This is a genomic window from Rhodococcus sp. NPDC059969 (assembly GCF_042738325.1).
Classification (GTDB): domain Bacteria; phylum Actinomycetota; class Actinomycetes; order Mycobacteriales; family Mycobacteriaceae; genus Rhodococcus_F.
Map to the genome: position 1 here is coordinate 1 of NZ_JBHWUF010000016.1, position 55,421 is coordinate 55,421.

Here is a 55,421-nt window from a genome sequence, read left to right on the forward strand (position 1 = left end):
GTGTTGGATGCGTTTCCGCTCAATGCTTCGGGGAAGTTGGATCGGAAGTTGTTGCCGGAGCCGGTGTTCGAGGTTGCGGTGTTCCGGGCTCCGGTCACGGAGGTCGAGCGACTTGTTGCTTCGGTGTTCGAAGAATTGCTCGGCATTGATCGGGTCGGTCTCGATGACGATTTCTTCGAATTGGGCGGAAACTCCCTGATCGCCACGCGGTTGGCAGCGAAGTTGGGCCAAGCGATTTCGGCTGAGATTCCGCTACGCATGCTATTCACCAGCTCGACGGTGCTGGAGATGTCCGACAAGTTGGTTACCGGTATGCACGTTGGATTTGAACTGGATCTTGATGCGGCACTCGCTGTCACGTTGCCCTTGCGTGCACGCGGATCTGAGCTTCCTCTGTTCTGCGTGCATCCAATGGTCGGGCTGGCCTGGCCGTACGCACCTCTCGCTGCATTCGTCGACAGATCTGTGCCGCTCTACGGGCTGCAGACACCAGCGTTGACCGAGGTGGACTTCTCCGCGACTGCACTGACCGACTACATAGATCGGTATGTGTCCGAGATCCGATCAGTGCAACAGCAAGGGCCGTACAGACTTCTGGGTTGGTCGTTCGGTGGAGTTGTCGCACATGGAATCGCGGCAAGGCTCGAAGCCCTCGGCGAGAAGGTGAGTGCATTGGTGATCTTGGACGGCTCGCCCGTGAGCTTGGATGATGAAGCATTTGCGACGATGGTCAGACACGAAGTTGCTGGCTTGGGCGTCGTCATTCCGGATGACGAAGACCTCGAGAACCTGTCGATCGACTGTGCGAGTGATGTCTTGACCGCCGTAAACGGCGGAGCGATCGGGCTCAATGCCAGCGATATCAGGCGATTGTTCTCGAGCATCGCGCGAACCGCGGCGCTGACACGTGAATACGAGCCGGACACATGCACGGGGCCAGTGCTGTTCGTGGGATCCAATGAGACCGAGGCCGACGGGGTCGATCCGTGGCGTTCGCTGATCGACGGCGAAATCGATGTTCGTCGGGCAAGTGTGAACCATGTTTCGATGATGACGCCAGAGGGTCTGGAGGAGATCGGTCCGATGATTGCCGCCGTGCTGAATTCCTGACGCGATCTCGGTGATCCCCGATCTGTGGGCCGGGCTCGGCGTCATGTCGTCGAGCCCGACCCACAGACGTGCACGACGATACAAAAATAGGCTGGCGGCGCTGGATTTCTCCGCGCCGCCAGCCTACTTCGACCCTGCTGTTACTTGTTCAGCGTGCCTATTCGCAAGGGAGCGAACGGTACTCTGGGTCAAGCGCTGACTTGACGAGATCAAGAGTGTGAGGATCTCTGACCAACTGTCCGTGGGACGCAGTGTTCCCGGCACAGTTATCTTGAGTCCAGACATTATGCACCACTGCGCCATCACCTGGACGAAGGAAAGTTGCCTCGGGCGGCGTCGAGATTTCATCGTGAGCCGAAGCGATTACGGTGTACTCGATTCCGGGTTGCGTCTCGGATCCCGCGTTGAGTGCTGTCAAGAATGGTGTGCCGCTGAGTTGTTGGACGCCGGCCGGCCCCCAGATCGCTTGGACGAGAAGATCGCCAGGGAGACCCATCCCAGACAGTGATCGTGCGTTCGCTTGAAGACCGCCGAATGTAGTTCCGTGGTTTGTCGCGCCAAGACTGACGAGCGAGTGTACTGAATTCTTCGATGGATCTGCAGGGGTTGCTCCACTGTTGAACTTTAGATATTGGCGAGCAACGACGCCTCCCTGGGAATGACCGACGATGTCCACCTGTGCCGCACCGGTGTGAAATTTCACCGAGTCAACGAACATTGCAAGCTCCTCAGCGGAGCTTGCAATGTCGGTGATTCCCCAATGCACAGCATTGGGATTCAGAATTTCGCGCACACCGCCATAATTCAGCGCAAAGACGCAGTAGCCCAAATCAGCAAGCTGAGGCGCCATAACATCCCAGGTGTCGGTCATGCTCATCCCGGTCCCGTGTACGAGTACCACCGGACGGGGATGTTCGAGACTTGGCTTGCAATCCCAGTCGTTGGCGCCGGCAGGGGAAGGACCCATGCTGGACAATCCGGGCGTGGGTTCCGCCGGGTCTGCTGATGCAGCTGTTGGCATTCCGGCCAGCACCACACAGGCCGACAAAGACGCCAGCGTTGCCAGAGCGAATCGGTTCATTCTTTCCTTGCGTGCTGAATCTGGTTGCTCGCTTTGCTACTTGCTTACAGAATCCGCGTCTCGGGATCAGACCCCGAGGGACTGGGCGATGAACGGCCATGACTTGTGCAAGTCGTCTTGCCAGTAACCCCACGAATGCGTACCCACCGGCCGGAAGTCCACAGTTGCCGGGATATTCAGGTCGGCAAGTCGTCGAGCGAGGTTTCCGGTGCAGATGCTAGTCGCGAATTCGATTGGTCCTCCCACAACAATCTGGTCGAACATCGCGGCTCGGCCATCCTGGATGCGAGGGTTCTCCGGGGTATCGTTCGGAAAGCCGGGCAAGCCACTACCCGTGCTGATGTACAGGGGAGTGCCACGCAACTTTTCGGCGTTGACTACCGGGTCGTGTTCGACCCAGCCCGGACCGTCGAATGGGCCCCACATGTTCTGAATGTCGCCAACTCCGCCGATCCATTCAGTGGTCGCCCGTACGAAAGCCTGCCCCATCGGGTCGCTGGTCTGTGCACAACCTGAATAGGACGCAACGGACTTGTAGAACCCGGGGTATTCGATCGCAAGATTCAGAACAGAGGTCGCAGACATCGAGATAGCGGCGATCGACTGATCGCCGTTGCTGCCGAGTTCCTTGTTCAGAAGTGGAGGAAGCTCCTTGCCTAGGAAGGTGCTCCACATGTTCTTTCCGAGTACGGAATCTTCCTTCTCCCAGTCGGTGTAGTACGACATCAGGCCTTTAGCCGGAATCGCAACATTGACGTTCTTGTCGGCGAAGAAATCGACCACATCAGTTTGGCGGTCCCACGTGGCTGTGCCTTCTCCACCATCAGCGCCGTTGAGCAGGTACAGAATAGGGCGCGGCTGAGAGTTGTCTGCAGGCAAGATCACCTGGATGGGGACCGACTTGTCCATCGATGCTGCGTAGACATTTACGACGATCTGGCGATCATTGACTCGCTCGACAGATTCGATGTACGACCCGTCCGAATCGTCCTGTGCAGCGTCTCCCCCACCCTGGTGTGCAATGGGTGCGGCACCGGCGATGCCCACGCTGCTGGAAACAAGGACGACGCTTGCCGCCATCAGTGCACCTGCGACGGTGCGCCTCCAGGGGGACCGAAGTTTTCGAGTCAAGACAACGCCTTTCGGTTGGTTCAACTGTGCCGCCGAAACTGCTCGGCAATCGTGTTTCGTGAGTCTGAACTACTTGTAATTCGGATGGTCAGCCGTAGACGTTACCGCGCGTACGGATCCACCAGGCAACACCCAGGTGGTTGTCAATCCGAAGCGGCGCGTCGGTATCCGAGTATCGCCGGATACACGAAGACCACGACCATCCCGAATGACCAGGCCAATGTCTTGAGCAGAGGTTCGGCGACGGGTCCACCCAAGGAGAGGCCTTTCATCGCATCGATTGCCACGGACATTGGTTGCTCGGCAACAACTGGTTGCAGCCACTTCGGATAAGCCATCACCGGAACAAAGCCGGAGTTGAAGAACATCAACAGCGTGCAGGAGATCGACACGATCTCGACAAGTGGCAGATTGTCAGCCACGGTTGCCAGCGCCGTCACCATCATTGCGAAGCCGATGCCGAAAACGATCGGCAATACCAAGAGTGCAACTGCGGCCAAGGGACCCTGGTTGAACCGGAATCCCAACAGATAGCCGACACCAAGGATGACGATGGAGGTGACGAGAACTCGCACTGCTTCTGCGATCATGCGTCCGACCAGACCGGAAGCACGATGCGCAGGGAGAGTCCAGAACCGGCTCAAGAGTCCAGATGCTCGTTCGCCTTTGAGTCCGACCGCGCTGGCGATCGAGCCGAACATGGCGCCAACGAGGATGATCAGCGGGACCGTTCCGAAGATGCTCGATTGGCCCGTCGCTGCTGTAATCGAATTGCCAAGGACGACTCGGAACATCAACAGCATGAACGCTGGATACACAAGAGCTTGGATGGTGGTTGATGGATCGCGCAGCCACGTGAGCAACAAACGCTTGGCCTGAATCCCGCTGTGCACGACCAGAGCCTTGAAAGAGCTTTCAGGGAGCGCTTTGTCCGGGTAAGGAAAGTTAAACCCCTCGGCGGGTCGGACGGCCGCCATGAAACGATCTGTCGGTTCGCTCATGACCGCCTCATACTTGCCCAGAACGCTAGTGGCGCGAAGAAGACGATCAACCCGATCGTCCACGCAACGACGGGAAACAGGACGCCCCAGGTGACTCCGCCCTGCGCAAGATCACGCATGGCGAATGAAAACTGCGATACCGGTTGATTGCGCACGAACGGCCGAATCCATTCGGGGAAGCCAGTCTCGGGCGCGAAACCGCAGGACAACATCCCCAGAATCAATTGGGGGAGTGTCAGCGCCTGACTGGTGGCTTGTGGACTTTTCGACAGTGAACCGATTGCATCACCGGCGAAGGACAGACAAGTGCTGAACGCGAGGGCGATCGCACAAAACAGAACTGCCTGACCCATGCCTGCTGAGAATCGGAAACCGATCAAGTGGCCGAAGGTCAATGCCGCGGCAAGTGAGACTGTCGAACGGACGAAGCCACTCGATTGACGAGACAACAGCGGCACGGGGCCGACTACTGGCATGGTTTTCATGCGGTTGCTGAAGCCGGTGATCGATTCGGTCGAGGACATCTGAGCGGCGGAGATCGACGTGAAGGCCATGGCTTGCAGCACGATGATCGGCATCAGAAACTGGGCATAGTTGATGCCCTGAAGTTGCATGACGAACTTCAACGGAAGGTAGAAACCGATCGTGAAGATCAATGGCGCGACTACCGCGATCAGTAGTTCGTAACGCTTCACCATGGATTTGACGGTGCGTGCCGTCAGCACCCACCACTGATTGATCGCCGACGGATGTGGTCGGCGGTGCTTTCCAACGCTCAATGCCTCGGGGACTGCAATCTTGCTGCGAGTGTCCTCACGGACAGTCACTTGATCGACCCCGAATTTTGTAGTTGTCGTCACGGTGTCTCGCTTACGTGCTGTTCACCTGTGAGTGAAAGGAAGACGTCATCGAGTGACGGGCGACGAAGCGCGATGTCTGCAAGCGGAATCCGTGCGTGGTCCAGACGGCGCAGTGCTTCGGAGAGGGTTCCTGCGCCGACAGGTGCGGGGATTGCGATCCGCCCGCTCTCTTGAGCCAGATCGAATCTGAAGTCACGGGGGACCAGATTGCCCAGTGCATGGACCGCGTGAGGCAGCTGTTTGAGATCTGCGGGCACGATCTCGCAGAAGCTTGCGCCGGTTCGAGCCTTCAACTGGTCAGCAGTCCCCTCGGCAATGACTGCGCCTTTGTCGATGACGATGATGTTGTCGCTCAGTAAATCTGCTTCTTCGAGGTACTGAGTTGTCAGGAGCACGGTGATTCCCTGCTCCTTCAGCGACTGAACCAGCGACCAGACGCTCTGCCGACTGCGCGGATCCAAGCCGGTGGTCGGCTCGTCGAGGAAAACGACCTCGGGGCGGACAACCAGGCCACACGCGATATCGATTCGTCGGCGCATACCGCCGGAGTAGTTCCTGACTACTCGGGATCCAGCCTCGACGAGGTCGAATTGAGACAGCAGGTCGGCAGCGCGCACCTTGGCGGACATTCGGTCGAGCCCCATCAACCTGCCGAACAGTTCGATGTTCTCCCGGCCGGTGAGTGCATCATCCAGGGCGGCGAACTGCCCGGTCATCATGATGGAGCGTCGAACCTCTGGAGCATTGCGCACGACGTCGTAGCCAGCCACCATCGCGCGTCCACTGGTGGGACGAATAAGCGTGGAGAGGACCTTCACTGTCGTTGTCTTGCCTGCGCCGTTGGGACCTAAGATGCCGAGCACTGTCCCACGTGGGGCGGTGAAGTTGATCCCTCGCAGCGCGTGCACGTTCTTGAAGGACTTGTGTACGTCCTCCACTAGTACCGCTGCGTCCGTGGAAAAGGGCATCAACACTCCGCTGTCTGCATTGTCGGAACGGGCACGCGCTCCCGACGGGCGCACAGATGCCTTCTGTCTTCTATCCGTGATCTCCGCTCAGATGTTACCGGAGGGTCAAACCGACACTCGGGCAATCGGACGCGTGACAGGGAGTGTGTGGCTCCTGCCAGGAACTCTCACCCTCAATTTCACCTTGTGGCAAGAATCACAAATATTCTTTGTAACGGGAGGACCTCCTCTAATTGAACGAATGACCAAATAGATTTTCAGCGCATCTGCGCAGGTGGGTATTCAGATGTGTTGGCACGGAGGTCTTTGATTTGACCGGTGATGAAATTCCTCCGATTCCTCCCGATTGGTCCCTGGGCCCGCTGCTCAATGTCTTGTGGAGAGATTCGCGATACCGTTGGGAAATGGTGAACGCGGCGTTGTCGGTGGTTGTTCCGGCTTTTAATGAATCTGAATACATCGAAACGTGCATCGAAGCGCTCATTGCTCAAGGTGAATATGTCGACGAAATCATCGTCGTTGACAATAATTCCTCGGACAACACTTCCGCGTTGATCAAGAAATATCAAAGTAGTTATCCCAAGGTTCGGCTTCTCAATGAATCCCGCCCCGGGGTTGTGCATGCGAGAAACAAAGGGTTTGATGCGGCTAGCGGTGAACTCATCGGACGTATTGACGCAGATACGATCGTGGGGGAAGGCTGGGCCGTTGCGGTTCACGAATTCTTCGAGCGTCGCGACGATTTCTCGGGCGTAACTGGCCTGACTTACCTTTATGAATCTCCGATCGCCGGGCTTCAGCGCCGATGGACGAATTGGCGCCTCGGTCGCAGAGCCCAGGGGGCGGTTCGGCCCGTTGTTGCAGTTCCAGGCAGTAACATGGCGATGCGTCGGTCGGCTTGGTTGGCAGTTAGGGATGCGGTCAGCGATCGAACCGACATTCACGAGGATATCGATCTATCCCTCTGCATGGCGCATGTTCGTTGCGCAGTGGGGCAGATCTCGAGCATGGCCGCAAAGGTTTCGGGGAGACGTGGAGTTAGTTCGCCGCGAGTGTATGCGCGATATAATCGAGCATCGAGGAAAACCCTCGCGCATCATGGTGTATCGAATTGGAAGTTTACATTCTTGATTGCAGCGGACAGTATTCTACATGCAATCTTGTGGCCTCTTTATCGAATGTATGACAAGAATTCCGGACACCTCTCTTCTCGGGTCTTGGGTCGGAGGCAGCGGGCGCGGGACCTTCCCGTCTTTTCTTGAGAAATCCGTCCGGTATTTATACAAGAAAGCTCGTATCTAGCTGAATAATCGGGAGTGCCCGATAATTGCGGAATATTTCTGGTTTGGGTTCGTTGCCGACTATTTCTTTTATTGCACGGGATTAACTGGCAGAATATTTTTCTACAGCGATTGTTACTTCCGGTGCAACTTGTAGCTTTTGAAGCAGGGACGTTATTCCGCTGTAGTCCTGCACGAACATCTCGTTGCGCGGCACCGATTCGACGTCGTCGAGCATCTTCTGCCCGCCGGGTATGGCTTCGATTTCCATGATTGCTCGCCAAGCGCCGAAGTCGGTTCCGCTGAAAGCGCGCATGGCGCCCTCGAAGCCTTCCAATAGATAGCTGCGATCTCCACGATCCAGGGAATCCCAGACCAGCACCGCCAGTTCCCCGGCAATGGAGGCATGGCAGTACTCGTCGCGAGCGTGCAACCGGATTGTCGCGCGGTTGATCGACTGAACGCCCGGATCGTCCGAGATCAGGTCGAGGTACGCGGTGATCGACACCTCCGCGACGGTCATGAACGCCAACTCGGTGAGCGCGATCTTGCGCGGCCCCTCGGCTGCGTCGAGAGCTTGCGCCCGCGTGCGGACCGTCAGGACGTCGGGCAATGCCCTCGACGGAAGCTCCCAGCCCCTGCCTCGACGGGTCGCTGAACTGGCATTGAAGTGCATGAGCGTGTGATATTGCTCGTCGACCATCGCCTGATTGACGGCAACTGCAGCCCGATCTCCGAGTCCGACGCCGAGACGGTCTTCGGCGAGAACGTCGAACCCGGGGTTGACGACGTACTTCTCGATGTCCATGACGTTCTTGTTGAACGCGATCCATGCCCAGGCCTGCAGGCGTTGCTTCTGCTCGGGACGCAATGCCAGGTAGGTCGGATGCCCCGCGAACGGGAGAAGTGCTTCGGGGTAGTCGGACAACGACGAATCGAAGAGATCGTCCAGTTCCGGCTCCGCCTTCTTCACGGTTGCCCGGCGCGCCCAATTGCTCGCAAGGCGGCGGACGATTGCACTCTCGACCGGATCGGAGGCGTCGTACTCCGGGAGGCTGGGCGGACTCACTCCAGGTCTCATCGTGCCCTACTCTCTGTGCCCTTCGGCAATCTCTCCGTGCCCTTCGGCAGTGCGATTGAAGAGGCTCTGGCACTCCGCGTTCAATTCGTCTGAGCGATCACCGAGTGCTGCCTCTGCCACTTTCATCAAGCTCGTGAAGTCGCCGAGGGTCGCGGCCGCCGTGTCCACCTGCGCGGTTGCTTCCGCCAGCGCTTTCCGTGTCGCACCTGCGTACGGATTGCCCGCTTGTACGTCCCAGTACACCTCCGGTTCGCCGCCGGCTACACGCGCCAGGAGCGCCAGCAGGGCCCGATGCGGGGGAGGGGCGACCGCGAGGAGTTCGTCCGCGGAAAGTCCGAGTTCGGTCAGGGCAACGCCAAAGGCCAGCACCGACGCGTGGGTCAGTACCTGGGTCGCTGCGGCCAATCGGTCGTGCCGATCGGCGTCCATCACCGCGACCGACGCTCCCCACGAGCGAACGACGTCGAGAAACTTTCTGGTTTGCGGACCGTCGACGTACGGCACCGCGATGACGGATCGTCCACGCGGTCCGAGCGACGGACGGAACATCGGGTTGAGTCCGAGGAACTCCCCTTCTCGGCCGGCGTCGGCGATTGCTGCGTCCATCCGCGATTTGACCGACAGCGTGTCCACAACGAGAGCGCCGGATGTCCGAAGGCTCGGCAGTGCGGCTAGAGCGACCTGTTCGGGAACCGCGAGCACTATGATGCGCGAGGACTCCACGTGCGCGAGGGCTTGCTCACTGGGTTTCGTGATGTCTCCGACGACTACATCTCCGTCGGGATCGCTGCCTGCTGGGTCGACGACGGTGACGGTCGACCCCCCGGCGCGAAGCAGTTCGACGAACATGGATCCGACGGCACCCAGCCCGCCGACAACCGTCGCTGTGCCTGATGCCGCCGTCATGGCTGGATCTACCCGCCGTACTCGAGGACCCGCGAGGACACCGCATCGAGCGCACGGAGCAGCGTGGACGCCTTGACCGTGGTCTCGTCGAATTCTTCTTCCGGATCGGACAACGCTGTGATGGCACCGCCGATTCCGAAGGTCACGCCGCTCTCGGTGCAGACCAGCGACCGGATCACGATCGAGAGGTCCGCGGCGCCACCGAGCGCGAAGTACCCGATCGATCCCGAGTAGACCCCACGTGGGCCGGATTCGAGACGGTCGATGATCTCCATCGTCCGTACCTTCGGGGCGCCGGTCATCGATCCACCGGGGAACGCGGCACGCACACAGTCCACCGCCGACGACCCCGGACTCAGATGTCCGCGCACCGTCGACACCATTTGGTGAACGGACGAGTACGACTCGATCGCGAACAGCCTCGGAACGTGGACACTTCCCGGAACGCAGACCTTGGTGAGGTCGTTGCGGGTGAGGTCCACGATCATCAGGTTCTCGGCGCGGTCCTTCTCGCTGTCGAGCAGGTCCTGCCGTAGGGCAGCATCACGCGCTCGGGTGACGCCGCGCGGGCGGGTCCCTTTGATCGGCTTGGACTCGACGTTGCCGGCCGAGTCGACACGAAGGAACCGCTCAGGCGAGGCCGAGACCACCGAGATGCCGGTGAAGTCGAGAAGTGCGCTGTACGGCGTCGGATTGATCGAGCGCAGATACTCGAACGCCTGCTGTGCATCGATCGTCTCGTCGACGCTCGCCATGTTGGTCAGACACACCTCGTAGGACTCACCCGCCCGGATCTCCGAGAGGGCCGTTCCGATCAACGACAGGTACTGATCGCGATCATGCCGCAGTCGAGCCTGTGTCCAGACCGTCTCGCTGATCAGTGGAACCGGGGTACGTTCCGGAAGGTCCGCGCCGATCCGCGCCAGGGTGTCGATGGTCGATTCGAGCCAATCGTCGTGGCCGGCGTCGCGGACCTTCTCGCGTAACCTCAAAACGTGAGTGCGGCCGGCAGTGTGATCGATGACGACGGCGCGATCGGCAAACACCAGGGCAGCATCAGGAGTGGGTGCCGGATGTACTGCCCTTCCTCCGGTCTGCGCTTTCAGTTCGTAGCCGAGATAGCCCACGTAACCGAGGTTGAAGTCGAGTTCCGGATGCGAGGGCACGAAGCGCGTCGCGAGTTGCGCGTCCAAGTAGTCGAAGAACGGAACTCGAATGTGCTCGTCGGACAAGCCTTTTCGGCTGACCGTCAGCACCCCGGCTTGTACGTCGTACGTGATGAATTCGGCGAGCGGACCCGCGGAATCGCCCAGAATCGAAAAGCGTGCACTCGGTTCCGCAGTGGCCGCGCGGTCCAGCCAGAACGCGTTGGGGCCGTCGGCGAACAGTGCTGCAAATGCCGCCGACGGGTCCACGGCAAAATCGAGGGTCACGTCGTCGACGTCGTAGTTGATCGCCGGTCGCAAGTCGGGCGTTTGTGGCGCCGGTTCGTGTCGGATCACCGAATCCAGAGTTCGTCCGACAGACAGATCGCGGAAGTTCGCGAGCAGATCGATGCCGAACTCGGTACTGATGGACTCCGGATGAAACTGCACGCCCCACATCGGCTTGGTCCGGTGTCTGACACCCATGAGCAGTCCGTCGGAGGTCCACGCGGTGCGAACGAAGGCATTCGGCAGATTCTCGACGGTCAACGAGTGGTAGCGAACAGCTCGGAACGGTGACGGAAGTCCGGCAAAGATGCCCGAACCGTCGTGATCGATCAGCGAGATGCGGCCGTGCATCGGGACGGGCGCAACCACCACGTCGGCACCGAACAACTCGCACAAGCCCTGGTGACCTAGACAGACACCGAGAAGTGGGAGAGGTGCCTCCTCGATGAAACGGCGGCTGATTCCGAAGTCACGCTCGCGATCGGGCCGGCCGGGACCGGGGGAGATGACCACGTTGTCGTACGACGCGAGATCGAGGGAATCCCAGTCCGCGTCGTTGCGGACCACGGTGGGCACAACCCCGTTGACCTCGGTCAACAGGGTGAACAGGTTGTAGGTGAACGAGTCGTAATTGTCCACCAGAAGGGTGCGGGAACTCATGTCGATGATCCTGATCTCGGTCCGACGGATTCCCGAACAGTGTCCTCCTCCTCAACGGGCGCGTTGATCACCAGGTCTTCGAGTCGACAGGTCTCGGCGATCATCAGCTCGTACAGCGAGTTGAAGAAGTCAGGGGAGAGGTCGTGACTCCGGGCGAATTCGCGTGCCCGTTCCTGCACGAGGCGGACTCGGCCGGGTTGCATCATCGGAACCTCGCGGGAGCGCTTCCACTCGCCGATACGCAGGCAGAGTTCCAGCCGCTGCCGCACCGTTTCGAGAAGTAGAGCGTCGATGGCGTCGAGGTCGCGCCGAAAGCTGTCCAACCCCTCGGCATTGTCCGGATACGCCCGGGTCTCCGTGCCTGATTCGGAACTCGTTGTGGTCAAGAACTCTTCCACGAGGCCTCCCGGTGCTCGGCGTGACGCGAGGTCGACAATGCGGTGTCCGGAACGTAAATCACCTCCGGACACCGGCACCCCGACCGACCATCGCCGTTCGGGGAGGTGTTCCACGATCGTCTTTCGCCGAAACCTGCGGCGGCCCGAATTTCTGCGAAACCTGTTGGCGGGCGAATTAGCTTGCGATGCAGGCGGGTTCGTGGCCGCCTACGTGGGTGCCTATTTGGGGGTGACCCAAGTGGTGATCTCGGCGTGGACTACTTCCTTGCCGTCGCGGTCGAAGATCGAGATGGGAACGACCAGTTCAGTTCCGCTGTCGATCGCAGCGAAGTCCGGCAAGGTCTCGAGGCGGGCGACTGCTCGCAGACCCGTTTCGGCCTTGGCGAGGTAGTCGACCTTCATCGACTTGGGGATCCAGCGGTGCGAGTTCGGAACCGTCGCTTCGCTCAGCATGCCCATTGCGACCTCCGCGAGATTGCAAGCTGCGATCGCGTGAAACGTGCCGAGATGGTTGTGGACACCCCACCATTTGGGGGAGCGGACCTCGCAGAGCCCTGGTTCCAGCTTGGTCACCCGGGGGAGAACGGAGGCGAAATAGGGGACGCGAATGGACATCGCCGCCGAGAAAACTGCATGTCCGAGGGCGTTGTCCGGCAATTTCTGCCATCCGCGATAGGTAGGGCTGGAGGTAGTCATGGACCTATCTTACTTCTGAGTAAGGTTGTTGTCGCGCAGCTCACTCGGAAAAGGCGGTTCGGGGGAGTTGAGGAATTGGGCCAGGTACGGCATACTGGTCGGGTTGCCTTGTCCGGGACGCGGTCGTTTGCGGCCGTGATCGGGTAAGGGTAAGACGTCACAGACGATCGATCGCAGATCCCGTCAAGGGTAATCGGGTCTACGACTGTGACCATGCAAGACGAGAAGTAATGCAGGACGGAAGCAGTACCTACTTTGTGTTCGACATCGAACACGTCCGGTACGCATCACGCGCCAGATGATCGAAAGATTATCCGGCGCAGGATGAGTGAGAAGGCGACACGCCCGACCGCGTGTACCGGAGAACAATGACAAACGAACAGCGGCAGCAGATCCTGATCTCGATCCGAATCTCGGTACTCCCGAGAACTTGGACTTGGTCCCGATCGCTTCAGTGTTCGTCGTGTCATCGTCCAGGCAAGGACTGTGCAGACGAGGTAGCTCGAGCCTGACCAGGCGGGCTACGAAACGCGGCAAGAAAAGGACACTAAGCGTGGCGGGACAAAAGATCCGCATCAGGCTCAAGGCCTACGACCACGAGGCGATCGACGCGTCAGCGCGCAAGATCGTCGAGACGGTAACCCGTACGGGTGCCCGCGTCGTTGGACCTGTGCCGTTGCCGACCGAGAAGAACGTATATTGCGTCATCCGCTCGCCGCACAAGTACAAGGACTCGCGCGAGCACTTCGAGATGCGTACTCACAAGCGGCTGATCGACATTCTCGACCCGACGCCGAAGACGGTTGACGCGCTCATGCGCATCGACCTTCCGGCCAGTGTCGACGTGAACATTCAGTGACGGCGGAGACAAAAACAATGACTGATACCAAGATCAAGGGAATCCTGGGCACCAAGCTCGGCATGACCCAGGTCTTCGACGAGAACAACCGGGTTGTCCCGGTCACCGTCGTGAAGGCTGGGCCGAACGTCGTAACCCAGATCCGTACCGAAGAGCGTGACGGCTACAGCGCCGTTCAGCTCGCGTTCGGCGCCATCGACCCGCGCAAGGTGAACAAGCCGACTTCCGGCCAGTTCACCAAGGCTGGTGTGACCCCGCGTCGCCACGTAGTGGAGCTCCGCGTTGCGGACACCTCCGACTACGAGGTCGGCCAGGAGCTCACCGCCGAGGTCTTCGAGGACGGCGCATACGTCGACGTCACCGGAACCAGCAAGGGCAAGGGCTTCGCCGGAACCATGAAGCGTCACGGCTTCAAGGGACAGGGCGCGTCGCACGGTACCCAGGCTGTTCACCGCCGCCCGGGCTCCATCGGTGGCTGTGCAACTCCCGGCCGCGTGTTCAAGGGCATGCGCATGTCCGGACGCATGGGTAGCGACCGCATCACGACGCAGAACCTCTCGGTCCACAAGGTGGATGCCGAGAACGGCCTGCTGCTGATCAAGGGTGCGATCCCCGGCCGCAAGGGCGGCCTCGTGATCGTCAAGAGTGCAGTGAAGGGTGGTGCACGGGCATGACCAGCACCGAGACCAAGTTGACCCTGGACGTCAAGGTCGCCGGCGGCAAGACCAACGGCACCGTCGATCTCCCCGCTGAGATCTTCGACGCTCCGGCCAACATCGCGCTTCTCCATCAGGTTGTCGTCGCGCAGCTCGCAGCTGCTCGTCAGGGAACCCACTCCACCAAGACCCGCGGCGACGTCCGCGGCGGTGGAAAGAAGCCGTACCGCCAGAAGGGCACCGGCCGCGCACGCCAGGGCTCGACTCGCGCACCGCAGTTCGTCGGCGGCGGAACCGTTCACGGCCCGCAGCCGCGTGACTACAGCCAGCGCACCCCCAAGAAGATGAAGGCAGCCGCTCTGCGCGGAGCCCTCTCTGACCGCGCACGCAACGAGCGCATCCACGTCATCACCGAGCTGGTTGCAGGGCAGACGCCTTCGACCAAGGGCGCTATCGCGTTCCTCGGCGAGATCTCGGATCGCAAGAAGCTGCTGCTCGTCGTGGGTCGCCAAGATGTAGCCGCTTGGAAGAGCGTGCAGAACCTGGAAGGCGTGCATCCCATTGCACCCGACCAGCTCAACACCTACGACGTGCTCAATGCAGACGATGTCGTGTTCAGCGTCGAGGCACTCAACGCGTTCATCCACGGGCCCGCAGAGAGCGCTCAGAACAAGGAGGACGCCAAGTGAGCACCATCGCTGACCCCCGCGACATCCTGCTCGCTCCGGTCATCTCCGAGAAGTCCTACGGACTGATCGAGGAAGGCACCTACACCTTCCTGGTGCACCCGGACTCGAACAAGACGCAGATCAAGATTGCCGTCGAGAAGGTCTTCGGCGTCAAGGTGACCAGCGTCAACACCGCCAACCGTCAGGGCAAGCGTAAGCGGACCCGATTCGGTTACGGCAAGCGCAAGGACACCAAGCGCGCGCTCGTGACCCTGTCCGCTGACAGCAAGCCCATCGAGATCTTCGGAGGACCGGTCGCGTAAGCGCCGGGACTTGACGAGACATAGAGGACGAGAAGACTCATGGCAATCCGTAAGTACAAGCCGACAACACCGGGCCGTCGTGGCTCGAGCGTCTCGGACTTCGCCGAGATCACTCGGTCGACCCCCGAGAAGTCGCTGGTTCGCCCGCTGCACGGTCGCGGTGGACGTAACGCACACGGTCGTATCACCACCCGTCACAAGGGCGGCGGACACAAGCGTGCATACCGACTGATCGATTTCCGTCGCAACGACAAGGACGGCATCCCGGCAAAGGTCGCTCACATCGAGTACGACCCCAACCGCACAGCAAACATCGCACTCCTGCATTACGCAGACGGTGAGAAGCGCTACATCATCGCCCCCAAGGGCCTGGTGCAGGGTTCACCGATCGAGTCCGGTGCAGGCGCCGACATCAAGCCGGGCAACAACCTGCCGCTGCGCAACATCCCGACTGGTACCACCATCCACGGTGTGGAACTGCGTCCCGGCGGCGGAGCCAAGATGGCTCGTTCCGCAGGCGCCAGCATCCAGCTCCTCGGTAAGGAAGGCAGCTACGCCACGCTGCGTATGCCTTCCGGTGAAATCCGTCGCGTCGACGTGCGCTGCCGCGCATCCGTCGGCGAGGTCGGCAACGCCGAGCAGTCGAACATCAACTGGGGCAAGGCCGGCCGTATGCGTTGGAAGGGCAAGCGCCCGACCGTTCGTGGTGTCGTGATGAACCCGGTCGACCACCCGCACGGTGGCGGCGAGGGCAAGACCTCAGGTGGACGCCACCCGGTCAGCCCGTGGGGTAAGCCGGAAGGCCGTACCCGCAAGAACAAGGCAAGCGACAAGATGATCGTCCGTCGCCGCCGCACCGGCAAGAACAAGCGCTAGGAGGGAGTGAAGGATGCCACGCAGCCTTAAGAAGGGCCCGTTCGTCGATGACCACCTCCTCGCGAAGGTGGATGTACAGAACGAAAAGGGAACCAAGCAGGTCATCAAGACCTGGTCCCGTCGTTCGACAATCATCCCGGACTTCATCGGCCACACGTTTGCAGTTCACGACGGCCGCAAGCACGTCCCCGTGTTCGTTTCCGACTCCATGGTCGGACACAAGCTCGGAGAGTTTGCACCGACCCGCACGTTCAAGGGTCACATCAAGGATGATCGGAAGGCGAAGAGGCGATGAGCAACACCGAAACCGCCAACCCGACTGCCAAGGCCGTAGCGAAGCACGTTCGCGTTACGCCGATGAAGGCACGTCGAGTTGTGGACCTGGTCCGCGGGCGCTCGGTTGAAGACGCCCTGAACATCCTGAAGTTCGCGCCGCAGGCAGCGAGCGAGCCGGTCGCCAAGGTGATCGCCTCCGCAGCAGCCAACGCCGAGAACAACCTCGACCTCGACCCCAGCACGCTTGTCGTTGCTACGGCGTTCGTGGACGAGGGCGCGACCCTCAAGCGGTTCCAGCCGCGTGCACAGGGACGTGCGTTCCGTATTCGCAAGCGCACCAGTCACATCACCGTGATCGTGGAGAGCCTGCCGAAGACCGGAACATCGACCCGTAATCGCCGGAAGGGAAGTGCTCAGTAGTGGGCCAGAAAATCAACCCGCACGGCTTCCGTCTCGGCATCACCACCGACTGGAAGTCTCGCTGGTACGCAGACAAGCAGTACGCGGAGTACGTCAAGGAAGACGTCGCGATCCGTAAGCTCCTCGCCACCGGCATGGAGCGCGCAGGAATCGCGAAGGTCGAAATCGAGCGCACCCGTGACCGTGTTCGCGTGGACATCCACACTGCACGTCCGGGCATCGTCATCGGCCGCCGCGGCGCCGAAGCCGATCGCATCCGCTCCGAGCTCGAGAAGCTGACCGGCAAGCAGGTTCAGCTGAACATCCTCGAGGTCAAGAACGCAGAAGCTGAAGCACAGCTCGTCGCACAGGGTGTGGCCGAGCAGCTCTCGAACCGCGTTGCCTTCCGTCGTGCAATGCGCAAGGCCATCCAGTCGGCCATGCGTCAGCCCAACGTCAAGGGAATCCGCGTTCAGTGCTCCGGTCGTCTCGGCGGCGCCGAGATGTCCCGGTCGGAGTTCTACCGCGAAGGCCGTGTGCCGCTGCACACGCTTCGTGCGGACATCGACTACGGCCTCTACGAGGCCAAGACCACCTTCGGTCGCATCGGCGTCAAGGTCTGGATCTACAAGGGCGACATCGTCGGTGGCAAGCGTGAGCTCGCCGCCAACACGGCCGCACCGGCCGGGGATCGCCCGCGTCGTGAGCGTCCGAGCCGTCCGCGTCGTTCCGGTGCCACCGGTACCACTGCGACCAGCACCGAGGCCGGCCGCGCAGCGACCGCAACCGCCGATGCTCCCGCAACTGAACAGAATCAGGAGGGCTGACGCATGTTGATCCCACGGCGGGTCAAGCACCGCAAGCAGCACCACCCGAGCCGTTCGGGTGCCGCCAAGGGCGGTACCCAGGTGACCTTCGGTGACTACGGCATCCAGGCTCTCGAGCCTGCCTACATCACCAACCGGCAGATCGAGTCCGCTCGTATCGCCATGACTCGGCACATCAAGCGTGGCGGCAAGATCTGGATCAACATCTTCCCGGATCGCCCCCTCACGAAGAAGCCGGCCGAAACCCGAATGGGTTCCGGTAAGGGTTCGCCCGAGTGGTGGATTGCCAACGTCAAGCCCGGACGCGTTCTGTTCGAGATGACATACCCCAACGAGGAGATTGCTCGTGAGGCCCTGCGCCGCGCGATGCACAAGCTCCCGTGCAAGTGCCGGATCGTGACCAGAGAGGAGCAGTTCTGATGGCTACTGGAACCCCAGCAGCAGAGCTCCGCGAGCTCAGTGAAGACGAGCTGGTCACCCGGCTCCGTGAGTCGAAGGAAGAGCTTTTCAACCTTCGTTTCCAGATGGCTACCGGCCAGATGGACAACAACCGACGACTGCGCACCGTTCGTCACGAGATCGCGCGCATCTACACCGTCCTGCGTGAGCGTGAGCTCGGACTCGCTGTGGGTCCGGATGCAGGTGACGCGGCATGAGTGAGGAAAAAGCAGTGAGCACAGAAGAGCGCGCGAGCCGTAAGGTCCGTGTCGGATACGTCGTGTCCGACAAGATGGAAAAGACGATCGTGGTCGAGCTCGAAGACCGCGTCAAGCACAAGCTCTACGGCAAGATCATCCGCCGTACGACCAAGGTGAAGGCGCACGACGAGAACGGCGTTGCCGGCGTCGGCGACCGCGTTCAGCTGATGGAAACCCGTCCGCTGTCCGCGACGAAGCACTGGCGTCTGGTCGAGGTCCTCGAAAAGGCCAAGTAAGCCTGATCGAATCCTCGAGCTGATCGAGTATCACCGAATGGCCCGCTTCCCCTTGGGGGAGTGGGCCATTCGGCGTTTCAGGCTTTCCGAGATTGTTCCGGGTGAGGGGTTCGAGTTGCGTCGAGCAGTGCTGATTTGGTAATCGGCGAACCCTTCCCTACAATAGAACGGTTGCCTGTGGCAGAGGTGTGTCTTCACGTGCGCAGCTCGAACGGTGCTTGCAGTGATCGTCTCCCGGCGTCAGTCGGTGGGACTGCAGCTCAGACACGACGCAGGTGGCAACAATGACCGCGCGCACCGGGTCGGTAATCCGTTGCGCACGAAATTCCAGGTCTAGGGAGATCAAGTGATTCAGCAGGAGTCGCGAGTTCGCGTCGCTGATAACACGGGTGCCAAGGAAATCCTTTGCATCCGCGTTCTCGGCGGTTCGTCACGTCGCTACGCCGGGATCGGTGACGTTATCGTCGCCACCGTCAAGGACGCAATCCCCGGTGGAAACATCAAGAAGGGTGAGGTCGTCAAGGCCGTCATCGTTCGTACGACCAAGGAGCGCCGTCGTCCGGACGGTTCCTACATCAAGTTCGACGAGAACGCTGCAGTGCTCATCAAGGCTGACAGTGATCCCCGTGGAACCCGCATCTTCGGACCCGTCGGCCGTGAGCTGCGCGAGAAGAAGTTCATGAAGATCGTTTCGCTTGCCCCGGAGGTGCTGTGATGAAGGTGCACAAGGGTGACACCGTTCTGGTCATCGCCGGCAAGGACAAGGGCGCGAAGGGCAAGGTCATTCAGGCCTACCCCGCGACCGACAAGGTCCTCGTCGAAGGCGTGAACCGAATCAAGAAGCACACCGCGGTTTCCGCGAACGAGCGCGGAGCATCCTCCGGCGGCATCGTCACGCAGGAAGCCCCGATCCACGTTTCCAACGTTGCAGTCGTCGACTCGGACGGAAACCCCACTCGCGTGGGCTACCGCACCGACGAAGAGTCCGGCAAGCGCGTTCGGATTTCCCGGAAGAACGGGAAGGACATCTGACATGACCTCCACCGAAAACAAGGTCCAGCCGCGCCTCAAGGCACGCTACCGCGCTGAGATCAAGGACGCGCTCAACAGCGAGTTCGACTACTCGAACGTCATGCAGATCCCCGGCGTCGTCAAGGTTGTCGTCAACATGGGCGTCGGCGACGCTGCCCGTGACGCCAAGCTGATCAACGGCGCTGTCCATGACCTGTCGCTGATCACGGGCCAGAAGCCCGAGATCCGCAAGGCACGTAAGTCCATCGCGCAGTTCAAGCTCCGCGAAGGTATGCCCATCGGCGCACGCGTCACCCTCCGTGGCGACCGCATGTGGGAGTTCCTGGACCGCCTCGTGTCTGTCGCTCTGCCCCGTATCCGCGACTTCCGCGGTCTCTCGGGCAACCAGTTCGACGGCAACGGCAACTACACGTTCGGCCTCAACGAGCAGTCGATGTTCCACGAGATCGACGTGGACAAGATCGATCGCCCCCGCGGTATGGACATCACCGTCGTGACCACCGCAACCAACAACGAAGAAGGCCGTGCACTGCTCAAGCACCTCGGCTTCCCGTTCAAGGAGAACTGAGCGCATGGCTAAGAAGGCATTGGTCAACAAGGCCAACAAGAAGCCCAAGTTCGCGGTTCGCGCCTACACCCGCTGCCAGCGGTGCGGTCGCCCGCACTCGGTGTTCCGCAAGTTCGGCTTGTGCCGTATCTGCGTTCGCGAGATGGCTCACGCCGGCGAGCTTCCCGGAGTTCGCAAGAGCTCTTGGTGATCTGAGGCCCTCGGGCTTCGTCACACCACGCATCTGAATGGGCGTGGGTTCCTTTGGAACCCACGCCCATTCGGCGTTTCAACCGAGATGTGCGCTGAATGCGCATCGTGCTGATCCTGAAAAGAACTGTCCTGCTGCAACTCTGGATCGAGATGATCCATCGGCCGTCGATGTCGATCTTCGGTCTCGAACGAGCAGTTCAGATTTCGGGACGCCTCGATACCTGGCCCGGCATGTCTTCCGGGCGATGGTGAGGTAGGCGACGTGGCATCTCGGTGGACACCTGCGCCAAAGTTCCCTACACTAGAGCGGTTGCCGTGGCTGACGCATGCGTTCAGCTCGGTGCGGTAACTTACGCCGTCTGACACAAGTCGGACGGCCCAGCCGAATTGCTGGAGGCCCACGATCGGATTCGTCCGGTGTTGCATGGGAACCACAGCGAGAAAGGTGTCGAGGTCGACCTATGACCATGACTGACCCCATCGCAGACTTCTTGACGCGTCTGCGCAACGCCAACACGGCGTACCACGATGAGGTGAAGCTTCCCCACTCGAAGATCAAGGCGAACATCGCCGAGATCCTCAAGCGCGAGGGCTACATCTCCGATTTCCGTACCGAAGACGCTGAGGTCGGCAAGACCCTCATCGTCGACCTGAAGTACGGACCCAGCCGCGAGCGTAGCCTCGCCGGCGTGCGTCGCGTTTCCAAGCCCGGTCTCCGGGTTTACGCGAAGTCCACCAACCTGCCCAAGGTCCTCGGAGGCCTCGGCGTGGCCATCATCTCCACGTCGTCCGGTCTGCTCACCGATCGCCAGGCGGCCAATCAAGGAGTAGGCGGGGAAGTCCTCGCCTACGTCTGGTAAGGGAGGCCACCACAATGTCGCGTATTGGAAAGATTCCGGTCACCGTCCCCGCGGGCGTTGACGTCACGATCAGCGGCCAGGATGTCACCGTCAAGGGTCCCAAGGGCACCCTCGCGTTGACCATCTCCGAGCCCATCGCAATCGAAAAGGCAGAGGACGGCTCGCTGAGCGTCACCCGCCCCGACGACGAGCGTCGTAGCCGCGCGCTGCACGGTCTGTCGCGGACCCTCGTTGCGAACATCATCACCGGTGTTACCGAGGGTTACACGAAGAAGATGGAGATCCACGGTGTTGGTTACCGTGTGGCACTGAAGGGCAAGGACCTCGAGTTCGCGCTCGGCTTCAGCCACCCGGTGCCGATCGAGGCTCCCGAAGGCATCACCTTCGTCGTCGAGTCGCCCACCCGGTTCTCGGTGTCCGGCATCGACAAGCAGAAGGTCGGGCAGATCTCGGCCAACATCCGTCGTCTCCGTCGTCCGGACCCGTACAAGGGTAAGGGCGTGCGTTACGAGGGTGAGCAGATCCGCCGCAAGGTCGGAAAGACGGGTAAGTGATATGAGCCAGACTGCAAACCAGAAAGCCAAGCGGATTCCGCTGGGCAAGGATGCGTCCACCAAGCGTCGTCTCTCGAAGACGCGTCGTCACTTCCGTCTCCGCAAGAAGGTCTCCGGCACGCCCGAGCGTCCCCGCTTGGTCGTCAACCGGTCCTCGCGCCACATCCACGTCCAGCTCGTGGACGACCTGGCAGGCCACACCTTGGCCTCCGCGTCGACCATCGAAGCCGACGTGCGCGTGGCAGAAGGCGACAAGAAGGCTGCGAGCGCGAAGGTCGGTCAGCTGATCGCCGAGCGCGCCAAGGCTGCCGGCGTGGAAGCAGTTGTCTTCGACCACGGCGGACACGGCTACCACGGTCGCATCGCGGCCCTGGCAGACGCGGCTCGCGAAGGCGGGTTGAAGTTCTGATGACCAACATTTTCAACGGAAGGACAGCCTGATGCCGGGACGTCAAAGGCGTGACGGCGGAAGCGGACCCGCCGGACAGAATGGCCCCAACAGCGGTGACAACAGCAACGCTCGTGGGGACAACCGTGGTGGCGGCCGTGACCGTCGCGACGGTGGCCGTGGCGGAAACGCTGCGGAGAAGTCACAGTTCATCGAGCGCGTTGTCACGATCAACCGCGTTTCCAAGGTCGTCAAGGGTGGTCGTCGCTTCAGCTTCACCGCTCTGGTGATCGTCGGAGACGGCAACGGACTGGTCGGCGTCGGCTACGGAAAGGCCAAGGAAGTTCCCGCGGCCATCCAGAAGGGTGTCGAGGAGGCTCGTAAGAGCTTCTTCCGCGTCCCGATGATCGCCAACACCATCACTCACCCCGTTCAGGGTGAGGCTGCTGCCGGCATCGTCATGCTTCGCCCGGCAAGCCCCGGTACCGGTGTTATCGCCGGTGGCGCTGTGCGCGCCGTGCTGGAGTGCGCTGGAATCGCGGACATCCTGTCGAAGTCGCTCGGTAGCGACAACGCCATCAACGTCGTGCATGCGACCGTTGCTGCGCTCAAGGGTCTGCAGCGTCCCGAGGAAGTTGCGGCTCGCCGCGGCCTCACCCTCGAAGAGGTTGCACCCGCCGGCATGCTTCGCGCTCGCGCACAGGCTGCTGGGAGTGTGAAGTAATGGCAGATCTCAAGGTCACTCAGATCAAGAGCATCATCGGGACCAAGCAGAACCAGAAGGATTCTCTGCGCACGCTCGGTCTCAAGGGCATCCGTCAGACCGTTGTTCGTGAGGACAACGCACAGAACCGCGGTCTGATCAACGTGGTGCGCCACCTCGTAACAGTTGAGGAGGTCTAACCATGACCATCAAACTGCACCACCTGCGCCCCGCTCCCGGATCCAAGTCCAACAAGATTCGTGTTGGACGCGGTGAGGGCGGCAAGCGTGGTAAGACCGCAGGTCGCGGTACCAAGGGCACCAAGGCACGTAACACCGTGCGCGTGGGCTTCGAGGGTGGACAGATGCCGCTTCACATGCGTCTGCCCAAGCTCAAGGGCTTCAAGAACCCCTTCCGCACCGAGTACCAGGTCGTCAATGTCGGCGACATCGCCCGTCTGTTCCCCGAAGGTGGAGCAATCACGGTCGAGGATCTCGTTGCCAAGGGCGCAGTCCGCAAGAACCAGCTCGTCAAGGTTCTGGGCGACGGCGAACTGACTGTTGCCGTTCAGGTGACCGTCGACAAGTTCACCGGTTCCGCCAAGGAAAAGATTGCTGCTGCCGGTGGTTCCGCTACCGAGCTGTGAGTGATCACGCTTAGCTAGTCCGATGGCCGCAGCGCAGCGTTTGCTGCGTTGCGGCCATCGGCGTCTACGAGGTCGTGTCACGGATTGGTCGTGCTTGCTCGGACGGGTCAGTATTCTGGTCACCGAGTGGCAAATGTATCTTCGGCTTACCCGGTTTTCGTGGTCTGCCCGCTTAGTTCCCAAATGCTCACTGTTAGAGTTCAAAAGTTCGACAGGTCAAAACGATCTGTCTCCCTACCGTCGTGCCAGGAGGATCTTTGCTTTCCGCCTTCGTCTCGGCCCTCAGGACCCCAGACCTGAGGCGGAAGATCCTCTTCACCCTCGGCTTGGTGGCTCTGTATCGGGTCGGCGCTCTCATTCCGTCCCCAGGTGTCGACTACGGCCGCGTGCGTCAGTGCATCGATATCGCCAACTCCGGTGACTCAGCAGGTATCTACTCGCTGATCAACCTGTTCTCCGGTGGCGCTCTGCTGCAGATGTCGATCTTTGCGATCGGCATCATGCCGTACATCACGGCAAGCATCATCGTGCAGCTGCTGACCGTGGTGATCCCGAAGTTCGAGGAACTTCGAAAAGAAGGCCAGTCCGGTCAGGCCAAGATGACGCAGTACACGCGTTACCTGTCCATCGCTCTGGCAATCCTGCAGTCGACCGGCATCGTCGCTCTTGCGGCACGCGGACAGTTGCTCCAGGGCTGTGACGACATCATCGCCGACAAGTCGATCTTCGGTCTTGTCATCATCGTGCTGGTCATGACTGCCGGTGCTGCCATGGTGATGTGGTTCGGCGAGGTCATCACCGAACGCGGCGTCGGCAACGGTATGTCGCTCCTCATCTTCGCCGGTATCGCATCGCGTATCCCGAGCGAGGGCAAGTCGATTCTCGACAGCCGCGGTCCACTGGTCTTCGCCTTCGTCTGCCTCGCAGCGCTGTTGATCATCGCCGGTGTCGTCTTCGTCGAGCAGGGTCAGCGCCGCATCCCGGTTCAGTACGCAAAGCGGATGGTCGGACGCAAGATGTACGGCGGATCCTCGACGTACCTGCCACTGAAGGTGAACCAGGCCGGCGTCATCCCGGTGATCTTCGCGTCTTCACTGCTGTACCTCCCGAACTTGATCGCACAGCTGACTTCGGCCAGTACAGCGGTCGACCCGAGTTGGTGGCAGCGCCTCATCAACACCTACCTGGTGAACCCGGCCAACCCGGTGTACATCGCGATCTACTTCGGCCTGATCGTCTTCTTTACGTACTTCTACGTCGCCATCACCTTCAATCCCGAAGAGCGCGCCGACGAGATGAAGAAGTTCGGCGGCTTCATCCCCGGTATCCGACCAGGTCAGCCGACCGCGGACTACCTCAACTACGTGCTGAGTCGCATCACCCTTCCGGGTGCGATTTACCTCGGCACCATTGCTGTTCTGCCCAACCTGTTCCTCGACATCGGGAATGGCGGCGGCGCGCAGAACCTGCCGTTCGGTGGCACCGCGGTGCTGATCATGGTCAGCGTCGGCCTGGACACCGTGAAGCAGATCGAGAGTCAGCTAATGCAGCGTAACTATGAAGGGTTCCTCAAGTGAGACTTGTCCTCCTTGGTCCTCCCGGTGCCGGCAAGGGCACCCAGGCCGCTATCTTGTCCGAGAAGTTCGGCGTTCCCCACATTTCGACGGGTGATCTCTTCCGCGCGAACATCGGTCAGGCCACCGCTCTCGGTGTAGAAGCAAAGAAGTACATCGACGCCGGTGAACTCGTACCGAGTTCGATCACCAACGACATGGTGAAGGCTCGCGTCGCAGAACCGGACGCAGCAAACGGATTCCTTCTCGACGGATTCCCGCGCTCGGTCGAACAGGCTCAGGCACTCGAGGGAATCCTGAAGGACCTCGACACCAAGCTCGACGGTGTCCTCTCCTTCGTCGTCGACGAGGACATCGTGGTCGAGCGCATGCTCGCCCGCGGTCGTGCAGACGACACCGAGGACGTCATCCGCAACCGCCTCCGGGTCTACCGCGACGAGACGTCACCGCTGTTCGACTACTACAAGGACAGCATCGTCTCCGTCGACGCGATCGGCGAGGTCGAAGAGGTCAACGCACGCGCACTGGCAGCGTTGGGTAAGTAATGGTCTTCGGGCGTAAGCGCAAGGTTGTTCCGTTCCGCTCCGCGGGCGAACTCGACGCGATGGCTGCTGCCGGCGCGATCGTGGGTTCGGCGTTGGTGGCGGTGCGCGCTGCGGCGAAGCCCGGTGTCAGCACTTTGGAACTGAACGCGGTCGCAGAATCCGTCATTCGTGACGCCGGCGCCGTGCCCTCGTTCCTCGGGTACCACGGCTTCACCGGTTCGATCTGCTCCTCGGTCAACGATCGCGTCGTTCACGGGATCCCTTCGGCTCAGGACATCCTGGCCGAAGGTGACCTCGTTTCGATCGACTGCGGTGCGATCCTCGACGGTTGGCACGGTGACTCTGCTTGGACGTTCGGTGTCGGCGAGATCAGCGTCGCCGATCAGGAACTGAGCGAGGCAACTCGGCTTTCGATGGAAGCCGGGATCGCGGCGATGATCGCAGGCAACCGTCTGACGGACGTTTCGCACGCTATCGAGGTCGGCACCAAGGCCGCCGAGAAGTTGCACGGTCGTTCCTACGGCATCGTCGACGGATACGGCGGACACGGAATCGGTCGGGAAATGCACATGGATCCGTTCCTCGCCAATGAAGGCGCCCCGGGTAAGGGTCCTGAATTGGTTGTCGGATCTTGCCTGGCGATCGAGCCGATGCTCACGCTCGGCACCACCGACACGGTGATTCTCGACGACGACTGGACTGTCGTGACCACCGACGGTTCCCGCGCAGCGCACTGGGAACACACAGTCGCTGTGACCGAAGACGGGCCGCGGATTCTTACCCTTCGGCCGGAGTAGTCGGCACAGTCGCTGACAAGTGTTGGCAGCGAGCATGTTTCACGTTCGAAAAAGTCCCAGCCTCATGTCGAGGCTGGGACTTTTTCGACGGGGGAGCGGTGTGTGTCGTCACCCTGGCCGGAGGCGCATTTGGCCTGGTCGTTTACATCGCGTAACATGGCTAGGCGGTGCGCTATGCGCGTCGATAGTTCGTGTGCCTACGCCCGGATCGCTCCGGGATCGGGCCCGCGAACTGCCGGCGATCTTTCCATTGCGTGCCAATGTAACGGAAGCCGATGCACGAAGCATGCCAAACCAAACGGATCGCGGAGGATATGGCTAAGAAAGACGGGGCCATCGAGGTCGAAGGACGAGTAGTCGAGCCGCTGCCCAATGCGATGTTCCGCATTGAGCTCGAGAATGGCCACAAGGTCCTCGCCCACATCAGCGGAAAGATGCGTCAGCACTACATTCGCATCCTCCCGGAAGATCGCGTTGTCGTAGAGCTCTCGCCCTACGATTTGTCGCGCGGACGCATCGTTTACCGCTACAAGTAACGAACTTCCCGGACCTGACCTGGGTCAGGGAGAAGTATGTCTGCTGCGGTTCATCGCGGCAGGCTGCGACAAAACAGGAGATCAGAAGACGTGAAGGTTCAGCCGAGCGTCAAGAAGATCTGCGAGAAGTGCAAAGTGATTCGCCGTAACGGTCGAGTCATGGTGATCTGCGAGAACCTGCGTCACAAGCAGCGTCAGGGCTAGATCTAGCTTTTCGAAGATCTGCTTGGCAACAAGCAAAGAAGACCTCCCAGTACCAGCCATTGTTGACGAGACCCCACGCGATCGTTCACCGATCGCCAAGGTCGGACAATGGTTCACCCCCGGCACGGAGGCCGGGGCCCCACTGAGTTAGTTGATGAGATCATCTGCGCCTTCGGGCGTCGGTACTCGGCAAGAGGCACAGGGGAAGGGCTGGGAGCAGACCTCCGCACACCGATAAGGAAATGCCACCATGGCACGTCTCTCTGGTGTTGATCTTCCTCGCGAAAAGCGCATGGAGATCGCACTGACATACATCTACGGCATCGGCCGTACCCGCTCCAAGGAAATCCTTGACGCCACCGGCGTCAGCCCGGATCTCCGGAGCAAGGACCTCTCGGACGAGGACCTGGCAAAGCTCCGCGAGTACATCGAGGAGTCGCTCAAGGTCGAGGGTGACCTTCGCCGCGAGGTTCAGGCCGACATCCGTCGCAAGATCGAGATCGGCTGCTACCAGGGCCTGCGCCACCGTCGTGGTCTGCCCGTGCGTGGTCAGCGCACCAAGACCAACGCCCGTACCCGTAAGGGTCCGAAGCGCACCATTGCCGGCAAGAAGAAGGCGAAGTAATGCCCCCGAAGTCACGTAGCACCGGTCCGAAGAAGACCCAGAAGACGCGTCGCAGGGATAAGAAGAACATCCCGCACGGCGCCGCTCACATCAAGAGCACCTTCAACAACACCATCGTGTCCATCACGGACCCCGCCGGAAATGTCATTTCCTGGGCGTCTTCGGGACACGTCGGCTTCAAGGGTTCGCGTAAGTCGACTCCCTTCGCCGCTCAGCTTGCTGCTGAGAGCGCTGCCCGCAAGGCGCAGGAGCACGGTGTCAAGAAGGTTGACGTCTTCGTCAAGGGACCGGGATCCGGTCGCGAGACCGCAATCCGTTCCCTCCAGGCTGCTGGCCTCGAGGTCGGCACCATTTCCGATGTAACCCCCCAGCCGCACAACGGCTGCCGTCCGCCCAAGCGGCGTCGGGTATAGCGGGAAGGATAGGTAGAAGAAAATGGCACGTTATACCGGACCCATCACCCGCAAGTCGCGTCGTCTGCGCGTCGACCTCGTTGGAGGCGACCAGGCATTCGAGCGTCGCCCGTACCCGCCCGGACAGCACGGCCGCGCGCGTATCAAGGAGAGCGAGTACCTGCTCCAGCTGCAGGAGAAGCAGAAGGCTCGCTTCACCTACGGCGTCATGGAGAAGCAGTTCCGCCTGTACTACAAGGAGGCGAACAACCGCCCCGGCAAGACCGGTGAGAACCTGCTTCGCATCCTCGAGTCGCGTCTCGACAACGTCGTGTACCGCGCAGGCCTCGCTCGCACGCGCCGTCAGGCACGTCAGCTGGTCACGCACGGTCACCTTCTCGTGAACAACAAGAAGGTCGACATCCCGAGCTACCGCGTCTCGCAGTACGACATCATCGATGTCAAGGAGAAGTCGCTCTCCACGCTTCCGTTCCAGGTTGCGCGTGAGACCGTCGGCGATCGCCCGGTTCCCGGGTGGCTGCAGGTTGTCGGCTCGCGTCTGCGGATCCTGGTTCACCAGCTTCCCGAGCGCGCGCAGATCGACATCGCTCTGCAGGAACAGCTCATCGTCGAGTACTACTCGAAGTAAGGTGCTCCGCACCCCCGTGAGTGGTTGAGGAGTCTCCGGGCTCCTCAACCACTCACGGGGCCGCAGGCCCTTTCCCATCGTGGGCGTCAAATAGTGGACGTCCGTACAGGAGGAAATACCAATGCTCATTTCTCAGCGACCCACGCTGACCGAAGAGGTCATCGCTGATAACCGCTCGAAGTTCGTCATCGAGCCCCTGGAGCCAGGTTTCGGGTACACGCTCGGCAATTCGCTGCGCCGCACGCTGCTCTCGTCGATCCCCGGCGCTGCTGTCACCAGCATCCGTATCGACGGCGTTCTCCACGAGTTCACCACCGTCCCGGGCGTGAAGGAAGATGTCACCGACATCATCCTGAACCTCAAGGGCCTCGTCGTGAACTCCGAAGAGGACGAGCCGGTCACCATGTACGTCCGCAAGCAGGGCCCCGGCGCTGTTACCGCAGGCGACATCGTGCCCCCGGCAGGCGTCACCGTGAACAACCCTGATCTGCACATCGCCACCCTGAACGACAAGGGAAAGCTGGAGATCGAGCTCGTTGTCGAGCGCGGTCGCGGCTATGTCCCCGCCGTCCAGAACAAGGCGTCCGGCGCAGAGATCGGCCGTATCCCGGTCGACTCGATCTACTCGCCGGTGCTCAAGGTCACCTACAAGGTGGAGGCCACTCGCGTCGAACAGCGCACCGACTTCGATCGGCTCGTTCTCGACGTGGAAACGAAGAACTCCATCACCGCACGGGACGCGCTCGCTTCTGCGGGCAAGACCCTGGTTGAGCTCTTCGGCCTGGCCCGTGAGCTGAACGTCGAAGCAGAAGGAATCGAGATCGGACCCTCGCCCGCCGAGGCCGATCACATCGCTTCCTTCGGACTCCCCATCGAGGATCTGGACCTCACGGTCCGCTCCTACAACTGCCTCAAGCGCGAAGGTGTTCACACCGTCGGTGAGCTTGTTGGCCGTACCGAGTCCGATCTGCTCGACATCCGCAACTTCGGACAGAAGTCCATCGACGAGGTCAAGGTCAAGCTGCATTCGCTCGGCCTGTCCCTCAAGGACAGCCCCGCATCCTTCGATCCCACCACCGTTGCCGGCTACGACGCCGCCACCGGAACGTGGAGTGACACTGATGCCGGTTCCTTCGGCGATGCCGAGGGTACCGAGGACTACGCCGAGACCGAACAGCTGTAGCAGCTCAGGTCCTTTACTAGGAGATCATCATGCCCAAGCCCAAGAAGGGTGCCCGCTTCGGCGGGTCGGCTTCCCACCAGAAGGCGATTTTCGCCAATCTGGCTACCGCGCTCTTCGAGCACGGTCGCATCACCACCACCGAGTCCAAGGCCAAGGCACTGCGCCCCTACGCCGAGAAGCTCGTCACGCACGCAAAGGCCGGCACGCTGGCTCACCGTCGTGAGGTGCTGAAGGTCATCCGTAACAAGGATGTCGTTCACACCCTGTTCGCCGAGATCGGCCCGTTCTACGCGGACCGTAACGGTGGATACACCCGCATCATCAAGACGATCCCCCGCAAGGGTGATAACGCTCCGATGGCAATCATCGAGCTCGTCAAGGAAAAGACCGTCACCTCCGAGGCTGATCGCGCTCGTCGCGTCAAGTCCTCGCAGGAAGCTCCCGCCGCAGAGAACGTCGTCGAGGCCGTAGAGGCCGACGCGACCGAGGCTGAGGTCGAGAACGCTGACGCAGTCGTCGAGGCCATCGAGGACGAGACCGCAACTGCGGCCGACGCTCCCGAGGCCGAAGAGGCCAAGAAGGACTAGTCTCCCTTGGTTTCGGCACACGCTGAATCGAACGAGCCCGCCGCCCCCACCGGGGACGGCGGGCTCGTTCGATTGCGGCTCGACATCTCCTATGACGGCACCGATTTCTCGGGTTGGGCCCGTCAGACCGACCTGCGCACCGTGTGCGGCGAGATCGAAGACAAGTTGGGAACGGTGCTACGGCAACCGGTTCAGCTCACTGTTGCCGGTCGAACGGACGCCGGTGTCCACGCAACCGGGCAGGTAGCGCACGTCGACGTCCCGGGCGAGTTGCTCCCGGACGACCCTTCGCGACTTGTGCGCAGGCTCGCACGATTCTTGCCCAAGGACGTTCGGGTCAAACAGATCTCGGTGGTTCCCGGTGAGTTCGACGCGCGATTCTCGGCGATGCGACGCTATTACGAGTACCGGGTGACCAACGCGGCATTCGGCGTGGAGCCCCTGCGCGCACGCGATACCGTGTCGTACCCCAAACCACTCGATCTCGGCGCGATGCAGGAAGCGTCGAATCGGCTTCTCGGCCTTCACAACTTCGCGGCATTCTGCAAGCGTCGAGAAGGTGCCACGACGGTGCGAGAGCTGCAACGATTCGACTGGGCACAAGAGGGCACGGTATTCACGGCTTACGTGAATGCGGACGCATTCTGCTGGTCGATGGTTCGCAGTCTCGTCGGCGCCGTCCTCTCCGTCGGTGAGGGACGGCGCACCGCCGACTGGGTGGCAGGTTTGCTCGACGAAACTTCGCGGTCCAGTTCCATCCTCGTTGCGCCGGCGCACGGACTTTCGTTGGTCCGCGTGGACTACCCCGACTACTCGGAACTGGCTGCCCGGAACGCGATTACCCGTGAGACCCGCGAGATTCCGTCTTCGGGTGGATGCTGCGGCGACTGATCGGCTGCATACAAAATGCCCTCCCACTCTGGTGTGGGAGGGCATTCGTATCGGGCGGCTATCCCGCCAGTTGGCGCGCGATGACCAGCCGCTGAATCTGGTTGGTGCCCTCGAAGATCTGCGTGATCTTGGCCTCGCGCATGTAGCGCTCGACGGGGAAGTCCTGGGTGTATCCGTACCCGCCGAATACCTGAACGGCGTCGGTGGTGACCTTCATTGCCGCGTCGGTGGCAACAAGCTTTGCGACGCTGGCATTGCGCGAATACGGCACTCCGGCGTCGCGGCGGCGGGCAGCATCGAGGTAGGTGGCACGAGCGGAGTCAACTGCGGCGGCCATGTCTGCGAGCACGAATCCGAGTCCCTGGTGATCGATGATCCGTTTGCCGAATGCCTTGCGCTCCTTCGCGTAAGCGACCGCGTCGTCGAGCGCGCCCTGGGCGATTCCGACGGCAACAGCAGCGATTCCGAGTCGACCGGAGTCGAGCGCGCTGAAGGCGATCGGGAGCCCCTGTCCGCGCTGACCGATCAATCGCTGGTCAGGAATGAAGGCATCGTCGTAGTTCGCGGAGGCAGTGGGGACCGCGCGTAGCCCCATCTTCTCTTCTGGTTTACCGAAGCTGAGGCCCTCGGTGTCCTTGTCCACCAGGAGGCAGGAGACCCCGCGTGAGCCGTCGTCACTGGTGCGGGCGAAGAGGTTGTAGAAGTCCGCCTTGCCGCCGTTGGTGATCCAGGCTTTCGAGCCGTTGACGCGGTAACCGCCTTCGGTGGGCGTCGCCTTGCACGACAACGCGGCGGCGTCGGATCCGGCCTGCGCTTCGGAGAGGCTGTATGCGCCGATGGTATTGCCACCCAGCATGTCCGGAAGCCAACGGTTCTTCTGTTCGTCGGTGCCGAAGGTGAACAGCGGGAAGCATGACAGGCTGTGCACGCTTACCGCCACCGCGACCGCGGCCCAGCGAGAGGCGATCTCTTCGAGGACTTGGAGGTACACCTCGTACGGCTGATCGCCGCCACCGAACTCCTCGGGATACGGAAGGCTCAGTAGGCCTGCTTGTCCGAGTGCAGGAAACACTCCGTCGGGATACTTCTCGGCCTTCTCGTATTCGTTGACCTTGGGCGCGAGTACCTTGTCCGCGACATCACGCGTCAGTTCGATGAGATCGTGAGCTTCTTGGCTGGGCATCAGGCGTTCGACGGGCACGGGTCGGCTCCTAGCTAGGTAGTAGTACTGAGAACGATACTGCAGTACTGTCTTGGGTATGGCAAGGCTGGTTCGCAAGACGACTGCGCGCAGGGCGGAACTGTTCGATCAATTGGTCGAGCTGTTCCTGAGCGAGGGTTTCGCCCACCTCACGCTGGACGAGATCGCAGCTCGTCTGCACTGCTCCAAGAGCACGTTGTACACCGTGGCGGCCGGCAAGGAGGACCTCGTGCGGGCGGTGACGGTTCACTTCTTCCGTGCGGCGACCGATGCGGTGGAGAGTGCCGTCGCTGCAGAGGCGACGCCCACTCGTCGAGTGGCGGTCTATCTCGAAGCAGTCGGTGATCAATTGTCCCCGGCGTCCCGTCAATTCATGGAAGACCTGTCTGAATCGGCGTCGGCGAGCCAGGTTTACGAGAAGAACACCTCGATCGCCGCGGATCGCGTGCGAGCACTGATCGTGGAGGGGGTGGATTCGGGCGCATTCCGGCAGGTACACGCGTCATTTGTTGCCGATGCGGCCGCAGCGACGATGGTTCGGATCCAGCAACGCGCGGTCTATCGGGCAACGGGATTGGACGATGCCAGCGCGTATCGGGAATTGGCCGCACTCATCACGGACGGGATCACTGCGTGAGAGGTCGCTAGCATCGATGTTCATGGCACCCTTGAACGTCGAAGTCATCGTAGGTTCGGTCCGCGAAGGGCGAATAGGACGAGCAGTGGCGGATTGGTTTGTCGAGCGCGCAACCACGAACCCGTCGTGGAAGGTGTCGGTGATCGACCTCAGAGAGCTGTCGTTGCCCCAGGATTTCTCGGATTCACCTGCCACTGAAGTTTTCCGCAAGCGAATCGGGCGCGCCGACGCTGTTGTTGCCGTGACCTCCGAATACAACCACGGATATCCGGCTGCCCTCAAGACCGCATTCGATTCCGTGAAGCACGAGTGGCGGGCCAAGCCGATCGGCTTCGTGTCCTACGGCGGGATTTCAGGTGGTGTTCGGGCCGTCGAACAGCTGAGGCAAGTGGTGGCGGAGTTGCACATGGTCTCGGTGCGTCAAAGCGTGACCATTCACCGGGTTCGTAAGCAATTCGGACACGAGCCGTACGGCATCGATCCGATTGCGATCGATGCGACCGAGAAGATGATTCGTGAATTGCATTGGTGGGGGAGCGGATTGCGTACGCAGCGTGCGAGTGACCCATACCCCGGCTGATCGAGAACCTACGCGATCACGCCATCTGGTGAGCGTCGCCGGCTCGTGGACGACCGATGAACGAGGTCTCGGAAGCAATGGTCACCAGGGTCAGTTCGACGCGAGTGCGGCCGGTTTCGACCGTGATCTTGTCGCCGAGTGCGAATGGCTGGACTATCGAAATTTCAGGGTCGATCCGAGGCCATTGGCGCGAATGTCCGTAGACGTAGATCGCGGTCACGCCGGCACGCGGAGGCAGCCCCTCGACTCCGTCGAACACGACAGTGTTGAAGGAGCCTTCAGGCCCACCGCCCTGACCGGACACGCGGAGTCGGTCGGGCACTCCCATGGAGTCGGTGAGCGCGGTCCAGGCTTCCGGTCGATCGGTGTGGATGAGTACTCGTGCGCCGGTCGCGATGGCTCTGAAGATCAATTGCTGAGCTAGATAGAGTTCGCCGGCGACAAAGACTGTGTTGACGCCGGGCCCCGAAATTCTTGCTGTGACACCGTTCCCGTTTCGGTCGGAGCCGATGAGCTGGCCGCACCCGGCAAGAGGAAGAGCGAGTGAGTCGAGTGTGTCCGCGTCCATGCGGATGTGCGGCGTGATCGCGTCCAGCGCCGTCAGTGCGGTCGGCAGGTTGGTCAACAGTCCGTCGCGTTGGCGCCCCCGTAACGAGAGCAAACCGGGCAACGGTGCGTTCTCAGGTGGATTGCGCGTGGTGAAACGGCATGTCGCGCTGACCTTTGCCTCTCCGCGTTCGCCGTTGGGGCGCAACCGAATTGTCACGGATGTCCCGACCGTTGCCACTGCCCATATTCGAGTCAGGGTCGAGGTGGTGATGAAGCGGGGTTCAATCCCGTATCCCACGTTGGACACGCCGGGCAACGGGGTACTTCGCCACGTTTCGGTGACCTCGTCGCTGTCCACTCCTCTTGTCACCTGGGCAGTGGACGAGGCAATTTCCGGTGCGGTCAGGATCCGCGCCTTGCATCCCGCTGTATCGAGAACCCGGATGACACGATTGGCGGCAACAGCGATCGCGCGGCCCGCGCCCTGTTCGCCCCCGCCGCGGCGCTCGACTGCTGCAGAACCCTCGAGAGCGTCGAAACGTAGTGCAAGCCACACACTTCTGGTGGCGGTGGCTGGTAGCGGTCCGATGAGTCGTTCGTAGACTTCGGTGGCCGGGGTTCCGGATGCGGCGCGATATCCGTGACTGACAATGTCGATGCCGGTGAGCGAGATGTCGTGCTGATGAAGACAATCCACGAGCGCAGCCGTGGGCAGAAGGTGGGACGCGTCGAACGAATGACGCCCGATCCTGGTCAGGTAGTCGCGCGGTGGAGCGATCTCGACGACAGCGACGAGTGAAGATCCGTCCACTCGCAGCCCGATCGACTGCTCGGAGGGGGTGTGAAAACTGACGATCGTTCCGCCGTCCACGTTCTTGTGGTGAAGGTAGCGAAAGTACCTGGCAATCCAGGACATTACCGACCAACCGCCCACATGGAGCAGCATTGATCCGGCAACCACGCAACCAATTGCCAGCGCCCAGAGCCAATCCAGCCCACTGACCATCGCGATTCCGCCCGCACCGATTCCGAGAATCTGTGCCGACACGAATTCGCGCGCCGAAATCCTGTGCGACGACGGCCAATGCTTCAACCGCGATCGGTCCACGGTTCCTCCCCGATACCTGACCTGCCTACTACCCGAAATTTCCGCCCCAGCGAAACTGTACTGTGTCTTCGCAAGGGGATGTAAGGCACGGGGGGAATGATGGCTGCAACACCTACCACGCGCTGGCAGGTCAACGGATACCGTTTCTTGGTCAGGCGGATGGAACATGCGCTGGTAAGACGAGACGTACGGATGCTTCATGATCCGATGCGATCTCAGTCGCGCGCCTTCACCGTCGGAATAGTCCTCGCCGCACTGGGATTGGCGGGATGCGCAGTACTCGCCCTCTTTCGGCCACAGGACAAGATCGGTGATGCCGACATTGTGGTCGCAAAAGAATCGGGCGCAATGTTCGTCGCCATGGAGGGTACTTTTCGTCCTGTGCTGAACTTGGCCTCCGCTCGACTGATTCTGGGTTCGCCAGGAAAACCGGCAATGGTCAAGGCATCCGAGGTCGAGGCGAAACCCCGGGGCGCGCTCGTCGGCATTCCCGGCGCACCGTCCGCGCTGCCGGAATCGGCCGACCCGACCAACGCCTTGTGGACAGTATGCGATTCCGTCGGATCCGACGGGAGAAGATCGTTGACGACTTCGGTCCTGGTCGGCTCGTCCAATGTCGGTGATAACACGACATATCTGACGAATGACAGTGGATTTCTGGTGAAGTCGGGTTCCGATCACTTTCTCGTGTACGACGGGAAGCGAGCGGCAATCGATGTGGATAATCCGGCGATCATGCGGGCTTTGGGACTGGAAGGGGCACAGGCGCGTCCGATCAGTACCGGATTCCTCAATTCGATTCCCGAAGTCCCGCGCGTCGAGGCCCCGCGAATTCCCGAACTGGGATCAGCGCCCCGGTTTCCTCTGCAGAACAAGACTGTCGGCTCCGTCGTCCAGGTTTCGGTGGGTGCGGACCCGCAGTACTACGTGGTACTCGAGAACGGTATCCAGAAGGTCGGCGCGGCAGTTGCCCAACTGATCTACTTCTCGGATTCGCAGGGCGCTACCGGGATCACCAGCGTCACCCCAGATGCCATCAGTCGTATCCCCTCGGTGAGTGAGCTGGCCGTCGACTCGTTGCCGCTGGTGGCTCCAGCGATCGTCGACGATCACGACGCACCTGTCGGCTGTCTGGAATGGGCTCCCTCACCTGCCGTCGAGGGCAGCGAAAGTAGTTCTGCAACTCTGAAACTCATCGCTGGATTGCAGGTTCCGATCCCGGAGGGTGGCAAGTTGGTGTCCTTGGCGCAGGCGGACGGATCGGGTGACAATCTAGACAGCGTCCATGTCGAACAGGGCTTCGGCGGGTTTGTTCAAGCGACCGGAATCGAGACGAACAGCACCAGGCACGACGGAGTATTCTACGTAGCCGATACCGGTGTGAAATACGGGGTACCGGACGAAACTTCCGCTCGTGCCCTCGGATTGACGCGAACGCCTGATCGCGCGCCTTGGCAGATGCTCGATCTACTTGCATCAGGTCCTGCGCTCGAGAAGAGTAATGCACTGATAGCTCACGACGGAGTCGCCCCCGATTCAGCGCCGGCCGCTCCGGTGAACTGATCGCGTCCGACAGTTCAGAGATCGACGTCCCGTCGTTCGGGAAGTCGCCGACGAATTACTCGACGTATGGGCATCGACGCCAACAGTGCCAGTAAGGCGAGAGTACCGACGGTTCCGGCTCCGACGAGTGCCGCGTCGCGAGACCGGTTGTCGGGGGTCGGTGGCGTGGGTAGGGGATCGATCGGTACCGACTGATGGTTGACCCTGACGCGTTCTCCTAAGACTAATTCGCCCGTGACCGCGGCGAGCGGATCGATGACGCCGTGACCGATGTAGGGATTCCAGCCCTGCGCCGGAGCGTGGGCGGTGGCTTCGATACGTTGTATGACCTGAAGTGCAGTCAGTTCCGGGTGAACCGACCTGACCAATGCAGCGGTTGCCGCGACATAGGGCGCAGCGAAACTGGTCCCGTTGAACGACTGTACGGCGCCGTCGGAACCGTAGACTCCGTTGGTCAGACCCGGCGACGTCGGGTGAAGTGAGGTGATTCCGGTGCCGGGCGCCGCCACATCGACCCACGGACCGCCGAGGCTGAAAGAACTGGCGGCGCCATTGGGGTCTACCGACCCCACTGTGAGGACATAGTCGTCGTACCAAGCCGGACTGGCAATCGTCACAACCGAGTTCCCTGGATCGGCTTGGGGATTGAGGGGATCCGGTGGTGGATTCTGGTTCTTGCAACCTCCGGATCCGACGTTACCTGCAGCTGCGACGACTACGACATTCTTCGCGATCGTGGCGTATTCGATTGCAGCGCCGAGTCGTTGGTCGTTGATCCCGTCCCCGGCAGGTTTACAGGCGACTTCGGAGATGTTGATGACGCTTGCACCCATGTCCGCAGCGTGACGGACGGCCGATGCCATGGTGTCGACGTTTCCGTACCCGGATGAGTTCTCGGCTACGGCCGGGTCTTCGCGTTGGCCGGCCACTGAGAAGGCTGCACTGGACTGCCTGATCGAGATGATTTGTGCGTCCGGCGCAGCTCCGGAGAATCCGGAACCCTCGACCTGCTCGGCGGCAATGAGACCGGCCACGACTGTTCCGTGGGAGTCACAATCGTCGGTGCCGTCGGAGGTCCCGACGTAGTCACCGCCGCCTTCGAGCGACGGTAGCCGAGGATGCCTGCTGACGCCGGTATCGATGACAGCAATTCGCTGTCCTGCCCCTCGGGTGATCGGCCACACCGAATCGAATCCCAGATCTTGTTGAGAACGTGGAATGTCCGCACCGTCACCACCTGCCACGGCTGGAACGCACAGGGTTCGTTGTTCGGTGGGTTGTGGAGGTGCAGGCGGACCGTCCTCCGGCAGCATTGCAGGATCGACGGGGGAAGGAACCGCGCTCGATGCGCCACCCGCCCCGGCGAAAACGCTGAAGGCAACGATCACGAGACTGGCGCAGATGTTTGTTGCACGTCGAATCACCATCGATCACCGATCGCTCAGAGGCCACGCATGAGTGCGAAGAGTCCGCTGACCCAGCAGATCAACGGAACGATTGCTGCAATCGCAGCGAGGTCCAACAGTTCTGCTGCTCGTCGCATCACGGGGCTGAATGTGTTCTGGGGGGCGAGGATTCCCAGAATCAGTGTCAGGAGGAGAACGATCATCGTGATGGCGAAGATGACCATGGCATAGTCGCGATGCGCCCATGCCATGTCGCCCAGGAGAACGAGAATCACCGAGATCCCGGCCGTGATGAGTGGGAGCGCCTGCTGCGCGCCCGCGTAGGTGCGCCCACGAAACATCAGCACGACGGAAGTCGCGAAAGCGAGAGCAAGGTTCGGCCAGACGATCCCCTGACCAGGCCAGGACCACGCGAGTGCGACGGCAGCGGTGAGCGCGACCGCTGACGTGGCCACGATCAGCCCGGTCAGATAGCTACGGGCCCGCCCTGCCCTTTCGGCCAACTCGGTCAGCCCGGGTAGTTCGGGCTCGGGCAGTCCGTCACGGTCGTCGTCGAGGGGATTGCTCGGTGTCGGAACCGGGGGAAGCGGTAGTCGCGCGAACAACATAGACAGTCGAGCGGTGAACGTCAGAACGATCAATGCTGTGGCAATCACCGCGCCGCTGACGGTCGCGGTGCGCGCCTCGGGAAGCGTCGTCGTGACGGCGAAGGTGCCCACGGCCGCGAGAAGGACGACGAGAAGTGCGGTGAAAACAGCTAATCCGGCACCGCACAGGCGGAGGCAGATCAGAGTTACCGCGGCTGCAAATGCCGAACCGAGAAGCAGATGAGCCGAAAGAACAGTGCCGGGTACGCAGAGTGCGCCGGAGACGAACGCCAGCGGCACCGACGCGCATCCGAGCGTGACGGAACTTGCCGTGTCTCCGTACACGCGCGCTGTCACGACCGCGGCGACGGTGAACACCAAGGACGTGACTCCGCCGCAGACGGCGCCGATCAGCCCGGTATCGCCGAGGACCAGGGTGAGGGCCGCGATGAGCGCAGCGACGAGGGCGGCGCTCGAGCCGACAATGCGCGCGGTGATCGGAGTCCAGCGTCGGTAGATGTCTGCGTCCGTGGCCGCGACGGTGTACATGATGTCGTCGAAAAGTGGGGGTGGGGCAGCCGTGTCCGCAGCATCGAGTACGAGCAATTCCCCATCGCGGATTCCGTGCTCGTGCAACGACAGCGTCGGTGACAGCGGTGCCCTGCCGACTTTGGACAGAGTCCAGTCGACGGGCTCGAATTGTTCGGTGCTCTGGTCGAACTCGTTGAAATTGCTGTGATTGACAATTGTGTCCACAATGCCCGGAATGACCACCGCGAGCGGAACACGAAGCGGCACCGCAAGATCCACCTGCGAATGCGCTGAAAGTACCGTCAACCTGCACAGCTCGGCAGAATGACTCGCGCGTCGTCCGCTTCCGATATTCGCAGCGCTGGTTGTAGTGGTGCTGGTCAAGATCTATCCCCTCCTATGACGCGATTCCCCCTTCGCGTCACCCCAGTTCACCCGAACAATACGACATGAAGTGCGCGCCCGTGTCAGGAGAGCTCCGACAACAGGTGGTACCGACCCGAGTGTCGGTGTTGTGATCTACTCTTTTGCAATTGCGCGATCACGCCTTGGGGGGCGGGCCGGTGGTAGTCGGACGAGGCGCATGGCGGCATCAGCCGCAGCACCGATGGGGTGGGTGAATTGAGTACTGTCAGATTTGCGCGTCGAGCGCGCCGCGAATCGCCGCGCACACCGGGCGGCGAAGTGACGCTGCAGGCCCCACCGGAGATTCCTCGTGTCACGCCGGGAAACCTACTGACCAAACTACTTCCGGTGATCATGGTGGTTGCGATGATCGGCATGGTGGCGCTGATGTTTTCTTCCGGCATGGCGCGCAATCCGATGTCCCTGCTGTTTCCGGTCATGATGATGGTGTCGATGCTCGGGATGCTTGCCGGGGGCGGTCGTAGCGGTGGAGCAAGAGCTTCCGAAGCGAACGAGGACCGCAAGGACTACCTGCGGTACCTGGATCAGATGCGCAGTGACGTCGCTGCGACGTCCGGTGCGCAGCGTGCTGCTCTTCAATGGAGCAATCCCGAGCCGTCGCTGCTCTGGACACTCGCCGGAACTGTGCGGATGTGGGAGCGTCAGATCACCGACTCGGACTACTGTCACGTTCGGGTCGGTCTGGGTACACAGCGATTGGCCACCAGACTCGTATCTCCGGAGACCGGTCCGGTCGAGGATCTCGAACCCGTCGCTGCTGTCTCCCTTCGGCGTTTCGTCCGTGCGCATTCGGTTGTACAGGACCTGCCGACCGCCGTCTCACTTCGCGGATTTGCTGCGATGTCCATCGAGGGGCAGCGAGATTCAGCTCGTGCGCTTGTCCGCTCGATGTTGATGCAGCTGTGCACTTTCCATGGTCCGGACACGGTCCAAGTTGCGGTGGTGTGCGGACCCGATACCGAATCCGAGTGGGAGTGGGTCAAGTGGCTCCCACACGTGCAACACCCGGAGTCTCAGGACGGCGCGGGCGCTTCACGCATGGTGTTCGGTTCGTATCTCGAGTTCGAAAGTTCCCTCGGGGAACCGCTTTCGATGCGGGCTCGATTCGCTCGCAACACTCCGGCGAGTGCGGGTGTTCCGCATCTCGTGTTGGTCGTCGACGGTGGGTTGCTCGAAGGCGACACCGGCCTGTTGTCCGAATCCGGGCTCGACTCGGTGACCGTCCTCGACCTGTGCGGGTTCTGCCCGCGACTGGCGGCGGCGCGCGGTTTGCGACTGGTCGTCGGTAGCGATCAGATCGGCGCGGTGAGCAGCGCAGGAGTCGAGAACTTTGCGACGCCCGACGCGGCGTCGACCAGCCTGGCGCAGTCGTTCGGACGTCGCATCGCACCGTTCCGTGCGGCATCACAGAACGCCGTCGACGCAGCTGACGACGACCGGTCCGTTCGGACCTGGAGTCAGATGTTGGGGATCGGAAACGTTGCGAGGTTCAATCCTGAGCATGGCTGGCTGCCACGTCAGGGGCGTGATCGACTCCGCGTGCCGATCGGAGTCGGACAAGACGGAAACCCCGTCGAACTGGATCTGAAGGAGTCGGCCGAGAACGGTATGGGCCCGCACGGGCTGTGTATCGGAGCCACCGGTTCCGGTAAGTCGGAGTTCCTGCGAACCTTGGTACTCGGCCTGATCGCGACGCACTCACCCAACGCACTGAACCTCGTCCTGATCGACTTCAAAGGTGGTGCAACCTTTCTCGGCCTCGAAGAGGCGCCGCACGTTGCTGCGATCATCACCAACCTCGCCGAGGAATTGGCAATGGTCGATCGCATGAAGGACGCTCTCGCCGGCGAAATGAACCGTCGACAAGAATTACTACGTGCGGCAGGAAACTTCGCAAACGTCTCCGACTACGAGAAGGCGAGGCTGGCCGGCGCTGCACTCGATCCGTTGCCTGCGCTCTTCGTGGTCGTCGACGAGTTTTCCGAACTGCTCAGTCAACAGCCGGAATTTGCCGAATTGTTCGTGGCGATAGGGCGATTGGGTAGGTCACTTCATATTCACCTGCTGTTGGCCAGTCAGCGACTCGACGAAGGAAAGCTACGCGGTCTCGACAGCCATCTTTCGTATCGGATCGGTTTGAAAACGTTCTCGGCGAACGAGTCTCGTTCCGTCCTCGGCGTTCCCGATGCTTATCACCTACCGGGCACACCCGGTGCGGGATACCTGAAGTCCGATGCGGCGGAGATCGTTCGCTTCCAAGGTGCCTACGTGTCAGGCCCGTACGAGGGCGAGCGGATAGTGCCCACTCGATTCTCGGTCGATTCTCCCGTCGAACTTGCGCCGCTGCCCTTTACCGCGACGCCGGTGGTCGGCCCGGAGGCTGTTGTCGTTCCCGTCGAGCCCGACGTCATCGACATGGGTGAAATCGGTGACGATGCACGTACTCTCATGGGAGTCCTCGTCGACCGCATGCGCGGTCACGGTCCACGTGCGCATGAGGTGTGGCTCCCACCGCTCGAGTCATCCCCGACGCTCGACCAGTTGTTGCCGCGGTGGGCGGCCGGTGATCAACCTCGCGGAAATCTGAGCGCACCCTTCGGCATAGTCGACAGGCCATTCGATCAGCGCCGCGATCTACTCGTCGCCGATCTCAACGGATCGACTGGCAACCTCGCGATCGTCGGTGGCCCGCAGTCGGGAAAGTCGACGGCATTGCGCACGTTGATCTTGTCTCTGAGCATGACGCACACGCCGGAGCAGATTCAGTTCTACTGTCTCGACTTCGGTGGTGGAACGCTCCTCGGATTGAAAGATCTGCCGCACGTCGGATCGGTGGCAAACCGCTTGGATTCCGACCGCGTCCGGCGCACAGTTGCCGAGGTACTCGGTGTGGTCGCCAAACGCGAGCGACTGTTTCGTGACCTCGGCATCGAATCAATGGCCGATTTCCGTAGATTGCGAACAGCTGATCCCGCCGGAGAAGGTGCGGCTGCGGGACTCCGAGAGGACCCGTACGGTGACGTCTTCCTCGTCGTCGACGGTTGGCCCAGCGTGCGTTCGGATTTCGAATCACTCGAGCCTCAGATAAACATGCTCGCCGGTCAAGGTTTGTCCTTCGGTGTGCACGTGATCGTCACGACGTCGAGGTGGGCCGAGATTCGGCCGGCGCTCAAGGACCAACTGGGTACACGTATCGAACTTCGATTGGGTGATCCGGGCGATTCGGATGCGGGTCGCCAGAAAGCGAGCTTGGTGCCGGAACGTCGACCGGGTCGTGGCATCACTCGCGACGGACTTCACCTTCTCACCGGACTACCTCGAATCGACGGCACGCCAGGTAGTGAGAACTCTAGTGCGGCTGTGGCGGCGACCGTCGAACGTATTGCAGCCATGTCGAATTCGCGTCCGGCACCGACCGTGCGGATGCTTCCGGATTCGTACTCGCGGGCAGAACTTCTCGAAACTGTCGGGACTCGGTGGCCCTCACCGAGCGCGGCCGACGGTCGGTGCCTCACCGTACCGATCGGGCTCGGTGAGACCGACCTCGCCCCGGTGTACATGGACTTCCGGGAACACCCGCACTTCTTGATATTCGGCGACACCGCGTGTGGGAAGACATCTCTCTTGCGCGGAATAGCCGAAGGGATCATCGCGTCGAATACGCCGGCTCAGGCCAAGCTGATCATCGGTGACTATCGGCATTCCCTGTTAGGGGTGGTCGAAGGGAATCACCTCGGCGGGTACTCGGCGTCGTCGACGACGTTCGGTGAGTTGATGGTCGACCTGGCTCGGATCGTGGCCGCCAGAATGCCGAACGCGGAGACGACACAGCAGCAACTACGGGAACGGTCGTGGTGGAGTGGGCCGGAGATTTACGTATTGATCGACGACTACGACCTTGTGGCCACATCGAGTGGCAACCCTGTGGCGCCGTTGCTCGAATACATCCCACATTCCAAGGACATCGGTTTGCATCTGGTGATTGCCCGCCGTTCCGGTGGCGCAGCCAGAGCTCTGTACGAACCGGTGATTGCGAGAATCCGCGACATGGCGCCGGCTGGATTGATCATGAGCGGAAGTCGTGACGAGGGAAATCTCGTCGGCACTGTCCGCGCGTCGGCAATGCCGGAAGGTCGTGGGGTTTACGTTTCTCGCTCGCAAACCCAACTTGTCCAAGTTCCGTGGATGCCACCGCTGTGACCGTTCCGTCCGCGGTGTCGGTCTCGGTACATTGGGGCGCATCCAACATCTGGGTCGTATCGGGTCAACGCGAATTCTGTTGTAGTGCAGACCTCAGACGCGAACCGGCGTCGGGGCCCGGTACGACCGTTGTCAATGCGATCGATTTTGTCGACGACGATTATGTCGACGTGGACGGTCGGATTGTCCCGACCGTATTGGAGTTGGCCAGGCTGATCTCCAGCGCGATGGACGGGTGCGGAATCGTCGACGCAGACATTCTTTATCTCAGTCATCCCTCGGATTGGGGCGTCCCGCGCAGGCGCCGATTGCTGGATGCCGCACGGCGAGTGGCGCACGACGTCGTCCTCGTGCCGACCGCGATCGCGGCGGCGAGGTCGGCGCATACGGCCTGGCGATCGCGGTGTGTCGTCCTCGAACTGCGCGGCGGAATGGTGGTCGCTTCCGTTGTCGGTGAGGTTGACGGTGAACTACGAATCGACGGGGCACAAAGTTCGGAGATCGCAGACGTTGCGGGTTTGTTTTCCGCGATCGGGGACTTGTCGGTTCGGGACGCTGTGGTGTTGGTCGGGCCGCGCTCCCACGCGGTTGCGGCTTCGCTCGAACGTGGGCCGACGAATGTTCACGGTCACGCGAGCATTCGAATTCTGGACGAGAGCCGTATGGCTTCGTCTCTGGTGGATCCTCGAGCGCTCGTTCGCCAGACAACCGTGCGGGACAGTTCCGGGCGAATCGTCGACAATTCGGCTTTTGGTGCCGGGTGGGTAGGCACTCCGGACATTGCGATGTCGGTTCCTCGCGCGGACTCGAATGCCCCTCTGCCGCGTCGTGTCGATGGGAACTTCGGAGGCCGTCGACGGTTCGCTGTGGCGCTTGTAGTGGGAGCCGTCGCCGCTGCGGCCGCGGCGACGATCGTGGTGTCCATTCGCGATCGAGGCGATTCTCCGTCGGCGGAGTCGGTCGCAGCTACGGCGGAAGACAATGTTGAGAACGTACAAGCGTCGAAAGAGCAGGGAAAGCCTGTCCCGAAGAATTCGCTTCCGTCGATCGAAGCCGGTGCCAGGCCGGAACTCGTGCGTGTGGACCTGGGAAGCGTTGCAGCAGAACTACCTTCCGATTGGAAACTTGTGCCGCGAGGGGCCTCGAGCGGGCGTACCGATTTGTTGCCCAGCTCCGGCGCGGATCGCAAGATCGTGGTCGTCGAGAAACGCTTGGCCGAAGGTGCGGGATTCGATTCCGTCGAAGCTGCTTTGCGTCAGCAGTTTTCGACGTTCGAGGACCCTTTGAGGTTCGGGGAGTTTTCCGTGCTCGACGATGGTGCAGGAAAACAGGCAGTGGTGTATCTCGAGTTTCCGGACGATTTCTCCGAGGTGCGTTGGCACGTGTACGTCGACAACGGATGGCAAGTGAGTATCGGCTGCCAGTATCTTCTCGGCGAGTGGGACAGTCTCGAAGCGGACTGCCTGCGGACGTGGCAGTCACTCGAATTCACGCCGTGACCTCGGATCGGTTGGTTCTGAAAATATTCTTCGGTCGGGCCGGAACCGTTGGCACTGAGGTCGCGTCAAAGTATGTGTAGCGCACATCAGGGAGTTCCGCTCGACCCCGGTGCACGTCCGACGGACAAGCCGTCGTGTGTGATCGCCGATACCGAACGGTACTCACCGAATCCAGGGGGACGACATGGGCTTTACCGCAACTACCGCTGAATTGATCGATTCGGCGGGGACCATCGACGGACATCTCGGTGACATCAGGGGACTGGTCAACGCTGTTCGGTCGGAGGCCGACGCTTCGCACAATTCGTGGAACGGCGCGGCGCAGGTCGAATACGCAGGGATCATGGAGCGATACAACAGCGCGGCCCTGAAGTTGGACACTGCTCTGACCGATATCTGCGAGCAGATCAAGCAGGCTGCGGGAACCTTCGACTCGACCGAAGACGACAACGTCAGCTCGCTTCGCGGCGCGACGGTGAACATGTCCTGACCGTCAGCTCTTCACAGTTCGATCGAGCAGTTCTCAGCCAGTAGTTCTCACAAGATCTCTTCAGTCACACCGAACCGGGAGCAGTTATGTCCGACAGGATCAAGTACGACTTCGGCGGCCTCGCAATGCTGTCCGATCAGATGAAACAGCAGGCCAAAGCGATCAACGACAAGCAGGGCGACATCAAAGTTGTCGTGGACAAGCTGCAAGCAGGTTGGGAAGGCGCAGGTTCCGAAGCGTGGAACGACGCACAGCGCCGCTGGGCCCAGGCCTCCGAAGAACTGAACATGGTTCTCGCGCAGATCGCCGGAGCGACGGCAAGCGGTTCCGAGAAGATGCAGGAAGCTGATCGGATCGCCGCAAACGGGTTCGGTCGCTGACAGCAATCATGTCGTGATGACACCCGACTGCCCCGGTACTGACAGGTGCCGGGGCAGTCGTGCTGGACGAGGATGCTGTTGGCAGGGAGGGCCGCGCTTTGACCTGGCCGCGCTTTGACCTGGCCGCGCTTCGACCTGGCGGCGCTTTGACCTGGCGGTGGGTAGACCGGTATCGTCTATCGGTGGCGTGCCGTAGGGCTCCGGCAGAAATGCGTGGAGACCGGCGGTTCTCGGGTCTCAACTGGCCGCCGAGGATTGTTTACGCGATACGCACATGGTCAGCAGTGGAATGAATTAAGACGAGGAAGATCTGTGTCTACGTACACCCCGAAGGCCGGAGATGTGACCCACTCGTGGCACGTCATCGACGCCACTGACGTGGTGCTCGGCCGTCTTGCCGTTCAGGCAGCGAACTTGCTGCGTGGCAAGCACAAGCCCACCTACGCGCCGCACATCGACGGTGGTGACTTCGTTGTCATCATCAACGCTGAGAAGGTTGCCATCAGCGGCAACAAGCTCCAGGGCAAGAACGTTTACCACCACTCCGGATTCCCGGGTGGCCTGAAGTCCCGCACTGTCGGTGAGGTCCTCGACAGGACTCCCGATCGTCTCGTCGAGAAGGCCATTGTCGGCATGCTCCCCAAGACGAAGCTCGGCCGCGCAATGAGCAGCAAGCTCAAGGTCTACGCGGGCCCGAATCACCCCCACACCGCGCAGCAGCCGGTGCCGTTCGAGATCAAGCAGGTCGCACAGTGACATCGCCGGAAGAGCAGAACGTGTCCGAAGAGAACATCGAAGCAGTGGAAGAGCTTGTTTCCGCTGACGCAGTCGAGGTCGTCGAAGAGGTTGCTGCAGCTACGCTCGCACCGATCGTCCTCGATCGCCCGGTCCAGACCGTCGGTCGCCGCAAGGAGGCTGTCGTTCGCGTCCGGATGGCTCCCGGCACCGGTCAGTTCAAGCTCAACGGCCGTACGTTGGAGGATTACTTCCCCAACAAGGTTCACCAGCAGCTGATCAAGGCTCCGCTGGTGCTCGTCGAGCGTCCCGAGTCTTTCGACATCATTGCACTGCTGCACGGTGGCGGCCCGTCCGGTCAGGCAGGCGCTCTGCGTCTGGCTATCGCGCGCGCACTCATCGAGGTAACCCCTGATGATCGTCCGGCCCTCAAGCGTGCAGGCTTCCTGACGCGTGACGCCCGCGCTGTCGAGCGTAAGAAGTACGGCCTGAAGAAGGCCCGTAAGGCATCGCAGTACTCCAAGCGCTGATGCTTTGCCGAGGTTGACCCAACGGGTCTGCTTCGGCACCTGTTCACCACAAGAGCGGGCGTCCATCGTTACCGGACGCCCGCTCTTGTGTTTCTCGAAGAAATTCCATGCTCGAAGTTCCACTTTCGAGGTTCTCAGGATTCAGGAGTCGTTCTATGGGTCGGTTGTTCGGTACCGATGGTGTTCGTGGACTTGCCAATTCGGATCTGACTGCAGATCTTGCATTGAGATTGGCAGTTGCCGCAGCGAGCGTACTGACAGCCGACACCTCGGATGCACGTCCGACCGCCGTGGTCGGTCGCGACCCCCGCGCCAGCGGTGAGATGCTTCAAGCCGCGGTGACGGCCGGGTTGAGTTCGGCAGGCGTCGACGTGCTCGACGTGGGTATTCTTCCGACTCCCGCAGTCGCATACTTGACGGCAAAGCTCGACGCCAGTCTCGGTGTCATGATTTCGGCATCACATAATCCCATGCCGGACAACGGAATCAAGATCTTTGCAGCCGGTGGACACAAGCTGGACGACTCGGTCGAGGTAGCGATCGAGGATGCACTCGACGGCACCGTGTCGCCGGTCCTTCCGACAGGTGCCGGAATCGGCCGAGTTCGTTCGGTCGACGACGCCGCTCAGTTGTACCTGGAGCATCTGGCGAGCGCGGCGAGCGAGCCACTCGCCGGACTCACCGTTGTCGTCGACTGCGCAAACGGCGCTGCTTCCGCGCTCGCACCGGTTGCCTACGCCGCAGCGGGCGCTCGCGTCATCGCGATCAGCGCCGATCCCGACGGCCTCAACATCAACGACGGTTGCGGATCGACACACCTGGAGAATCTTCAGAAAGCCGTGGTCGATCACGGGGCTGACCTAGGGCTCGCGCACGACGGCGACGCCGACCGCTGCCTGGCCGTCGACGAGACCGGCGCGGTGGTCGACGGTGACGCGATCATGGCAGTTCTGGCGATCGCGATGAACGAGGCCGGAGAGTTGGTCGAGAACACACTCGTCGCGACCGTCATGAGCAATCTCGGTTTGCACATTGCGATGCGCGAGGCCGGTATCAACATCGTGACGGCTGCCGTAGGTGACCGCTACGTCTTGGAAGAGCTGCGCGCGGGTGGCTACAGCCTCGGCGGCGAACAGTCAGGCCATGTTGTGCTGCCGGCGTTCGGCACCACGGGCGATGGGATTCTCACCGGTCTCCGGCTGCTCGGACGCATGGCTCGTACGCGTAAGTCGGCATCCGCACTGGCCGCAACGATGACCACCCTCCCGCAGGTACTGATCAACGTGAAGGTCGGGGACAAGGCGACGGTGGCAGCATCGCCGTCGGTACTCGCAGCTGTCGCGGACGCCGAGCGCGTTCTCGGTGACGGTGGTCGAGTGCTCCTGCGCCCGTCCGGGACAGAGCAACTGGTCCGCGTCATGGTCGAGGCCACCGAACTTCCGCTCGCGCAGAAGTTGGCCGACGAGTTGGCTGAGATCGTCGGTTCGGTGTAGTTCTTCGTGACGCGTTCGCTTTTCTGAGAAAGTCTCTACACGTTCGCGTATTTGAGGGAACGTAATTGCGCCCGGCTGCGTCCAAGGAGTCAAAGGCCGCTCGACGTGCGAGTGGTTCCGGTGACACTTGGGGGCGCTCGTGGACGTCGACCGTGCTGGAACAGACGAATTGGCACGCCACGCGGTGTCTGTGGCTCAGGGTCTGCGCGATTCTGCGGCACCGCTCAGGCGTTTGCGATGGAGCGGTGCCGTTTCGGGCCGTGACTACGTCGAGCACGGAGCCGCTTTGGCGTCGGCATTGGCGGCCCTGAATTCTCGATTGGCTGGGCGTGCCGACCTTCTCGATACGCTGGGACGCCGGCTTTCCTCCTCGGCTCAGGTGATCGCCGAGGTGGACAGTGAGGGTGCGCAGCGGTTGCGGGACTCCGGCGGGTCGGCCTCGTGATAGCGAACAGCCATACAGCCCAGGCAGTACCGAACGGCTACTACTCTTTCGAAGACATTCTTGGACTGCGTGATTCACTCGTGCGTTCCGACGAGATTCTGGACGCCGGCGCCCGCGGACTGCAGTTTTTCGACCGATTTCACGACCTGGCCACTCGGTTGGGGTTCGAAGAACGAGTTCTCACGTCTTACGAGTATTCGTACCGCGCAGAGGCCGGCATCGATTTCGAGCCCCTGGCGCGAGATGTTTCGGACATGGCTGGGGCGGTGGATGGTTCGGTCGCGGAGATCGCGATGCTGACGGTCCTGGTGGAGAGCCTTCCTGCGGTGTGGAATGTTTCCGACGTCGACCCGGTCGTAGATCAGGTCTTCGCGGCGCGGCAAGAAGCTCGGTCCGATGCGGATTCGGCGCCATTGTTGATCGTGCTGGCCGACGAACTCGCACAGACTGTTCGAAGGGCTCTGGCAGACAAGGCTTTCAAGGTGGCCAGCCTGGACCGGGCGATCATCGGCGGTCTGGGTGCGGGGGAGATCGACCAGTTGGTCCGCGTCGCTTCCCGCGGTGGTGCCTCGACGCCCTGGCTGGACATAGTTTTTCGTTCGGCGTACCTGGAGGCTCGCGACGAATTCGACAGAGCGTGTGCGCAGTGCGCGAGCGCGGTAGGTGATGCTTTCGATGCCGCGACTGCGTGGGTGACAGACGCGTTCCCGTCGACCTTGCCGGTCGCCGAGACGAACGAATCCGTCACCGCGGCTGCGCCGATCTCTTTCTCGATCGGCGGCAACACGTGGGGCGTCTCGATTGCGCCCGACGGTCGTGGGGTGAGTCTCGATGTCGCCGGCGCCGACGGGAACTCTGTGTCGGTCACCGTGGAGTTGGACGAAAATGGTTGGCCGAGAATAGTTTTCGATGGCGGTCAGGAGGCAGCCATGCAGGAGACACACCCGCAAGAAGCGTCCCAGCCCGCGACACCCCAGCGTGATATTCCCCAGCCCGAGGTGCCGGTTGAAACCACCGCCGAAGTCTCGCCAGCGCCGGACCCGGAGCCGCCTGTCTCAGTCCCTGACGAGTCGATCGCGGTCCCCGACGGAGAGTCGGGTGCGGAGTTGGCCGGAGCTGGTCCGCTGTGAGGTCCGTGCACGCGCCGTTCGAAGTGATCCGTCGAACCCTCGATTCTCAACTCGACGACTTCCGTGAGCGCAGAGCGGCCGCGGCGAGCGAGGAATCGCGCCAGGAGCCGCCGTCGCGGCGGTATGAAACGGCATCTGCCGAGAACGGCACGGATGGGACCGCCAGAGCCGGCCCGTATCTGCGATCCGCCTCCGAGCCGACGCCGACGAAGCCGAGCCCGCCGCCGGTGGCGAGCACGGACCCCTACTTACGCAACAGCTGGCTGGCCCGCGCGTCGGAGTGAGTGTCGACCGGGAGCAACGGCGCCGTGTGCGGAATCTCGACGTCGGGATCAGCAAAATCCTTGTACTTCTTGTCGCCGGTCAGATGGAACAACAGGAAGCCCGTGAGCAGGCACCGTGTGGCGGACTGCGTCTTGCGCTCGGATCCACCGAGACCCAGGGCGCCGAGGAGTCGTCGGCCTTCGATCAGTCCGGCGTCTTGGCCGTCGTTCACGGTGCGTGCGACGACGGGACCGCCCCACTCCACGCTCAGCGGGCGGGCATTGCTGGTCAAGGAATCGACGTCGTCTTCGCCGGCGAGGATCAATCCGGGCGCTGTGATCTTCGACGCGTAGTTCTCTGCCTTGGGTGCTGTCGGGGCCGGGAACAGTGCGGCTACCGCACCGACATCCCCGCGCTGCGCTGCGGCAAGTACCGCCGCGCCCGCGCCCATGCCGTGACCGGCAAAGGCGACCCGATCGGGTTGGACGCTGATCTGGCCGGGGCCGAGTCGGACGCCGACGCAGATGTCGAGCGTCGCCCGAAGATCTGCAGCCAATCCGAGATGTGACGGGACCGGACCGCGTTCGCTGTCGGGCGCCGCTGCGACGATTCCCCAGGAAGCGAGGTGCTGGAGTGTCTGCTCGTACTTGTGTGACCCGACCATCCACCCGTGCGCGAAGGCAACGGCGGGGAGATTGAAACCGGTTTCCGGCGTGTACACGACACCCGGCTGTCCGGCCAGGGCGAGATTGCCGCGGAGAACTCGGTGCGGGCCGCGCTTGGACAGCTCACGGGTCAGTGTCTTCAGTTTCGGTGCCACGGTTGAAGACGTTATCCGATGAGCCGCCTCGTGTATGCGGAGCGGACGCTGCAACCAGGTGCGGGAACCGCAAAATGCGCCCACCGCCGATGTCCAAGTACCCTGAGTCACCATGTGCGGAATCGTGGGATACGTCGGCCACCGCCCAGCTCTGGGCGTTGTGGTGGAGGCTTTGCGACGAATGGAGTATCGCGGGTACGACTCGTCGGGAATCGCGATTCTCGACGGAACCGGTGGGGTCGAGATCGAGCGTAAGGCCGGTAAGTTGGCCAACCTCGAGGCGGAGCTCGGCGAGTACGGTGCGGATCACTTCGTCGGTACGTCCGGTATGGGCCATACCCGTTGGGCGACGCATGGGCGTCCGACGGACCGCAATGCGCACCCGCATCGTGATGCCTCGGGCAAGCTGGCTGTCGTTCACAACGGAATCATCGAGAATTTTGCCCCGCTGCGTGCGGAGCTCGAGGCTGCAGGCGTCGAACTGCAGAGCGACACGGATTCCGAGGTCGCAGTCCACCTCGTGGCCCGGGCGTACGCCCAGGGGCCGACGGCAGGTGATTTCATCGAGAGTGCGCTGTCGGTGGTTCGTCGGTTGGAAGGTGCGTTCACGCTCGTCTTCACGCACGCTGATCACGCGGACACGATTGTCGCCGCGCGCCGCTCGACACCGCTCGTAGTCGGTGTCGGTGAGGGCGAGATGTTCCTCGGCTCCGACGTCGCTGCATTCATCGAGCACACACGCGATGCGGTTGAACTCGGACAGGATCAGGCAGTGGTGATCACTGCCGACAGCTACCGGATCTCCGACTTCGCGGGTAACGAGGCAGAAGGACGCCCGTTCCGCATCGACTGGGATCTCGCGGCCGCCGAAAAGGGTGGTCACGATTACTTCATGCTCAAGGAGATCGAAGAGCAGCCGACTGCTGTCGCCGACACGCTCCTCGGCCACTTCGAAAACGGGAAGATCGTCCTCGACGAGCAGCGGTTGTCCGATCAGGAACTGCGCGACGTCGACAAGGTGTTCGTTGTCGCCTGTGGTAGTGCCTACCACTCCGGTCTGTTGGCGAAGTACGCGATCGAGCACTGGACGCGTCTACCTGTCGAGGTCGAACTCGCCAGCGAATTCCGTTACCGCGACCCGGTTCTCGATCGTTCGACGCTTGTTGTCGCGATCTCGCAGTCGGGGGAGACGGCCGACACGCTCGAAGCTGTCAAGCATGCCAAGGATCAGAAGGCACGGGTTCTCGCGATCTGCAACACCAACGGTGCGCAGATCCCGCGTGAGGCCGACGCCGTCCTCTACACCCGGGCAGGACCGGAAATCGCGGTCGCGTCCACCAAGGCGTTCCTTGCGCAGGTGACCGCGAATTACCTCGTCGGATTGGCATTGGCCCAGGCGCGCGGCACCAAGTACCCGGACGAGGTCGCCCGCGAGTACGCCGACCTCGAAGCGATGCCCGCATTGGTCAGCAAGGTACTCGAGACGGCAGAACCGGTGCGCGCGTTGGCACGCCAGTTCGCGCACGCGTCGACCGTGCTGTTCCTCGGTCGCCATGTCGGCTACCCGGTGGCGCTCGAGGGTGCACTCAAGCTCAAAGAGCTTGCCTACATGCACGCCGAGGGCTTTGCCGCCGGTGAGCTCAAGCACGGCCCGATCGCGCTGATCGAGGAGGGCCTGCCGGTCATCATCGTCATGCCGTCGCCGCAGGGTCGCGCTGTGCTTCACTCGAAGTTGGTGTCGAACATCCAGGAGATCAAGGCGCGCGGCGCGACGACGATCGTCATCGCGGAGGAAGGCGACACCGTCGCCGCGGCGCATGCGGATCACCTGATCGAGATTCCGGCGTCACCGACTCTGCTGCAGCCGTTGCTGTCCACGGTTCCGTTGCAGATCTTTGCAGCCGAGGTTGCCGCGGCGCGCGGATACGACGTCGACAAGCCGCGTAACCTGGCGAAATCGGTTACGGTCGAATAGCTTTCGCCCAAAACTCGGACCCCGCAGTCGAAAGACTGTGGGGCCCGAGTGCGTTACTGCGCCGCAACGACGACGGTTCCGCGCATCTCGGGATGAGGTGTGCAGGTGTAGTCGTAGGTTCCGGGTTCGGTGAACGTGTAGGTGTAGGTTCCCGACTTCTTGAGTGGGCTGCGGAGTTTGCCCTTGGCGTCACCGAGACCGCTGACATCGTGGGCCATTCCGTTGTCGTCGAACACCCATGTGACCGTCTCGCCGACGTTCACGGTGATGGAAGCGGGGGAGTACGCCATCCCGGAGATTGTGACCACAGGTCCGCTGGCCGTCGTTTCCGGAGCCGGTGGTGTGGAGTCGGTGGTGGAACTGCACCCGACCAAGCCGAGAGCGAGCACGAGTCCCGCGATTGCCGGGCGAAGACGTGATTTCATGGTTCCGAGGGTAGCGACGGCAACTGAAGGGTTCCGACATGCGTGGGTTCTACACAGCCGATCAGGTGCGAGCAGCGGAGGCGCCACTGCTCGACAAGCTGCCGGACGGGGTACTGATGCGTCGAGCGGCTTACGGTCTCGCGCGAGTCCTCGCGGACGAATTACGTTCGCGCACAGGATCAGTCGCACATCGGTCCGTGACGCTTCTGGTCGGTACCGGCGACAACGGCGGGGACGCCCTGTGGGCCGGTGCGTTGCTCCGCAAACGAGGTGTGAGTGTCCGTGCCGTGCTGCTCGACCCGGCCCGCGCTCATCGGGCGGGCCTCGACGCTCTACTGAAGGCCGGTGGCCGAGTCGCCGCCGAAGTCGGGTCGCCAGATCTGGTGATCGACGGCATCGTCGGGATCTCCGGGCACGGCGGTCTGCGGCCGAATGCGGCTGGGCTCGTCGGCCAGGTGGATGCGCCGATCGTGGCGGTCGATCTGCCGAGCGGCGTCGACGCGAACACCGGCGCAGTGGACGGTCCGTCGGTAAGCGCTGATGTGACAGTCACCTTCGGTGCGCTCAAACCGGTACACGTACTCGCGGCTCCGCTGTGTGGTCGTGTCGAACTCGTGGACATCGGATTGAGCGTCGGCGAACCGGAGTTCGGCTCACTCGATCCGGCCGAGGTCGGCGCGCTGTGGCCGGTACCTGGTCCAGACGACGACAAGTATTCGCAGGGTGTGGTGGGCATCGTTGCGGGAAGCGAGCAGTATCCGGGCGCGGGCGTGCTCTGTACCGGCGCCGCGGTGACCGCGACCTCCGGTCTGGTCCGCTACGCCGGGCACGGAGCCGCAGAGGTGCTGTCCAGGTTCCCGGAGGTGATCGCCAGTGAGACGTTCGAGGCTGCGGGGCGAGTTCAGGCCTGGGTGGTCGGCCCCGGTATGGGTACCGACGATGCCGCTGCGCGACTTCTCGCGTCGGTACTCGCTACCGATGTGCCTGTTGTCGTCGATGCGGACGGATTGACCCTGCTGGCTCAGCGTCCCGAACTTGTCGCAGCACGGGCCGCGCCGACACTTCTGACTCCCCACGCCGGCGAGTTCGCACGATTCA

General features: G+C 61.7%; 66 protein-coding genes (1 of these 66 running past the window's edge). 49 read left to right on the forward strand and 17 right to left on the reverse strand.

Annotated features, from left to right (window positions below):
* A partial coding sequence (locus ACFWAD_RS28190) for a thioesterase domain-containing protein (protein ID WP_378549849.1) occupies positions 1-1,110 on the forward strand: 1,110 nt, incomplete at its 5' end.
* Positions 1,111-1,267: 157 nt separating this feature from the next.
* On the opposite strand, the gene ACFWAD_RS28195 is transcribed toward ACFWAD_RS28190, so the two are convergent.
* The 5 genes from ACFWAD_RS28195 to ACFWAD_RS28215 form a co-directional block, all read right to left on the reverse strand.
* A complete protein-coding gene (locus ACFWAD_RS28195; RefSeq protein WP_378549852.1) occupies positions 1,268-2,191 on the reverse strand; it encodes an esterase/lipase family protein in 924 nt (307 codons plus the stop codon).
* 66 nt (positions 2,192-2,257) lie between these two features.
* On the reverse strand, positions 2,258-3,271 hold the full coding sequence (locus tag ACFWAD_RS28200; RefSeq protein ID WP_378549855.1) for an alpha/beta hydrolase: 1,014 nt from the start codon (positions 3,269-3,271) through the stop codon (positions 2,258-2,260).
* 194 nt (positions 3,272-3,465) lie between these two features.
* Positions 3,466-4,323 carry an ABC transporter permease gene (locus ACFWAD_RS28205; protein WP_020969034.1) on the reverse strand — a complete coding sequence of 286 codons (858 nt, stop codon included), beginning with the start codon at positions 4,321-4,323 and terminating at the stop codon, positions 3,466-3,468.
* On the reverse strand, positions 4,320-5,183 hold the full coding sequence (locus ACFWAD_RS28210; RefSeq protein ID WP_020969035.1) for an ABC transporter permease: 864 nt from the start codon (positions 5,181-5,183) through the stop codon (positions 4,320-4,322). Before ACFWAD_RS28210 ends, ACFWAD_RS28205 begins: the two co-directional genes overlap by 4 nt.
* Positions 5,180-6,151, reverse strand: coding sequence for an ATP-binding cassette domain-containing protein (locus ACFWAD_RS28215; protein ID WP_378549860.1), 972 nt, complete (start codon positions 6,149-6,151; stop codon positions 5,180-5,182). The genes ACFWAD_RS28210 and ACFWAD_RS28215 overlap by 4 nt, the downstream gene beginning before the upstream one ends.
* A gap of 404 nt (positions 6,152-6,555) precedes the next feature.
* Here ACFWAD_RS28215 and ACFWAD_RS28220 point away from each other — a divergent pair, with 404 nt between their 5' ends.
* Complete coding sequence (locus ACFWAD_RS28220) at positions 6,556-7,413, forward strand: glycosyltransferase (RefSeq protein WP_378549863.1); 858 nt, start codon at positions 6,556-6,558, stop codon at positions 7,411-7,413.
* A 121-nt stretch (positions 7,414-7,534) separates the two neighbouring features.
* Here the strand turns inward: ACFWAD_RS28220 and ACFWAD_RS28225 are convergent, their stop codons facing one another.
* From ACFWAD_RS28225 to ACFWAD_RS28245, 5 genes are all read right to left on the reverse strand, one after another.
* On the reverse strand, positions 7,535-8,512 hold the full coding sequence (locus ACFWAD_RS28225) for a diiron oxygenase (protein WP_378549865.1): 978 nt from the start codon (positions 8,510-8,512) through the stop codon (positions 7,535-7,537).
* 6 nt (positions 8,513-8,518) lie between these two features.
* Positions 8,519-9,418: a prephenate dehydrogenase dimerization domain-containing protein gene (locus tag ACFWAD_RS28230; protein ID WP_378549868.1), complete on the reverse strand. Its 900-nt coding sequence runs from the start codon at positions 9,416-9,418 to the stop codon at positions 8,519-8,521.
* Between the two features lie 8 nt (positions 9,419-9,426).
* Complete coding sequence (gene pabB / locus ACFWAD_RS28235; RefSeq protein ID WP_378549871.1) at positions 9,427-11,511, reverse strand: aminodeoxychorismate synthase component I; 2,085 nt, start codon at positions 11,509-11,511, stop codon at positions 9,427-9,429.
* Complete coding sequence (locus tag ACFWAD_RS28240; protein WP_378549874.1) at positions 11,508-11,897, reverse strand: chorismate mutase family protein; 390 nt, start codon at positions 11,895-11,897, stop codon at positions 11,508-11,510. The genes pabB and ACFWAD_RS28240 overlap by 4 nt, the downstream gene beginning before the upstream one ends.
* Positions 11,898-12,128: 231 nt before the next feature.
* The gene (locus tag ACFWAD_RS28245; RefSeq protein WP_378534470.1) at positions 12,129-12,605 is read right to left on the reverse strand and encodes a hotdog fold domain-containing protein; all 477 of its coding nucleotides are present in this window, start codon (positions 12,603-12,605) and stop codon (positions 12,129-12,131) included.
* A gap of 553 nt (positions 12,606-13,158) precedes the next feature.
* Here ACFWAD_RS28245 and rpsJ point away from each other — a divergent pair.
* The 33 genes from rpsJ (at position 13,159) to truA (ending at position 31,349) form a co-directional block, all read left to right on the forward strand.
* On the forward strand, positions 13,159-13,464 hold the full coding sequence (gene rpsJ, locus ACFWAD_RS28250; RefSeq protein WP_003938093.1) for a 30S ribosomal protein S10: 306 nt from the start codon (positions 13,159-13,161) through the stop codon (positions 13,462-13,464).
* Between the two features lie 17 nt (positions 13,465-13,481).
* Positions 13,482-14,138 (forward strand): 50S ribosomal protein L3, encoded by a 657-nt coding sequence (rplC, locus tag ACFWAD_RS28255; RefSeq protein ID WP_003940826.1) that lies wholly within the window; start codon positions 13,482-13,484, stop codon positions 14,136-14,138.
* Complete coding sequence (gene rplD / locus ACFWAD_RS28260) at positions 14,135-14,809, forward strand: 50S ribosomal protein L4 (protein ID WP_003940723.1); 675 nt, start codon at positions 14,135-14,137, stop codon at positions 14,807-14,809. Before rplC ends, rplD begins: the two co-directional genes overlap by 4 nt.
* Positions 14,806-15,111 (forward strand): 50S ribosomal protein L23, encoded by a 306-nt coding sequence (gene rplW, locus ACFWAD_RS28265; RefSeq protein ID WP_003940990.1) that lies wholly within the window; start codon positions 14,806-14,808, stop codon positions 15,109-15,111. Before rplD ends, rplW begins: the two co-directional genes overlap by 4 nt.
* A gap of 39 nt (positions 15,112-15,150) precedes the next feature.
* Positions 15,151-15,987, forward strand: coding sequence for a 50S ribosomal protein L2 (gene rplB, locus ACFWAD_RS28270; RefSeq protein ID WP_033231378.1), 837 nt, complete (start codon positions 15,151-15,153; stop codon positions 15,985-15,987).
* Between the two features lie 13 nt (positions 15,988-16,000).
* Positions 16,001-16,282: a 30S ribosomal protein S19 gene (gene rpsS / locus ACFWAD_RS28275; protein ID WP_003940820.1), complete on the forward strand. Its 282-nt coding sequence runs from the start codon at positions 16,001-16,003 to the stop codon at positions 16,280-16,282.
* Positions 16,279-16,683, forward strand: a complete 405-nt coding sequence (rplV, locus tag ACFWAD_RS28280; protein WP_003940717.1) for a 50S ribosomal protein L22 — start codon at positions 16,279-16,281, stop codon at positions 16,681-16,683. Before rpsS ends, rplV begins: the two co-directional genes overlap by 4 nt.
* Positions 16,683-17,489, forward strand: coding sequence for a 30S ribosomal protein S3 (gene rpsC, locus ACFWAD_RS28285; RefSeq protein WP_003941003.1), 807 nt, complete (start codon positions 16,683-16,685; stop codon positions 17,487-17,489). Before rplV ends, rpsC begins: the two co-directional genes overlap by 1 nt.
* 3 nt (positions 17,490-17,492) lie before the next feature.
* Positions 17,493-17,909 carry a 50S ribosomal protein L16 gene (gene rplP, locus ACFWAD_RS28290; protein WP_003940899.1) on the forward strand — a complete coding sequence of 139 codons (417 nt, stop codon included), beginning with the start codon at positions 17,493-17,495 and terminating at the stop codon, positions 17,907-17,909.
* On the forward strand, positions 17,909-18,145 hold the full coding sequence (gene rpmC / locus ACFWAD_RS28295) for a 50S ribosomal protein L29 (protein ID WP_003940734.1): 237 nt from the start codon (positions 17,909-17,911) through the stop codon (positions 18,143-18,145). Before rplP ends, rpmC begins: the two co-directional genes overlap by 1 nt.
* Positions 18,142-18,423 carry a 30S ribosomal protein S17 gene (gene rpsQ / locus ACFWAD_RS28300; RefSeq protein ID WP_003941020.1) on the forward strand — a complete coding sequence of 94 codons (282 nt, stop codon included), beginning with the start codon at positions 18,142-18,144 and terminating at the stop codon, positions 18,421-18,423. Before rpmC ends, rpsQ begins: the two co-directional genes overlap by 4 nt.
* Positions 18,424-18,769: 346 nt before the next feature.
* The gene (gene rplN / locus ACFWAD_RS28305) at positions 18,770-19,138 is read left to right on the forward strand and encodes a 50S ribosomal protein L14 (protein ID WP_003940951.1); all 369 of its coding nucleotides are present in this window, start codon (positions 18,770-18,772) and stop codon (positions 19,136-19,138) included.
* Entirely contained in the window at positions 19,138-19,455 is a 318-nt protein-coding gene (gene rplX / locus ACFWAD_RS28310; RefSeq protein ID WP_003941019.1) for a 50S ribosomal protein L24, read from the forward strand. The genes rplN and rplX overlap by 1 nt, the downstream gene beginning before the upstream one ends.
* 1 nt (position 19,456) lies before the next feature.
* Positions 19,457-20,023 (forward strand): 50S ribosomal protein L5, encoded by a 567-nt coding sequence (gene rplE / locus ACFWAD_RS28315; protein WP_003940924.1) that lies wholly within the window; start codon positions 19,457-19,459, stop codon positions 20,021-20,023.
* A 4-nt stretch (positions 20,024-20,027) separates the two neighbouring features.
* Positions 20,028-20,213 (forward strand): type Z 30S ribosomal protein S14, encoded by a 186-nt coding sequence (locus ACFWAD_RS28320; protein WP_003940698.1) that lies wholly within the window; start codon positions 20,028-20,030, stop codon positions 20,211-20,213.
* A 98-nt stretch (positions 20,214-20,311) separates the two neighbouring features.
* Positions 20,312-20,467, forward strand: a complete 156-nt coding sequence (locus tag ACFWAD_RS28325) for a hypothetical protein (protein WP_378549877.1) — start codon at positions 20,312-20,314, stop codon at positions 20,465-20,467.
* Positions 20,468-20,676: 209 nt separating this feature from the next.
* Complete coding sequence (gene rpsH, locus ACFWAD_RS28330) at positions 20,677-21,075, forward strand: 30S ribosomal protein S8 (protein WP_003940873.1); 399 nt, start codon at positions 20,677-20,679, stop codon at positions 21,073-21,075.
* A gap of 14 nt (positions 21,076-21,089) precedes the next feature.
* Complete coding sequence (rplF, locus tag ACFWAD_RS28335; protein ID WP_003940970.1) at positions 21,090-21,629, forward strand: 50S ribosomal protein L6; 540 nt, start codon at positions 21,090-21,092, stop codon at positions 21,627-21,629.
* A 1-nt stretch (position 21,630) separates the two neighbouring features.
* Complete coding sequence (gene rplR / locus ACFWAD_RS28340) at positions 21,631-22,038, forward strand: 50S ribosomal protein L18 (RefSeq protein ID WP_003940996.1); 408 nt, start codon at positions 21,631-21,633, stop codon at positions 22,036-22,038.
* Between the two features lie 31 nt (positions 22,039-22,069).
* Positions 22,070-22,741 (forward strand): 30S ribosomal protein S5, encoded by a 672-nt coding sequence (gene rpsE, locus ACFWAD_RS28345; RefSeq protein ID WP_003940718.1) that lies wholly within the window; start codon positions 22,070-22,072, stop codon positions 22,739-22,741.
* A complete protein-coding gene (gene rpmD, locus ACFWAD_RS28350; RefSeq protein WP_003940751.1) occupies positions 22,741-22,920 on the forward strand; it encodes a 50S ribosomal protein L30 in 180 nt (59 codons plus the stop codon). Before rpsE ends, rpmD begins: the two co-directional genes overlap by 1 nt.
* 2 nt (positions 22,921-22,922) lie before the next feature.
* Complete coding sequence (gene rplO / locus ACFWAD_RS28355) at positions 22,923-23,366, forward strand: 50S ribosomal protein L15 (protein ID WP_138869531.1); 444 nt, start codon at positions 22,923-22,925, stop codon at positions 23,364-23,366.
* A 257-nt stretch (positions 23,367-23,623) separates the two neighbouring features.
* The gene (gene secY / locus ACFWAD_RS28360) at positions 23,624-24,943 is read left to right on the forward strand and encodes a preprotein translocase subunit SecY (RefSeq protein ID WP_230812251.1); all 1,320 of its coding nucleotides are present in this window, start codon (positions 23,624-23,626) and stop codon (positions 24,941-24,943) included.
* A complete protein-coding gene (locus tag ACFWAD_RS28365; RefSeq protein WP_003940868.1) occupies positions 24,940-25,485 on the forward strand; it encodes an adenylate kinase in 546 nt (181 codons plus the stop codon). Before secY ends, ACFWAD_RS28365 begins: the two co-directional genes overlap by 4 nt.
* Positions 25,485-26,282: a type I methionyl aminopeptidase gene (gene map, locus ACFWAD_RS28370; RefSeq protein WP_378447820.1), complete on the forward strand. Its 798-nt coding sequence runs from the start codon at positions 25,485-25,487 to the stop codon at positions 26,280-26,282. Before ACFWAD_RS28365 ends, map begins: the two co-directional genes overlap by 1 nt.
* Positions 26,283-26,596: 314 nt before the next feature.
* Positions 26,597-26,818 (forward strand): translation initiation factor IF-1, encoded by a 222-nt coding sequence (infA, locus tag ACFWAD_RS28375; protein ID WP_003418601.1) that lies wholly within the window; start codon positions 26,597-26,599, stop codon positions 26,816-26,818.
* Between the two features lie 90 nt (positions 26,819-26,908).
* The gene (rpmJ, locus tag ACFWAD_RS28380) at positions 26,909-27,022 is read left to right on the forward strand and encodes a 50S ribosomal protein L36 (RefSeq protein ID WP_003938068.1); all 114 of its coding nucleotides are present in this window, start codon (positions 26,909-26,911) and stop codon (positions 27,020-27,022) included.
* A gap of 250 nt (positions 27,023-27,272) precedes the next feature.
* Positions 27,273-27,647: a 30S ribosomal protein S13 gene (gene rpsM, locus ACFWAD_RS28385; RefSeq protein ID WP_003940834.1), complete on the forward strand. Its 375-nt coding sequence runs from the start codon at positions 27,273-27,275 to the stop codon at positions 27,645-27,647.
* The gene (gene rpsK / locus ACFWAD_RS28390; protein WP_003940683.1) at positions 27,647-28,060 is read left to right on the forward strand and encodes a 30S ribosomal protein S11; all 414 of its coding nucleotides are present in this window, start codon (positions 27,647-27,649) and stop codon (positions 28,058-28,060) included. Before rpsM ends, rpsK begins: the two co-directional genes overlap by 1 nt.
* A gap of 22 nt (positions 28,061-28,082) precedes the next feature.
* Positions 28,083-28,688: a 30S ribosomal protein S4 gene (gene rpsD, locus ACFWAD_RS28395; RefSeq protein WP_003940769.1), complete on the forward strand. Its 606-nt coding sequence runs from the start codon at positions 28,083-28,085 to the stop codon at positions 28,686-28,688.
* 121 nt (positions 28,689-28,809) lie between these two features.
* Positions 28,810-29,871, forward strand: a complete 1,062-nt coding sequence (locus tag ACFWAD_RS28400; protein ID WP_003941016.1) for a DNA-directed RNA polymerase subunit alpha — start codon at positions 28,810-28,812, stop codon at positions 29,869-29,871.
* A 29-nt stretch (positions 29,872-29,900) separates the two neighbouring features.
* The gene (gene rplQ / locus ACFWAD_RS28405; protein ID WP_020906897.1) at positions 29,901-30,458 is read left to right on the forward strand and encodes a 50S ribosomal protein L17; all 558 of its coding nucleotides are present in this window, start codon (positions 29,901-29,903) and stop codon (positions 30,456-30,458) included.
* A 6-nt stretch (positions 30,459-30,464) separates the two neighbouring features.
* Entirely contained in the window at positions 30,465-31,349 is an 885-nt protein-coding gene (gene truA, locus ACFWAD_RS28410; RefSeq protein ID WP_378549880.1) for a tRNA pseudouridine(38-40) synthase TruA, read from the forward strand.
* Between the two features lie 58 nt (positions 31,350-31,407).
* Here truA and ACFWAD_RS28415 read toward each other — a convergent pair whose 3' ends face one another.
* Positions 31,408-32,550: an acyl-CoA dehydrogenase family protein gene (locus ACFWAD_RS28415; protein WP_378549883.1), complete on the reverse strand. Its 1,143-nt coding sequence runs from the start codon at positions 32,548-32,550 to the stop codon at positions 31,408-31,410.
* A 58-nt stretch (positions 32,551-32,608) separates the two neighbouring features.
* Between ACFWAD_RS28415 and ACFWAD_RS28420 the strand changes: the two genes are divergently transcribed.
* Together ACFWAD_RS28420 and ACFWAD_RS28425 are read left to right on the forward strand one after the other, a co-directional pair.
* Positions 32,609-33,187 (forward strand): TetR/AcrR family transcriptional regulator, encoded by a 579-nt coding sequence (locus ACFWAD_RS28420; RefSeq protein ID WP_378503995.1) that lies wholly within the window; start codon positions 32,609-32,611, stop codon positions 33,185-33,187.
* A gap of 22 nt (positions 33,188-33,209) precedes the next feature.
* On the forward strand, positions 33,210-33,767 hold the full coding sequence (locus ACFWAD_RS28425; protein WP_378447816.1) for an NADPH-dependent FMN reductase: 558 nt from the start codon (positions 33,210-33,212) through the stop codon (positions 33,765-33,767).
* Between the two features lie 16 nt (positions 33,768-33,783).
* Here ACFWAD_RS28425 and eccE read toward each other — a convergent pair whose 3' ends face one another.
* The gene (gene eccE / locus ACFWAD_RS28430) at positions 33,784-35,424 is read right to left on the reverse strand and encodes a type VII secretion protein EccE (RefSeq protein ID WP_378549886.1); all 1,641 of its coding nucleotides are present in this window, start codon (positions 35,422-35,424) and stop codon (positions 33,784-33,786) included.
* Between the two features lie 96 nt (positions 35,425-35,520).
* Here eccE and eccB point away from each other — a divergent pair, with 96 nt between their 5' ends.
* Positions 35,521-36,987, forward strand: a complete 1,467-nt coding sequence (gene eccB / locus ACFWAD_RS28435) for a type VII secretion protein EccB (RefSeq protein WP_378549889.1) — start codon at positions 35,521-35,523, stop codon at positions 36,985-36,987.
* 14 nt (positions 36,988-37,001) lie between these two features.
* On the opposite strand, the gene mycP is transcribed toward eccB, so the two are convergent.
* Together mycP and eccD are read right to left on the reverse strand one after the other, a co-directional pair.
* A complete protein-coding gene (mycP, locus tag ACFWAD_RS28440; RefSeq protein ID WP_378549892.1) occupies positions 37,002-38,414 on the reverse strand; it encodes a type VII secretion-associated serine protease mycosin in 1,413 nt (470 codons plus the stop codon).
* Positions 38,415-38,428: 14 nt separating this feature from the next.
* The gene (eccD, locus tag ACFWAD_RS28445) at positions 38,429-39,895 is read right to left on the reverse strand and encodes a type VII secretion integral membrane protein EccD (RefSeq protein ID WP_378549895.1); all 1,467 of its coding nucleotides are present in this window, start codon (positions 39,893-39,895) and stop codon (positions 38,429-38,431) included.
* A gap of 237 nt (positions 39,896-40,132) precedes the next feature.
* Between eccD and eccCa the strand changes: the two genes are divergently transcribed.
* The 9 genes from eccCa to ACFWAD_RS28490 all read left to right on the forward strand — a co-directional run bounded on the left by eccCa (position 40,133) and on the right by ACFWAD_RS28490 (position 50,839).
* Positions 40,133-44,137 (forward strand): type VII secretion protein EccCa, encoded by a 4,005-nt coding sequence (gene eccCa, locus ACFWAD_RS28450; protein ID WP_378549898.1) that lies wholly within the window; start codon positions 40,133-40,135, stop codon positions 44,135-44,137.
* Positions 44,134-45,636, forward strand: a complete 1,503-nt coding sequence (locus ACFWAD_RS28455; RefSeq protein WP_378549901.1) for a type VII secretion-associated protein — start codon at positions 44,134-44,136, stop codon at positions 45,634-45,636. The genes eccCa and ACFWAD_RS28455 overlap by 4 nt, the downstream gene beginning before the upstream one ends.
* Before the next feature lie 184 nt (positions 45,637-45,820).
* Positions 45,821-46,126, forward strand: coding sequence for a WXG100 family type VII secretion target (locus ACFWAD_RS28460; RefSeq protein WP_003940986.1), 306 nt, complete (start codon positions 45,821-45,823; stop codon positions 46,124-46,126).
* Between the two features lie 86 nt (positions 46,127-46,212).
* Positions 46,213-46,506 (forward strand): WXG100 family type VII secretion target, encoded by a 294-nt coding sequence (locus ACFWAD_RS28465; RefSeq protein WP_003940975.1) that lies wholly within the window; start codon positions 46,213-46,215, stop codon positions 46,504-46,506.
* 312 nt (positions 46,507-46,818) lie between these two features.
* A complete protein-coding gene (gene rplM / locus ACFWAD_RS28470) occupies positions 46,819-47,262 on the forward strand; it encodes a 50S ribosomal protein L13 (protein WP_019747566.1) in 444 nt (147 codons plus the stop codon).
* Positions 47,259-47,771 carry a 30S ribosomal protein S9 gene (rpsI, locus tag ACFWAD_RS28475; protein WP_230812265.1) on the forward strand — a complete coding sequence of 171 codons (513 nt, stop codon included), beginning with the start codon at positions 47,259-47,261 and terminating at the stop codon, positions 47,769-47,771. The genes rplM and rpsI overlap by 4 nt, the downstream gene beginning before the upstream one ends.
* A gap of 155 nt (positions 47,772-47,926) precedes the next feature.
* Positions 47,927-49,264 carry a phosphoglucosamine mutase gene (gene glmM / locus ACFWAD_RS28480; RefSeq protein WP_378549904.1) on the forward strand — a complete coding sequence of 446 codons (1,338 nt, stop codon included), beginning with the start codon at positions 47,927-47,929 and terminating at the stop codon, positions 49,262-49,264.
* Between the two features lie 139 nt (positions 49,265-49,403).
* Positions 49,404-49,709 carry a hypothetical protein gene (locus ACFWAD_RS28485; protein WP_378549907.1) on the forward strand — a complete coding sequence of 102 codons (306 nt, stop codon included), beginning with the start codon at positions 49,404-49,406 and terminating at the stop codon, positions 49,707-49,709.
* Complete coding sequence (locus tag ACFWAD_RS28490; RefSeq protein WP_378549910.1) at positions 49,706-50,839, forward strand: hypothetical protein; 1,134 nt, start codon at positions 49,706-49,708, stop codon at positions 50,837-50,839. Before ACFWAD_RS28485 ends, ACFWAD_RS28490 begins: the two co-directional genes overlap by 4 nt.
* Before the next feature lie 46 nt (positions 50,840-50,885).
* Here the strand turns inward: ACFWAD_RS28490 and ACFWAD_RS28495 are convergent, their stop codons facing one another.
* The gene (locus ACFWAD_RS28495) at positions 50,886-51,077 is read right to left on the reverse strand and encodes a hypothetical protein (RefSeq protein ID WP_378549913.1); all 192 of its coding nucleotides are present in this window, start codon (positions 51,075-51,077) and stop codon (positions 50,886-50,888) included.
* Between the two features lie 6 nt (positions 51,078-51,083).
* A complete protein-coding gene (locus ACFWAD_RS28500; protein ID WP_378549916.1) occupies positions 51,084-51,923 on the reverse strand; it encodes a dienelactone hydrolase family protein in 840 nt (279 codons plus the stop codon).
* Between the two features lie 112 nt (positions 51,924-52,035).
* On the opposite strand from ACFWAD_RS28500, the gene glmS reads away from it, so the two are divergent.
* Positions 52,036-53,898, forward strand: coding sequence for a glutamine--fructose-6-phosphate transaminase (isomerizing) (gene glmS / locus ACFWAD_RS28505; RefSeq protein WP_235171742.1), 1,863 nt, complete (start codon positions 52,036-52,038; stop codon positions 53,896-53,898).
* Between the two features lie 53 nt (positions 53,899-53,951).
* Here the strand turns inward: glmS and ACFWAD_RS28510 are convergent, their stop codons facing one another.
* Positions 53,952-54,323, reverse strand: coding sequence for a plastocyanin/azurin family copper-binding protein (locus ACFWAD_RS28510; protein WP_378534440.1), 372 nt, complete (start codon positions 54,321-54,323; stop codon positions 53,952-53,954).
* 38 nt (positions 54,324-54,361) lie between these two features.
* Here ACFWAD_RS28510 and ACFWAD_RS28515 point away from each other — a divergent pair, with 38 nt between their 5' ends.
* Positions 54,362-55,421: the 5' portion of an NAD(P)H-hydrate dehydratase gene (locus tag ACFWAD_RS28515; protein ID WP_378549920.1), read on the forward strand. Its footprint extends 374 nt past the window's final position; 1,060 of the gene's 1,434 nt are visible here — the first part of the coding sequence; the start codon lies at positions 54,362-54,364; the stop codon falls past the right edge of the window.

Coding starts and splice junctions, on each gene's coding strand:
- ACFWAD_RS28195 (WP_378549852.1), bottom strand. CDS start 2,191: ATGAACCGATTCGCTCTGGCAACGCTGGCGTCTTTGTCGGCCTGTGTG.
- ACFWAD_RS28200 (WP_378549855.1), bottom strand. CDS start 3,271: ATGGCGGCAAGCGTCGTCCTTGTTTCCAGCAGCGTGGGCATCGCCGGT.
- ACFWAD_RS28205 (WP_020969034.1), bottom strand. CDS start 4,323: ATGAGCGAACCGACAGATCGTTTCATGGCGGCCGTCCGACCCGCCGAG.
- ACFWAD_RS28215 (WP_378549860.1), bottom strand. CDS start 6,151: ATGCCCTTTTCCACGGACGCAGCGGTACTAGTGGAGGACGTACACAAG.
- ACFWAD_RS28220 (WP_378549863.1), top strand. CDS start 6,556: ATGGTGAACGCGGCGTTGTCGGTGGTTGTTCCGGCTTTTAATGAATCT.
- ACFWAD_RS28225 (WP_378549865.1), bottom strand. CDS start 8,512: ATGAGACCTGGAGTGAGTCCGCCCAGCCTCCCGGAGTACGACGCCTCC.
- ACFWAD_RS28230 (WP_378549868.1), bottom strand. CDS start 9,418: ATGACGGCGGCATCAGGCACAGCGACGGTTGTCGGCGGGCTGGGTGCC.
- pabB (WP_378549871.1), bottom strand. CDS start 11,511: ATGAGTTCCCGCACCCTTCTGGTGGACAATTACGACTCGTTCACCTAC.
- ACFWAD_RS28245 (WP_378534470.1), bottom strand. CDS start 12,605: ATGACTACCTCCAGCCCTACCTATCGCGGATGGCAGAAATTGCCGGAC.
- rplC (WP_003940826.1), top strand. CDS start 13,482: ATGACTGATACCAAGATCAAGGGAATCCTGGGCACCAAGCTCGGCATG.
- rplD (WP_003940723.1), top strand. CDS start 14,135: ATGACCAGCACCGAGACCAAGTTGACCCTGGACGTCAAGGTCGCCGGC.
- rplB (WP_033231378.1), top strand. CDS start 15,151: ATGGCAATCCGTAAGTACAAGCCGACAACACCGGGCCGTCGTGGCTCG.
- rpsS (WP_003940820.1), top strand. CDS start 16,001: ATGCCACGCAGCCTTAAGAAGGGCCCGTTCGTCGATGACCACCTCCTC.
- rplV (WP_003940717.1), top strand. CDS start 16,279: ATGAGCAACACCGAAACCGCCAACCCGACTGCCAAGGCCGTAGCGAAG.
- rplP (WP_003940899.1), top strand. CDS start 17,493: ATGTTGATCCCACGGCGGGTCAAGCACCGCAAGCAGCACCACCCGAGC.
- rpmC (WP_003940734.1), top strand. CDS start 17,909: ATGGCTACTGGAACCCCAGCAGCAGAGCTCCGCGAGCTCAGTGAAGAC.
- rpsQ (WP_003941020.1), top strand. CDS start 18,142: ATGAGTGAGGAAAAAGCAGTGAGCACAGAAGAGCGCGCGAGCCGTAAG.
- rplX (WP_003941019.1), top strand. CDS start 19,138: ATGAAGGTGCACAAGGGTGACACCGTTCTGGTCATCGCCGGCAAGGAC.
- rplE (WP_003940924.1), top strand. CDS start 19,457: ATGACCTCCACCGAAAACAAGGTCCAGCCGCGCCTCAAGGCACGCTAC.
- ACFWAD_RS28320 (WP_003940698.1), top strand. CDS start 20,028: ATGGCTAAGAAGGCATTGGTCAACAAGGCCAACAAGAAGCCCAAGTTC.
- ACFWAD_RS28325 (WP_378549877.1), top strand. CDS start 20,312: ATGCGCATCGTGCTGATCCTGAAAAGAACTGTCCTGCTGCAACTCTGG.
- rpsH (WP_003940873.1), top strand. CDS start 20,677: ATGACCATGACTGACCCCATCGCAGACTTCTTGACGCGTCTGCGCAAC.
- rplF (WP_003940970.1), top strand. CDS start 21,090: ATGTCGCGTATTGGAAAGATTCCGGTCACCGTCCCCGCGGGCGTTGAC.
- rplR (WP_003940996.1), top strand. CDS start 21,631: ATGAGCCAGACTGCAAACCAGAAAGCCAAGCGGATTCCGCTGGGCAAG.
- rpsE (WP_003940718.1), top strand. CDS start 22,070: ATGCCGGGACGTCAAAGGCGTGACGGCGGAAGCGGACCCGCCGGACAG.
- rpmD (WP_003940751.1), top strand. CDS start 22,741: ATGGCAGATCTCAAGGTCACTCAGATCAAGAGCATCATCGGGACCAAG.
- rplO (WP_138869531.1), top strand. CDS start 22,923: ATGACCATCAAACTGCACCACCTGCGCCCCGCTCCCGGATCCAAGTCC.
- map (WP_378447820.1), top strand. CDS start 25,485: ATGGTCTTCGGGCGTAAGCGCAAGGTTGTTCCGTTCCGCTCCGCGGGC.
- infA (WP_003418601.1), top strand. CDS start 26,597: ATGGCTAAGAAAGACGGGGCCATCGAGGTCGAAGGACGAGTAGTCGAG.
- rpsM (WP_003940834.1), top strand. CDS start 27,273: ATGGCACGTCTCTCTGGTGTTGATCTTCCTCGCGAAAAGCGCATGGAG.
- rpsK (WP_003940683.1), top strand. CDS start 27,647: ATGCCCCCGAAGTCACGTAGCACCGGTCCGAAGAAGACCCAGAAGACG.
- rpsD (WP_003940769.1), top strand. CDS start 28,083: ATGGCACGTTATACCGGACCCATCACCCGCAAGTCGCGTCGTCTGCGC.
- ACFWAD_RS28400 (WP_003941016.1), top strand. CDS start 28,810: ATGCTCATTTCTCAGCGACCCACGCTGACCGAAGAGGTCATCGCTGAT.
- rplQ (WP_020906897.1), top strand. CDS start 29,901: ATGCCCAAGCCCAAGAAGGGTGCCCGCTTCGGCGGGTCGGCTTCCCAC.
- ACFWAD_RS28420 (WP_378503995.1), top strand. CDS start 32,609: ATGGCAAGGCTGGTTCGCAAGACGACTGCGCGCAGGGCGGAACTGTTC.
- ACFWAD_RS28425 (WP_378447816.1), top strand. CDS start 33,210: ATGGCACCCTTGAACGTCGAAGTCATCGTAGGTTCGGTCCGCGAAGGG.
- eccB (WP_378549889.1), top strand. CDS start 35,521: ATGATGGCTGCAACACCTACCACGCGCTGGCAGGTCAACGGATACCGT.
- mycP (WP_378549892.1), bottom strand. CDS start 38,414: ATGGTGATTCGACGTGCAACAAACATCTGCGCCAGTCTCGTGATCGTT.
- ACFWAD_RS28460 (WP_003940986.1), top strand. CDS start 45,821: ATGGGCTTTACCGCAACTACCGCTGAATTGATCGATTCGGCGGGGACC.
- ACFWAD_RS28465 (WP_003940975.1), top strand. CDS start 46,213: ATGTCCGACAGGATCAAGTACGACTTCGGCGGCCTCGCAATGCTGTCC.
- glmM (WP_378549904.1), top strand. CDS start 47,927: ATGGGTCGGTTGTTCGGTACCGATGGTGTTCGTGGACTTGCCAATTCG.
- glmS (WP_235171742.1), top strand. CDS start 52,036: ATGTGCGGAATCGTGGGATACGTCGGCCACCGCCCAGCTCTGGGCGTT.
- ACFWAD_RS28510 (WP_378534440.1), bottom strand. CDS start 54,323: ATGAAATCACGTCTTCGCCCGGCAATCGCGGGACTCGTGCTCGCTCTC.